A 55,049-nucleotide genomic window follows, 5' to 3' on the forward strand; every position below is an offset into this window, starting at 1 on the left:
ACCCAGGGTGTTTGCATGCGCCGACAGACGGCCACGGTGCACCAGCGGGATCATGCCGCCGTTTTGAACCATGATGTCGTTCAGCTGCTTGGCGATTTCCGCACGGGCTTCCAGACCTGCGGTTTCAGCCAGTTTGGCGTGCAAGGCGTCAAACTCTTCGTTGCAGAAGCGGCTGATGTTCTCACCCTGCCACTGCGATTCTGGCTTCGGTGCCTTGTCGCACAGACCGTTGCCCAGATAGGACTGCGGGTCGGTGCCGTTGAAGGTGTTGGCGTACATCTCCACGTCGGCATAGAACTTCTGGAAGGTGTCAGGCGAACCCGGGTCACCACCGAAGAAGACCGATGCGTTGATGTTGCGCAGTTCGGAATCGATGCCGATCTGGCTCCACCATTCCTTGATCAGCGCCTGGAAGTCCTGACGCACGGCGTTGGTCGAGGTCTGGTAGACGATTTTCAGCGGCACACCGTCTTTTTCACGAATGCCGTCGCCATCGGTATCAACGATGCCTGCGTCGTCCAGCAGCTTCTTGGCGCCTTCGATATCCTGCGTGTCACAGCTCATCGAGGTCGAGCTAAACGCAGCCGGGGCCGGAACCCAGTTACAGGTCACCTTGCCAGCTTGGCCATAGCCGATTTCCACCAGCAGCGGGCGGTCGATGGCCATGGACATGGCTTTGTAAACGGCAGGATCCTGCAGGAATGGGTGCGGATGCGCGGCTGTCGAGCGCTCACCTTCCGGCAGGTCGGGTGATGGGTTGGTCTGGTTCAGCATGATACGCTCGACCAGCGGGCCAAAGCCCGCGACCGGAGTACCTTTGCCACCTTCCTGCATCTGCGCAATGACCTCAGGGGCGAGCTGCAGGTTCCACGCGTAGTCAAACTCGCCAGTTTCCATAACCGCACGACCTGCCGCTGTTGCGTCGCCGCCACCTTTGAAGGTCACGCTGGCAAATGCCGGCTTGGCCGGGTCACGGTAGTTGTCATTGGCGGCAAATGTAATCACGTCGTTTGGCTTAAACTCGGTGACGACAAATGGGCCAGTGCCGATCGGGTTGAAGTTCTGATCGGTGCATTCAGGGGCTTTTGCGCCCATGCAGTCAGCGAACTGAGCGGCCTGAATGATCGGGCTTTCACCACCCACAAACGGTCCGTAGGGGAAGGGGGTTGGTGCGTCGAACGTTACCTTAACGGTTAGGTCATCGACAGCTTCGACATCGGTGACGCCTTCAAACTTGGTCACCTGTGCACAACCGCCTTCTGGGTCCATGCAGTAGTTTGCGGTAAACACTACGTCGGCCGAGGTGAACGGAGTACCGTCCGACCATGTGAGGCCAGGCGCAATCTTCCAGGTGATGGTGGTCAGGTCTTCGCTGACGCCGCCATTTTCGACGGTCGGGATTTCAGCGGCCAGATACGGCACCATGTTCCCGTCTTGGTCGTAGCGTGCAAGTGGTTCGATAACCAGCGAGGCCGCCTCAACATCTTTTGTGCCACCCGACAGAAACGGGTTCATAATTGACGGAGCCTGCCAATAAATGATGCTGACATTGCCGTCCGATCCGCGCTCAGCAAAGGCCGCTGGAGCCATCGCCGTGCTTGCAATCGCACCAAGCAAAAGGGTTTTGATCTTCATAAGTCACTCCCGAATTGGACACTTGCGTGTCTCGATTATCTCCGCAATGCCTGCGGATTTGGCGTTGCCGACTTGTGGCTAAGGCATTGTTAGAAATAGCAATTGCATTTCGCGCAACGCGATTTCTGCCTTCGCTGGTTGTCGGTTACGCGGGTATCGAAACAGAACTTAGGAAAATTGCAAGCCTTGCCGTCACGAAATCGTGCATTGCGTTTGACTTTTCCTGGCTCACCGCCTTAGCGTTCGGCATCCATAAAAACAAAACGACCCAAAAGGGAGCGCGCGCGTGCTGGATCAACCAATTGCCCAGATCAAAAAACTGAGGGTGGAGTTTCAGACGAAAGACGGCCCGGTCGTCGGCGTTGAGGACGTCTCGTTCGAGGTGAATCCGGGTGAAACGGTTTGTATTGTTGGCGAATCGGGCTCGGGCAAATCGGTTTCCTCGCTGTCTCTGATGCGCCTTGTCGAGTTCGGCGGAGGCGAAATCGCCGGTGGCGAGCTGCTGTTTGACCGTCGCGACGGGGCCGAGATGGACCTGGCCGATGCCGATCAGGATCTGATGAAACAGATTCGCGGCAACGAGATCGGTATGATCTTTCAGGAGCCGATGACCGCCTTGAACCCGGTTTTTACCGTTGGTCGGCAACTGACCGAAGGGCTGCGCATTCACAAGGAAATGTCCAAGGCGCAGGCCGAAGAGCGCGCTTTGGAGCTGCTGCGCCAAGTGCGAATCCCCGAACCCGAGCGCCGGTTGAAGCAGTACCCGCACGAGCTTTCAGGGGGCATGCGCCAGCGCGTGGTGATCGCAATGGCGATGGCGTGCGAGCCACGTCTGCTGATCGCGGACGAACCGACGACCGCATTGGACGTGACCATTCAGGCTGAGATTCTGGCTCTCATGGACCGTTTGAAACGCGAAACGGGCACTGCGGTTATGTTCATCACCCATGACATGGCCGTGGTGGCACAGATGGCCGACCGCGTTGTGGTCATGTTCCGTGGCAACAAGGTCGAAGAGGGCCCGGTCACCGAAATTTTCGAAAATCCGCAGCATGACTACACTAAGGCGCTGCTGGCTGCGGTACCGAAACTGGGTGAGATGCAGGGGAAGGCCGCGCCCGAACCGATGAAACTTCTGGGTGTTGAAGGGCAGAACATCGCTCCGATTCCCGGCACGGAAGAGACGTTGCTGACGGTCAAGAACCTGACCACGCGTTTCCCAGTCAAAGGCGGTTTGCTGCGCCGGACAATCTCGAATGTTCACGCGGTCGAAGATGTCTCGTTCACGCTGAACAAAGGGCAGACACTCAGCCTTGTGGGCGAATCGGGATGTGGCAAGTCCTCGGCCGGGCGCTCGATCCTGCGATTGGTCGAGCCGATGGCGGGTGAGGTCAATCTGGACGGCGTCGATATCATGAAGCTGGACCAATCCGGTCTGCGCAAGGCGCGGCTGGATATGCAGATGATCTTTCAGGACCCCTTCGCTTCGCTCAATCCGCAGATGCAGTTGATCGACCAAGTGGCGGAACCGATGCGCAACTACGGTGTGGCCTCGGGGTCTGAATTGCAGGATCGCGTGGCGCAGCTGTTCGACAAGGTGCAACTGCCGCGCAGCTTCATGCGCCGTTTCCCGCATGAGATGTCCGGCGGTCAGCGGCAGCGGATCGCCATCGCCCGGGCCTTGGCGTTGAACCCGAAACTGATTATCGCGGATGAGGCGGTCTCGGCGCTGGACGTGTCGGTGCAGGCGCAGGTGCTGAACCTGATGATGGAGCTGCAATCCGAACTGAGCCTGTCTTACCTGTTCATCAGTCACGATATGGCCGTCGTGGAGCGAGTCAGCCACCATGTGGGCGTGATGTATCTGGGCCGGATTGTCGAACTTGGGCCGCGCGCGCGGGTGTTCGAGAATCCACAGCACCCGTATACACAGGCGCTGATGAAGGCGGTTCCAATCGCGGACCCGAACAAACGGAAATCGGAAAAAGATTTGAATTTCAAACCGATCCCGTCACCCATTCATCCAATCGGATACGCGCCAGAACCGTCGACGTACAACGAGGTTGAGCCGGGCCATTTCATCCTGACTACGGATAGCGGGTACTAACACATATGCCACAGCGTCTGACGCCGCTTGAGATCATGACCAAGTTGATCTCATTCCCGACCGTAAGCCGTGAAACAAACTTGCCACTAGTGGACTGGGTCGAAGGTTACCTGAACGAACACGGTATCGAAGCCCATCGCTGGCCGGACCCGGATCAGCCGAACAAGGCGGCGATTTTTGCGCATGTCGGCCCGTGGGAAGAGGGGGGCGTTGTCCTCTCGGGTCACACCGATGTCGTTCCGGTGGACGGACAGCCCTGGGACACGGATCCGTTCATTGTCACTGAGAAGGACGGCAAGTACTACGGACGCGGCACCTGCGACATGAAGGGCTTTGACGCGCTCGCGATTTGGGCCCTGGTCGAGGCGCGCGAAGCGGGGCTCAAACGTCCCTTGCAACTGGCGCTGAGCTTCGATGAAGAGGTTGGATGCACTGGCGCTCCGCCAATGATCGAGGCGATGAATAAAGTGCTGCCCAAAGGCTCGGCTGTGATCGTGGGCGAGCCTTCGACAATGCAGGCTGTCACCGGCCACAAGGGCGGTTTTGGCTATGACACGCATATGGTTGGGTTTGAGGTTCATAGCTCGATCATGCACACAGGCGTGAATGCCATCATGGAGGCCGCGCCGCTGATCAATTGGGCAAATGAACAGAACGCCCGCAATCAAGCAGCCACGCCCAGCGAAACGGCGGCGGTGTTCGATCCGCCCTGGACCACGGTCCATGTAGGCATGATCGAAGGCGGCACTGCGCATAATATCACCGCCAAGGATTGCTACTTCATGCTGGATTTCCGCACCGTTCCGGATGAAAGCAAAGCCGCATGGCGCGATGCCTACTTCGAACAGGTGCGCGCGGTCGAGGCGCGGATGCAGGCGGTTCATCCCGAAGCGCGGATCGAGATCTCTGAGAATTTCTCGATCCCCGGTTTGGTCCCCGAACAGGATGGTGAGGCCGAAGCTCTGGTACGCGCCCTGACCGGTGACAACGCAAGCCATGTGGTCAGCTATGGCACCGAGGCCGGGCAGTTTCAGGAAGCAGGTTATTCAGCGGTTATCTGCGGCCCGGGCGACATTGCGCAGGCACATCAACCGAATGAGTTCATTTCGGTCGCTCAGTTCGAAGCGGGCCATGCGTTCATGCAGCGATTGGTCGATAAACTGTCCACCTCAACCCAAGGAGGTCCAAAATGCCGGTGAAAAACAGACTTGCCGAAATGCAGGCAGAGATCACCAAGTGGCGTCGCCATCTGCATGCGCATCCCGAACTGATGTATGACGTTCACGAGACCGCCGGTTTTGTTGTTGAGCGGCTAAAGGCCTTCGGTGTCGATGAAATCACCGAGGGCATCGGCAAGACTGGCGTTGTTGCCGTGATCAAGGGCCGCTCGGACACCAAGGGTCGGGTGATCGGATTGCGCGCAGATATGGACGCCCTGCCGATCGAAGAGGCAACGGGTTTGGACTATGCCTCGACCGTTCCGGGCAAGATGCATGCCTGTGGGCATGACGGGCATACCTCGATGCTGCTTGGGGCTGCGCAGTACCTGGCCGAGACGCGGAATTTCGATGGCACCGCCGTGCTGATCTTTCAACCGGCCGAGGAGGGTGGCGCCGGAGGTCTCGCTATGTGTCAGGACGGGTTGATGGAGCGCTGGGGCATTCAGGAAGTCTACGGCATGCACAACATGCCTGGCCTGCCGGTTGGTGAATTTGCGATCCGGCCCGGAGCCCTTCTGGCCTCGTCGGACGAGTTCGAAATTACCGTCACCGGCAAGGGTGGCCACGCGGCAGCCCCGCATGAGGCGGTGGATACAACGCTTGTCGCATCGCATATTGTTGTGTCTTTGCAATCCGTTGTGGCCCGCACTGTCGATCCGATCAAACGAGTTGTTCTGACGGTGGGTACGTTCGAGACGGACAGCGTGGCCTCAAACGTGATTGCGCATACGGTCCGTCTGAAAGGCACGGTACGAACGCTTGACCCCGAGTACCGCGCGATCGCGGAACAGCGTGTTCGCCGAATTGCAGAAGATACGGCCTCGGCCTTTGACGCGTCCGCCAAGGTAGAATGGACGCCGGGCTATCCGGTGACGGTAAACTCCGAGGCCGAGACCAGCTATGCCTCTGAGGCCGCCGCAGCTGTGGCTGGAAAGGTAAACGATGGCACCGATCCGATCATGCCGTCGGAAGATTTCGCTTACATGCTTGAAGAACGGCCCGGAGCCTACATCTTTCTAGGGAACGGAGACACTGCGATGTGTCACCACCCAGAATACAATTTCGATGATGACGCCATACCCGCTGGTTGTAGCTGGTTCGCTGAGATGGTCGAACGCCGGATGCCGGCCGGATGATTTAGGAGAGACAAGATATGCCAGTCAAAAACCGCTTTGCGGAACTGCAGGACGAGATCACAACGTGGCGACGTGACCTGCACGAAAACCCTGAAATCCTGTTTGAAACCCACCGCACTAGCGCTCTGGTCGCCGAAAAGCTGACGGAGTTCGGCTGCGATGAGGTTGTCACCGGCATTGGCCGCACCGGCGTTGTCGGTGTGATCAAGGGCAAGTCGGACAGCAAGGGCAAGGTGATCGGTCTGCGCGCGGATATGGACGCTCTGCCGATCCTCGAGGCGACGGGGCTTGACTATGCTTCGAAAACGCCGGGGGCAATGCACGCCTGCGGCCATGATGGTCATACCGCGATGCTTCTTGGTGCAGCGAAGTACCTGTCGGAAACCCGCAATTTCGATGGCACCGTTGTCGTGATCTTCCAGCCCGCCGAAGAAGGCGGCGGCGGAGGTCGCGAGATGTGTGAAGACGGCATGATGGACCGCTGGAACATTCAGGAGGTCTACGGGATGCACAACTGGCCGGGCAAACCGGTTGGCAGCTTCTCGATCCGTCCGGGGTCGTTCTTCGCTGCCACGGACCAGTTCGACATCACGTTTGAAGGGCGCGGCGGTCATGCGGCGAAACCGCAGGAGACGGTCGATACCACCGTGATGACGGCGCAGGCGGTGCTGGCGCTGCAGACGATCGCCTCGCGCAATGCAGATCCGGTTGATCAAGTGGTTGTGTCGGTGACCTCGTTCGAGACCTCGTCGAAGGCCTTCAACGTGATCCCGCAATCGGTTCAGATCAAAGGCACCGTGCGCACCATGAGCAAGGAGATGCGCGATCTGGCCGAGCAGCGGATCAACGAGATATGCAACGGCGTAGCGGCGACCTTTGGTGGCACGGCAGAGGTCACCTATATTCGAGGCTATCCGGTTATGGTGAACAGCGATGAGCAGACCGAGTTTGCGGCCGACGTCGCGCGATCGGTGTCTGGCGCTTGCGAAGAGGCCCCTCTGGTCATGGGCGGCGAGGATTTTGCCTTTATGCTGGAAGAACGTCCGGGCGCCTATATCCTCGTGGGCAATGGCGACACGGCCATGGTCCATCACCCTGAGTACAATTTCAATGATGAGGCCATCCCTGCCGGGTGCAGCTGGTGGGCCGAGATTGTAGAACAGCGGATGCCTGCGGCCTGAATGACAGGGTGGGGGCTCTGCCCCCACACCCCCGGGATATTTTCAGCCAGATGAAGAAGGATCCTTCGGCTCTAGGCCGAGTGTGGAGCAGAGCGTTTCGATCACGTTTTGCAGCGCGTCTTTTTGGGTTGCGACGCAGGTGCGGGCGGCGGAGCGGGCTTGGGTCAGGGCTGCGTCGTTGGACAGCCAGTTGTCGACGGCTTTCTCAAGATCTTTGGCGGTTTCAACCTGAACGGCCCCGCCGGTGTCGATAAGGGGTGCGAAAGTTTCGGCGAAGTTGAAGTAGCCCGGACCGGTCATGACGGCAGCCCCGGCTTGAGCTGGTTCGAACGGGTTGTGACCGCCGATCTCTCTCAAAGACCCGCCGAGAAAGACAATCGGGCAAAGCGCGTACCATGTGCCGGTTTCGCCAAGGGTATCGGCCACGTAGACCTGAGTCTCATTTGTAATAGGGTCGGTCTTGGTTCGGAAGGCCGATGTGAGTTTGGCTTTGGTCAGGAGGGTCGCGACCTCCTCGCGCCGTTCCGGGTGTCGCGGTATCAGCAGCAACAGCAAGTCTGGGTACTGCTTAAGCAAAGCTTTGTGGGCGGCCAGAACCGTTTCCTCTTCGCCTGCATGGGTAGAGCTGGCGATCCAGACGGGTCGATGGCCAATCTGGTTTTGGATATCCGTCAGCGTGGTTTGATCCACCGGCAATGGGTCGGACATCGCCTTGAGGTTGGTGCCGGGCTGAACGCGATCAGGGTCCGCCCCAATTGCGATCAGATTCGTGGCCGTTTTGTCATTCTGCGTGAGAAACAGCGCGAAATGGTCCAGGATGAAGCGCGCAGTTTCTGGGCGTTTTTGCCACCCCGCCACGGACTTGTCGGATAAACGTGCGTTCAGGAGACACAAAGGCGTGCCGCGTCCAGCCGTCTCGACGATCAGGCGGGGCCAGATTTCACTTTCTACAAGTATGGCAGCATCTGGCGCCCAGTGGTCCAGAAACCGTCGCACAGGGCGGGCGCTATCCAAGGGTGGAAACTGATGTTGGGTGCGAGGGGGAAGTCGCTTGTCAATCAGCGCAGCTGAGGTGGGCGTGCCGGAGGTGATCAGGAACTCGGTTTGCGGCAGGCGCTCGCCAAGCCGGTGGATCAGGCTGAGGACCGAGAGGCTTTCGCCAACGCTGGCTGCATGAAACCAGATCAATTGTCCTGCGGGGCGATCTAGGCTGGCATAGCCCAGCCGCTCCTGCTGGCGCTGGTCCGAGACTTCGGCCGCCTGCAGCTTTTTGCGCACGGTCCGCCAGGCCAAAGGCTGCGCGAGAGAGGTGACGCCGCAGTACAGCTTGTACAGCAGTGTCGGACGAACGTCAGAGCCGGGCATGTCAGCCGCCTGTGTGGCTCATGTGGCGGCTCATTTGGCCATCGACGGCCTGACGGGAATAGTCGAAATCATGCCCTTTGGGCTTGAGGTTGATCGCGGCGCGGATCGCCTCTTCCAAGGGTTTTTCCGTGTCCGGGTGATCGCGCAACGGCGCGCGCAGGTCGGCCATGTCCTCCTGACCCAGGCACATGTAAAGCTCACCGGTGCAGGTAAGGCGCACGCGGTTGCAGCTTTCGCAGAAATTATGGGAAAGCGGGGTGATAAAGCCGATCTTCTGGCCGGTTTCCTCAAGCCGGACATAACGCGCAGGCCCTCCGGAGCGTTCGGCAAGATCGGTCACGCTGTAGTGGTTTTCGTATTCCTTGCGCACATCTTTCAGCGACCAGTACTGGTCCAACCGGTCCTCATTGCCGATGTCGCCCATCGGCATGACCTCGATCCAGGTCAAGTCCATGTCGCGTTCGGCGCACCATTCGGTGATCTGGGGCAATTCGGGTTCGTTGAAGCCCTTCAGAGCCACAGCGTTAATCTTGACCCGCAGGCCCGCCTTTTGCGCGGCATCAATCCCGTTCAGAACCTGTTTCAGACGTCCCCATCGCGTAACGGCTGCGAATTTATCCTCATCCAGCGTGTCCAGCGAGATATTCACCCGTCGCACACCCGCCGCGCAGAGGTCATCGGCAAATCGCGAAAGCTGCGAGCCATTGGTTGTAAGCGTCAGTTCTTTCAGCGCGCCGCTTTCCAGATGACGGGTCATGGAGTTGAAGAACGTCATGATATTGCGACGCACGAGCGGCTCACCACCGGTGATGCGCAGTTTCTCAACGCCCATATTCACGAAGGTGGAACACATGCGGTCCAGCTCTTCCAGCGTCAGCAGCTCTTTCTTGGGCAGAAAGGTCATGTTCTCGGACATGCAATAGACGCAGCGAAAGTCGCAGCGGTCGGTTACCGAGACGCGCAGATACGTGATGGCACGGGCGAAAGGATCAATAAGCGGAGCAGTCATGCGGTATAGGTAAAGCTGGAACAGGCCCGCGACAAGAGTGAACTGTGCTTTGGTCTGGTACAGCTGCATGAGGGGTAGTAGGTTCGGAGTATGAGAGAACTGCTTGTGATATCCTGCGTTTTGCTGGTCGGGTGCGATACCGTGCGTTCGACAACGGATCGTTTGTTGGGGCGCGATGAGGCTGCTGAGGTAACACCTGCTGCTGTAGAGACCGCACCTGCTGAGGCGGAAAGCTCAGCCTATATCCAGCCTGCAACCGCGACAGCGAACTGGACCGGTGCCAAGACGACCATTGCCGGGTTGGGCGATCCGTCGACGCCGGGCCGCTGGATGCAGACGCCGTTGGTCGATTCCGAGGTGACCGCGCGAGTGGTTGTGCCGAAAACTGGGGCGCAGGCTTACATCACACTGGTTCCGGCCTCGGGGCCCGAGACGGGTGGCAGCCGTTTGTCACTGGATGCCATGCGTGCGTTGCTGGTGCCGTTCGATCAGTTGGTCGAGGTCGAGGTCTACGCGAACTAACTTTTCAGGTATTTTCTGGACTCACGCCGGGCAAAGGGTTTCATCGCGTCGCCATGTGCGTCCAGAAAAGCCACGACCCGTTCGGGATCATGTTTGGAGAGTTCCCGCAGCCACCATGCTATGGATTTCTGAATGAACCAGTTCCGATCGGGCACATAGCCTGCAGCCCATCCGAGGATGCGATCTCGGCGCGCCAGATCTTCGGGTTTGGGGTGGTTCTGCTTGGTCCAAGGCAGGGTCGAGACCAGAGCAGCGCGGCGGGTCCACATGTGGTCTGATCCCGTCCATGTTTTAACCTGATCCAGCCGTGTGGGATCGGCGCTCAGGCGTTTCTGGATGGCGGTGCAAGCGTGGTCGGCGATGGCCCATGCGTCGAAATCGGACACCCAGCTTTGCAACAAGGCCCACACATCCTCATCTGGGCGAATGCGCGCCTGGGTCAGCAGTTTGGAGGCCGCAACGCGCGCCTCGTGAATGTTGGTCTGCCAGAGCGCATCCGCGAGGGTGACGCGCTCTGCAATGGACAATTCCTTGCGCCAGGCTTTGGTCAGATCGTTGAGAACAGGAACCGCGACGCCCAGATAGGGACGCTCGGCCTTGTGATAGACCGCGACCTGTTCCGCGCGTTCGGCATCGGCATGTGCCTTGATCTGATCCAGATAGGGGGCAAGCATGGTCTAGACCGGAACGCCGGTGGGCTTGCCGTCAATCGTCTGTTGGTTCTTCGCGACCCAATAGGCGCGGATATCGTCGTCTGATTTGCCGTCGACCCATTTTTGCATCGTGTCGCGATCCGATTGGAACTCCATGAACGGGACCGCATAACCGCAGGAGGTCTGCACCAGATCAATGCTGAGGTCATAGATCTGCCGCGCGCTGCGGTGGTTCGGGAAGTGACCTGCCAATTCGTCCCAGCCGTCATCCCCTGCATGCAGGGTGCGTGCGGTGCCGTAGGTGCGCAGGATCAGCGGGCGGGTGGTGAAGGAGCACCACATCAGGGTCATGCGGTTGACCTCAAGCAGATGCCCGGCAGTCTCATTCCCGCTGCCGGTCAGGTTCATCCAGGCAATCCGGTTTGGCCCCAGAATACGCAGTGAATCCATGCCCTTGGGTGAGATGTTGACCCGCCCCTCAACCCCGGCGCTGCCCACGAAGAACATGTGCTGATCGTTGATGAATGTCTGATGCGCGTCGTCGAGATGGGGAAACTGCTTGGCCATGTCTTACTCCACAGTCACAGATTTCGCGAGGTTGCGCGGCTGGTCCACATCCGTCCCCTTGGCGACAGCCGTATGATAGGCCAGCAACTGCGCCGGAACGGAATAGAGGATCGGGGTCAGGTTGGTGTGGATGTGGGGCATGCGGATCGTGCTCCAGACATCATCCCCGGCCTCGGCAATGCCATCATCATCAGAGACAAGGATCACCTTGCCCTTGCGGGCCATCACCTCTTGCATGTTCGAGACGGTCTTGTCGAAAACGGCGTCGCGCGGGGCCATGACCACCACCGGCATATGCTTGTCGATCAACGCGATGGGGCCGTGTTTCAATTCACCCGACGCGTAACCTTCGGCATGGATATAGCTGATTTCCTTCAGTTTCAGCGCGCCTTCCATCGCCAGCGGATACATCAGGCCACGGCCCAGGAACAGCACGTCACGCGCCTCGGACAGGCGCTGGGCAGATTTGCGGATGGCGCGGTTCTGATCCAAAGCGGCGTTCAGGACCGAGGGTAAGCCGCGCAGAGCGGCGGCGTGATCGGCCAATTCCTCATCGCTCAGCGTGCCCCGATCAGCGGCGGCCTTGAGCGCAAGCATCAGCAACACGCTCAGCTGGCAGGTAAAGGCCTTGGTCGAGGCAACGCCGATCTCAACCCCTGCGTGGATGGGCAGGGCGATATGGCTTTCCCGCGCAATCGAGCTTTCGGGGACATTGATGACCGACACAATCTTGTCCGCCTTGCCCTCGCAATAGCGCAGCGCGGCCAATGTATCGGCGGTTTCGCCCGACTGGCTGACGAACAGCGCCATGGTACGGTCGGTAATGGGTGGTTCGCGATAGCGGAACTCGCTGGCGATATCGACCTCAACCGGCATTTTCGCCAGCTGCTCGAACCAGTATTTTGCTGTCAGGCAGGCATAGAAGGCCGTGCCGCAGGCGACCATGGTCAGGCGATCCAGCTTGGTGAAATCCAGATCGGTCTCGGGTAGAACCACGCGGTCTCCGCCGGTGGGCAGGTAGGAGCGGATCGCCTCCGCCACGACCACCGGTTGCTCGGCGATTTCCTTGGCCATGAAGTGCTTGTGTTCGCCCTTGTCGGCGCGGGCCGTATCCAGCTTGATCTTACGCATTTCGCGATTGGCCAGTTCACCGGCTTCGGTGCGAATTTCCAGCGAGGTGCGGGTCAGGACAGCGCGGTCGCCTTCCTCAAGATAGGTGATCTTGTTGGTCAGCGGAGCCAGAGCAATCGCGTCCGACCCCACATACATCTCTCCTTCTCCATGGCCGATCGCCAGCGGAGAACCCTTGCGCGCGGCCACGATCAGGTCGTCTTGACCGTCGAACAGAAAGGCCAACGCAAATGCACCTTCCAGCTGGTCGATGGTCTTGAAGGCCGCTTCAACAGGGGACAGACCGGTATTCAGGTAGTGCGCGGCCATCAGGGCCACGGTTTCAGTGTCGGTCTCAGTCACGAAATCCACGCCGTGTCCGGCCAGTTCGGCACGCAGCTCGCGGTAATTCTCGACAATCCCGTTATGTACGACTGCAACAGGCCCGGCCTTGTGCGGATGCGCGTTGGTGACCGAGGGCGCGCCGTGCGTGGCCCAGCGGGTGTGCCCGATCCCGGATTTGCCGGGCAAAGGATCGTGGACCAGAAGGTCGCTCAAGTTCACCAGCTTGCCAACGGCCCGACGGCGTCCCAAAGCGCCATCGTTGACGGTCGCAATCCCTGCGCTGTCATAGCCGCGATATTCCAGCCGTTTCAGGGCTTCAACCAAAATGGGGGCAGCCTCATGCTGTCCCAATACACCAACAATTCCACACATAAAATCAGGCCTCTTTATCGCGGCGAGCCTTTTTCGCCTTTAACATATCAAACAATTTGCGCGCATAGCCGGGCTTGTTCTCCTGCTTGGCGCGCGCGACAGCAAGCGCCTCGGCTTCCACGTCTTTGGTCACGACCGTACCGGTTGCCGTCATTGCACCATCGCCTACGCTAACGGGGGCTACGAGCATGGTGTTGGAGCCAATAAAGACACCCTCACCAATCGTGGTCTTGTGTTTCATCACGCCGTCATAGTTGCAGGTAATCGTCCCCGCACCGATATTCGAACCCGCCCCGACCGAGGCATCCCCGATGTAGCTGAGGTGATTGACCTTTGCGCCCTCGGCGATCTCGGCATTCTTGATCTCGACGAAATTGCCGATGCGCGCGTTTTCCGCCAGTTCCGCGCCGGGGCGCAAGCGGGCGTAGGGACCGATGATGGCCCCTCGGCTGACATGGCAGCCCTCCAGATGCGAAAACGCCCGGATCGTTGCGCCGCTTTCGACGGTCACGCCGGGACCGAAGACCACATTCGGTTCGATCACCGTGTCGCGCCCGATGACTGTATCGGCGGCAAGGTAGACAGTGTCAGAGGCCATCAGTGTGACGCCCAAATCCAGCAGCTCGGCCCGTGCCTGTGCCTGAAAGACCGCATCCGCCGCGGCCAGATCTGCGCGCGAGTTCACGCCTAAAGTCTGCGCCTCGTCACAGGCGACCGCTGTCACGCTCAGATCGCGGGAGCGGGCGATTTCGACCACATCCGTCAGGTAGTATTCGCCCGAAGCGTTGTCGTTGCTGACCGCATCAATAAGGGACATCAAGGTTTCCGCGTTGCAGGCCAACAGACCCGAGTTGCAGAAGGTGATCGCGCGTTCTTCATCCGAGGCATCTTTGAACTCGACGATCCGCTCCAACGTTTCGCCGTTCATCACCAGGCGGCCGTAGCGTGATGGGTCGGCGGCTTCAAAGCCCAGAATCACCAGATCATTCTGCGCGCGCGCTTCGATCATCCGCTCGAGCGTGTCAGGCTGAAGGAACGGTGTGTCACCGTAAAGGACCACGACATCGCCATCGAACCCCGTTAGCGCATCGCGGGCTTGCGCGACGGCATGGGCGGTTCCCAGTTGCTCCTCCTGCACGGCGATCTGCGCGGTCTCATCCTCGGCCTGTGCGACCTTGGCGACGGCCTCGGCCCCGTGGCCTGTGACGATCACGGTGCGCTCGGGCGACAGCACCGAACCGGCGCGCATGGCGTGAACCAGCATCGGAACCTGAGCGATCGGGTGCAGGACTTTTGGGATGTCCGAATTCATCCTGGTGCCTTTCCCGGCGGCAAGGATGACAAGGGCGGTGGTCATGAAATCGTTTTCTCTTTGTGTTTTGTTGCCGTCCGTTTTATCCGCTGAGGGCAAAGGCGCAAGCCGTTCGGCCATCAAACAAGATTGCCGATTGCAACAGGACATGGCGGAAACCTGCCGAGCAAGGAGGCGCAATGCGCACGGTCATCTTCGATCTGGACGGGACTTTGGCGGATACATCGGGCGATTTGCTGGCCGCTGCAAACCATTGTTTTCGCGAGATGGGGCATGGGGATGTTCTGGTTCATGGGCAGGATGCGGGCATCGCCGTACGTGGCGGGCGCATGATGTTGACGCACGGATTGAAGCGCGTCGGGGCCTATGATGAAGGCACGGTTGACGCGTATTACCCGGTTTTGCTTGAGGCCTACGCGCAGGACATCGACACCCACACGCAGTTCTACCCCGGTGCTTTGGAGGCGGTCGAGGCCCTGAAAGCCGCAGGTTATGGCGTTGGGATATGCACCAACAAACCTGAACGTCTGGCGCATCAATTGCTCAGCCAAATGGGGGTTCTGGATCACTTCGCCTCCTTGGTCGGCGCAGACACTCTAGCGGTGCGCAAACCTGACCCCGAGCCGCTGCGCGAGGCCGCGCGGCGTGCTGGTGGGCATCCGGACCTGTGCGTTCTGATCGGCGATTCCGATACCGACCGCAACACCGCGAAGGCGGCCGGGGTTCCTTCGGTTTTGGTCACGTTCGGGCCCTCTGGCGACGATATGGCCGTTTTGGAGCCTGAAGCCTTGCTGCATCATTTCGACGATCTGCCCGATCTTGTGACTGAGTTGATCGGTGCGGCGGCTTGATCCCTTGACCCGGACCGGATGGAGCACCAGAACTAGGCCATGACTGAGACATTCACCGGCAGCTTCACCCAGCAAGAACCCATCCCGGACGAGGCGGTCGAGGCCGCTCTGACCGTTCTGCGACACGGACGCCTTCATCGCTATAACGTCGTGCCTGGCGAATTGGGCGAGACTGCGCTGCTGGAGCAGGAATTCGCGGCCCAGATGGGGGCGAAATATTGCCTTGCCGTATCGTCGGGTGGCTATGCTTTGGCGACCGCATTGCGGGCCGTAGGTGTGCAGCCCGGCGAGCCGGTGCTGACCAACGCGTTTACTCTGGCCCCTGTGCCGGGGGCAATTGCTTCGGTCGGGGCCAAGCCGGTTTTTGTCGGTGTGACCGAAAACCTGACCATTGATCTGGAAGATCTGGAAGCCAAGCTGGATCAGGCGCGGGTTCTGATGCTCAGCCATATGCGTGGCCATCTGTGCGACATGGACCGGTTGATGCAACTCTGCGATGCAGCCGGCGTGATCGTTATAGAGGACTGCGCCCATACGATGGGGGCCGCGTGGCGCGGGCAGCTCTCGGGCCGGCAAGGGGCTATCGGGTGTTATTCGTGCCAGACCTACAAACATGTGAACTCGGGCGAGGGTGGTCTGCTGGTTACCGATGATGAGGAACTTGCGGCCAAAGCCACTATGCTGTCGGGGTCCTACATGCTCTACGAGCGGCATCTGGCTGCGCCGGAGCCAGAGGTGTTCGAGCGGATCAAATACACCACGCCGAACGTTTCGGGTCGTATGGACAACCTGCGCGCTGCGATTTTGCGTCCTCAGTTACGTGATTTGGATCGGCAGGTTGGCCGGTGGAACGAACGGTATCAGGCCATTGAAGACGGTCTGCGGGGAACGCCCGGCCTGACGATGGTCGAGCGTCCCGAGGCAGAGACCTATGTGGGGTCGTCGATCCAGTTCCTGTTGCTCGATTGGCTGCCTGAAAGGATCGCCGAGGTGATCAACCGCTGTGCCAGCCGCGGGGTGGAGTTGAAATGGTTCGGCGGTGCCGAGCCCACCGGGTTTACCTCACGCTATGACAGTTGGCGCTATGCCGAAAGTGAGCGAATGCCTGCCTCGGACCGGGTTTTGGCGGGGATCATGGACATGCGTGTGCCTCTGACCTTTTCGCTGGAAGACTGCCAGCTGATTTCCCGCATTATCCGGGCCGAGGTCGGAGCCGTCTACCAATCGTGATCCAATTGAGTGCGCCCGCAGCGCACGCTTGATTTTTTAGAAAACGCCGCCCCGGTTCGGGCGGCGTTTTGCGTGTTGGAACCGGAGCGCCCGGAATGATTGACCCGCCGCAGATTCGCTGGTATCCAGTTATTGAACACTTGTTCATTAATGCTGAGAGGAGAGCGTCAATGTTCATGGCGAGTATGCAATTCGATCTGGGCGACGACGTGAATGCGCTGCGCGAGATGGTGCATCGTTGGGCGCAGGAGCGGGTCAAGCCGATGGCGGCCGAGGTCGATGCGTCGAACGCGTTCCCCAATGAGCTATGGACTGAGATGGGCGCGCTTGGCCTGTTGGGCGTGACCGTGCCCGAGGAATATGGTGGCGCTGGCATGTCTTATCTGGCCCATACCATCGCGATCGAGGAGATCGCGCGGGCCTCGGCCTCGGTCTCGCTGTCCTATGGCGCGCATTCGAACCTCTGCGTGAACCAGATCAAGCTGAACGGCACGGAAGAGCAAAAACAAAAATACCTCCCACGCCTGATCTCGGGCGAACATGTGGGCGCGCTTGCGATGTCCGAACCCTCGGCTGGATCGGATGTGGTTTCGATGAAGCTGCGCGCCGAGAAGCGCAATGATCACTACCGCCTGAACGGGAACAAGTATTGGATCACCAATGGGCCGGATGCGGATACTCTGGTCGTCTATGCCAAGACCGACCCGGATGCGGGATCGAAAGGGATCACCGCGTTTCTGATCGAGAAAGAGATGACGGGATTCTCGACCTCGCCCCATTTCGACAAGCTTGGGATGCGTGGGTCCAACACCGCAGAACTGATCTTTGAAGACGTAGAAGTACCGTTTGAGAATGTTCTGGGCGAAGAGGGCAAGGGTGTTGCCGTTCTGATGTCCGGGCTCGACTATGAACGTGTTGTGCTGGCCGGGATCGGAACCGGCATCATGGCCGCATGTCTGGATGAAATCATGCCCTATCTGGCCGAGCGCAAGCAGTTCGGCAAACCCATCGGCATGTTCCAACTGATGCAGGGCAAGATCGCAGATATGTACACTGCGATGAACTCGGCCCGTGCTTACGTGTATGAGGTCGCCAAGGCCTGCGACAGAGGGGACGTGACCCGTCAGGACGCGGCGGCGTGCTGCCTCTATGCCTCTGAGGCGGCGATGACGCAGGCGCATCAGGCCGTACAGGCGATGGGAGGGGCGGGGTTCTTGTCAGACGCTCCGGTCAGCCGGATCTTCCGGGATGCCAAGCTGATGGAGATCGGGGCCGGGACCAGCGAAATCCGCCGCATGCTGATCGGTCGTGAATTGATGGGCGAAATGCTGGGATAAGAAATCGCCCCGCAGCCGAGGGAACTGCGGGGCGTTTCGATCAAAGGATCAGAAGCGATGGACGTAGGATACGCCGACCAGCCAAGGATCGATTTCTGCGGTACCGATATCGGCACCGTTCAGTTTGACGTCCGAGTCGATATCGAACCAACGCACGTTCAAACGGACAGCGCCTTGTTCAGTGATCTGATAATCCAAACCAGCCTGAAGCGACAAACCGAACGAGTTGTCCAGTTCCAGGTCTCCCAGCGGAGAGCTTTCTTCGAAGAAGATAGTATAGTTGAGGCCTGCGCCAACATAGGGCTTCCAAGCGCTGTTGGTCGGGAAGTGATAGTTCAGCGACAAAGTGGGGGGCAGGTGCTTAGTGCTGCCAGCGTCGGTGCTGCCACCCAGGGTGATATCGTGTTCGAATGGCGTGGAGGCCAGCAATTCGATACCCAGGTTGTCCCGGATGAAGTATTCGACGGTAAAGATCGGACGGGTGTCGTCGTCGACCTCGGCGTCAAAACCGGCCAGCGTTCCGTTGTCAGATTTAGGGTCCAGGTAGCCGACACCGAAACCAACGGTCCAGTCACCTTGCGATTGGGCGAGTGCGGGGCCAGCCAGCGCGATCAGCGCGGTGGAGAGGGTCAAAGCGGCGAGTTTATTGGTCATTGTTCTGCCTTTGGTTCAGTTGATGACCGCTGTTTTGCACGGGCGCTGTCTGTGCTCTCTGATCTGAGTCAAATTTGCGTGAGCGCACCCGTCAAGTGTGACATAACTGCAGGCCCTGAAAATAAAGGAAAATTTTGATGTCAGGCGATCTGCGCATACCGGGTTTGCGCTCGGCGGGTGGCTGGGATGTCCCCGATCGGCTGAACATGGCGCGCCAGTGTCTGAACCACCCGCCCGAACAGGTCGCCTTGGTCGATCTGACCGAGGGCGAGGAGCGGTCGGTAACTTACGGTCAGCTGCACGAGATGGCCGATGGGCTTGCGCGGGCGCTCTTGCCCAAGGTTCAGGCCGGTGACCGGGTTGGTGTTTTGCTCAGCCAGTCTCCGTGGTGCGCCGCAGCGCATCTGGCGATTTGGAAGATCGGCGCGATCTCGGTGCCTCTGTTCAAGCTGTTCAAACAGGACGCGCTGCGCTCCCGCGTGGCGGATGCCGGGGCAGGGATCGTTCTGACGGATGCCGAGGGCGCCGGGCTGCTGGGTGATCTGGCCGACCCGTTGATCGCCGCCGAGATTGCCCAGCCCGGCCCCGAGCTGCCCTTTGCGGATACCGGCCCTGAAGACGCTGCCGTGCTGATCTACACTTCGGGTACAACTGGCAGCCCCAAGGGTGCTCTGCACGGGCACCGTTTGCTAACCGGCCATCTGCCCGGCGTTTCGATCAGCCATAATCACCTGCGCGCGGCGGATTGCCTTTGGACCCCGGCGGATTGGGCCTGGATTGGAGGGCTGTTCGATGTTCTGATGCCGGGCCTCGCGCTGGGCATCCCCGTGGTGGCCACCCGGCTGGACAAATTCACTCCCGAGGCCTGCGCCGATGTGATCGCGCGCGGCGGCGTGCGCAACGTGTTCTTCCCTCCGACCGCGCTGCGGATGCTGAAAGCGGCGGATCAGAGCATCCCCGGCCTGCGTTCGGTCGCGTCAGGGGGCGAGCCTCTGGGCGCCGAGATGCTGGCGTGGGGGCAACAGGCCTTTGGACTGACGATCAACGAGTTCTACGGCCAGACCGAATGCAACATGGTCGTCTCGTCCTGCGCCGAGGATTTTCCCGTTCAGCCCGGCTGCATTGGCAAACCCGTTCCGGGTCACGAGGTCGCTGTGATTGATGAAAACGGCGTACCCACGACCGAAGAGGGCGATGTGGCTGTCCGGCGCGGCTCGGCTTCGATGCTGCTGGAATACTGGAACAGGCCTGATGCCACTGCTGAGAAATTCCGGGGTGATTGGCTGATTACCGGAGACCGAGGCGTGTGGGAGGGCGACTATCTGCGCTTCGTGGGCCGCGATGATGACGTGATCACCTCAGCCGGATATCGCATCGGCCCGGCTGAGATCGAGGATTGCCTGCTGACCCACCCGGCTGTGGCAACGGTCGGCGTAGTCGGCAAGCCCGACCCGCTGCGGACCGAGATCGTCAAGGCCTATGTGGTGTTGAAACCGGGGGCTGAGGCCTCAGGACCGGAGTTGCGGGACTGGGTCAAGGACCGGCTGGCGCAGTACTCTTATCCGCGGGAAGTGGCGTTTTTGGAGGAACTGCCGATGACGGTGACAGGGAAGGTGATCCGCAAGGAACTTAAGGCGCGGGCTGCGGAGGAGGTTTCCAGATGACACTCCCATTTGACTTCGCGCGTGATACCTCTGTCCTTCCGCAAGCGGTCGCTATCGAGTGCCCGAATTGTCAAAAACCTGCGCGTTTCGTTCCAGCAGAGTTAGAAGTCAGCATGAAGGACTCAGTTGGAAAAGCGCTTGGAAAAGATGTCTTGATCGTGAAGGCAGATCGACCCAAACGAAATTATGCGAATTGGCATCGCGAACATTCGCTGACTTTCATCGGCCTTGGCGGTTCAGACATTCATTCGTCGAGTGCGTTTTATCCGGTGGGTATGTATCGGCACGTTCTGAATTCACTTCATGGCACCTCGATTTGCGGCCATTGCCATTCGCCCAGAAAAATCAAACTCAGCTGGCCTCGTGACGCCTTTTACCAACTGAGTTACTCCGGTCGGTTGCTTTGGATTTACGACCGACAACACGTCACGGCGATGCTTGAACTGCTGTGTGGAAAGACATCGGTAAACCACCCTTGGCGCTATTGGTTCGACAGAAAGCTGCCGACGGTTTTAAAGACCGCCCGTGCCCGCCGACAATTGCCCGCGAAACTGAAGAGGATGCTGCGCGTATGAAACTCTCATCCAAAGCCATGCCCACCTCTGAGGGCTTCAAATCAAACCGTACAGCCCATCTCGACGCGCTGGCGCAAATCTCGACCGCTGCCGAAGCAGCCCGTATGGGAGGTGGCGAGAAATCCCGTGCGAGGCACGTCTCTCGTGGCAAGATGCTGCCTCGGCGTAGGGTGGCGAACCTGCTCGATCCGGGGTCTCCGTTTCTTGAGATCGGCGCGACGGCGGCTCATGGTATGTATGGCGACGCCGCGCCCTGCGCCGGGGTCATCGCGGGCATTGGCCGGGTACAGGGGCGCGAGGTCATGGTGGTATGCAACGACGCCACCGTGAAGGGCGGCACATACTATCCAATGACTGTCAAAAAACACCTCCGCGCGCAGGAGATTGCCGAGGAAAACCATCTACCCTGCATTTATCTGGTCGATAGCGGCGGCGCGAACCTGCCCAATCAGGATGAGGTTTTCCCGGACCGCGACCACTTTGGCCGTATCTTCTATAACCAAGCGCGGATGAGCGCGAAGGGGATTGCTCAGATCGCTGTGGTAATGGGCTCTTGTACGGCGGGTGGGGCCTATGTGCCCGCAATGTCGGACGTGACCATCATTGTGAAAGAACAAGGTACGATCTTTCTGGCCGGGCCGCCTCTGGTGAAAGCGGCGACCGGCGAGGTTGTGAGTTCCGAAGATCTGGGCGGCGGCGATGTCCACACGCGCCTGTCCGGCGTGGCGGACTATCTGGCCGAGGATGACGCCCACGCGCTGGCTTTGGCACGTCGGGCTGTCGGCTCGTTGAACCTGCGCACGCCGCAGACGGTCGATTGGGCTAGCCCGGAAGACCCCGCTTATGACCCCGAGGAAATCCTAGGCGTTGTTCCGGCTGATCTGCGCACGCCCTACGACATCCGAGAGGTGATCGCGCGTCTGGTTGATGGCTCTCGGTTCGATGAATTCAAGCCGCGCTTTGGCGAGACACTGGTAACTGGCTTTGCCCATGTCAAAGGCTGCCCCGTCGGGATCATCGCCAATAATGGCGTGCTGTTTTCCGAGGCCGCGCAGAAGGGCGCGCATTTTGTTGAGCTATGTTCTCAGCGTCGCATCCCGCTGGTGTTCCTGCAGAATATCACCGGCTTTATGGTCGGACGCAAATACGAGAACGAAGGCATCGCGCGGCATGGGGCCAAGATGGTGACGGCGGTGGCGACAACCGCGGTGCCGAAGATCACGATGCTTGTCGGAGGCTCATTCGGGGCCGGAAACTATGGCATGGCGGGTCGCGCCTATCAGCCTCGGTTCCTGTGGACCTGGCCGAATTCACGGATTTCCGTGATGGGCGGAGAGCAGGCGGCGGGCGTTCTGGCCACGGTCAAACGTGACGGGATCGAGCGGCAAGGCGGGACGTGGTCGGCCGAGGAGGAGGCCGAATTCAAACGCCCGACCTTGGATATGTTCGAGGAGCAGTCTCATCCGCTCTATGCCTCAGCTCGGTTATGGGATGACGGGATCATCGACCCGCGCAAATCGCGCGATGTCCTGGCATTGTCGTTGAGCGCCGCTCTGAACGCCCCGATCGAGGAAACACGTTTCGGCGTGTTCAGGATGTGACCATGGACCTGAAGAAAAAACTTTGGGACACAATCCCGGAACTCAAAATCCCCGATTTGACCACACGGGCCGAAATCTCGGTCTATTTGGTCCACAACTCTCGGGATCCTGAGGACTATTTTTTCTTGTTTGATTTTGAGGAGTTCGTAGATCGGTCAAATGGCGGCTACTTCGTGCGCCCAGTCATTCGGATTTTAGCAGGTCGAGATGACTTTAGCCGGACACGATTTGCACGTGAGTTTCGTGTGGTATTTGCACGCGAATTCGATCGGATGCGTGCTGAACTCGCGGCAAAGAAGGGAAAACGGGGCTGGCTGAGCTGGAGCTTTGGTCTGAATTCGGCAGTCGATATTGTTGGCGGGCTGGTCGGAAACCTCGTTTTGGCGGCAGCAATGTCCGTGGGCAAAAGAGTCTTAGGTGACATATCGCTTCCGCGTATCTTGTCGGGGAAAAGCGATGAAGCAAAGTTGGCCGACGAAATTGACCGTACCAAAGTTAAAGTAGAGCGGGCATTGGCCGAGATTGAAATCACAATTCATCCCGAGCTCTACTATCACGCCTATCGTGATGGTCATCTTGGTAAAATCAGCGGAATGGACCGCGATGCGTGGCCGCTGCCTGATTATGTCAGGGCGCATCTGCAAGACGAAAAAAGCGGTTCTTGGTGGTAGGGGCTCCCAGATGTTCAACAAAATCCTAATCGCAAACCGAGGCGAGATCGCCTGTCGCGTTGTCGAAACCGCTCAGAAAATGGGTGTGTCCTGTGTGGCTGTCTATTCGGATGCGGATGCTTCGGCGAAGCATGTGCAGATGGCGGATGAGGCGGTGAATATCGGCGGGGCCGCTCCGGCGGAGAGCTATCTGAAGGGGAATGTGATCATCCAGGCGGCGCTCGAGACCGGGGCGCAGGCGATCCATCCCGGCTATGGGTTTCTGTCCGAGAACCCCGATTTTGTGGATGCAGTTGAAGCCGCAGGGCTGACGTTCATTGGTCCCTCGGCGGATGCAATCCGCAAGATGGGTCTCAAGGATGCAGCCAAGGCTTTGATGGAGGACGCAGGCGTTCCCGTTGTGCCCGGATATCATGGTGACAATCAGGACCCTTCTCATCTGGCCGAGGCAGCCGCGGCCATTGGCTACCCCGTTTTGATCAAGGCGGTTGCGGGCGGCGGCGGCAAGGGCATGCGGCTGGTCGAGACGCCCGAAGCGTTCTCGGACGCTCTGGACAGCGCGCGCGGTGAGGCAAAGACGGCCTTTGGCAATGATGCGGTTCTGGTCGAGAAATTCGTCTCCAAACCTCGGCATATCGAAGTTCAAGTCTTTGGCGATGGCACCCATGCGGTGCATCTGTTTGAACGGGACTGCTCGCTTCAACGGCGGCATCAGAAGGTGATCGAGGAGGCTCCGGCCCCTGGCATGACGCCCGAGATGCGCGAGGCGATGGGGCAGGCCGGTGTACGTGCGGCAGAGGCGATCGGCTACAAAGGTGCCGGGACGGTTGAGTTCATCGTCGACGCGTCCGAAGGGCTGCGGCCGGATCGCTTCTGGTTCATGGAGATGAACACGCGCCTGCAGGTTGAACATCCTGTGACCGAGGCGATTACGGGCGTTGATCTGGTCGAATGGCAGTTGCGCGTTGCAGCGGGTGAAAGCTTGCCGAGGCAGCAGAATGACCTGTCGATCAATGGTCACGCGTTTGAGGCACGGCTGTACGCCGAGGATGTGCCCAAGGGCTTTTTGCCCGCGACGGGGACCCTCACCCATCTGCGGTTTCCGCCTGAGTGTCGCGCGGATAGTGGCGTGCGGGCGGGGGACACGATCAGCCCCTGGTATGATCCGATGATCGCCAAGGTCGTCGTTCATGGTCCGACCCGCGCGGTCGCGCTTGAGAGCCTGCATCGCGCCCTGCGTCAAACCGAGGTTGCCGGGACGGTGACCAATTTGGCCTTCCTTGGCGCTCTGACTCGCCATGGTGGGTTTGCCTTGGGCGATGTGGATACGGGTCTGATCGGGCGCGATCTGGAGGATCTGGTCCAGACGGCGGACGCGAGCAATGCCTCGGTTGTGGCCGCGGCGATGACAGCGCTGGGTCTGACGGAGATGACCTCAGAGACTGGCTTCACCCTGTGGGGGCCGTTGCACCGGGCCGTGCAGCTGATGCGCGAGGGAGAGGTTCTTGATCTGGATGTTCAGGTCGAAAGCCGGCACCGGCTGGTCTGGACCGTGAATGGCGCGCAGGTGATCGCGCAGCGCAAGGGTGTTTGGATCATTGATGGACATCGCATGCCCAATGTCGCTGTCGCTGGGCCTCAGATCACGGTGTTTGATGACTATGGGCAGGTGTTCGAAATCGTCGACCCCTTGGATCGCGATGCCAGCGCTGCAGGAGATACCAACGTGATCGAGGCGCCGATGCCGGGTCTGGTCAAGGCCGTCTTTGCCTCGGCGGGCCAGGCGGTAAAAGAGGGTGACCGGCTGGCGATTCTGGAAGCCATGAAAATGGAGCATTCACTGCTTGCGGCGCGCGACGGTGTGGTGGCCGAGGTGTTGGCCGACGCAGGTGCGCAGGTCGAGGCCGGGGCAGCACTGGTTCGTTTGGCTGAGGATTGATCTGTTCGGGCCGTGCATTGCGTGGCACAGTCGGACCATCCGAATTTAAAACGAAAAGAAGCCGGGGAAGGATGCGTTGATGAAAGAACGGGTTGAGATATTCGAGGTCGGGCCAAGGGACGGGCTTCAGAACGAACAGCGTGAGATTCCGGTGGCCGAGAAGGTGGCACTGGTCGATTGCCTCAGCCGCGCCGGATTCAACCGGATTGAGGTGGCCAGTTTCGTCTCGCCCAAATGGGTGCCCCAGATGGCAGGAAGCGGCGCGGTTCTGGCTGGGATCAAACGGGCCGAGGGCGTTCGTTATGCGGCGTTGACGCCGAACATGCGCGGCTATGAAGACGCGCTGGCGGCCAAAGCGGATGAGATCGCGGTATTTGCATCAGCCTCCGAGGGGTTCTCGAAAGCCAATATCAACGCGACCATCGCAGAATCCATTGAACGGTTTGCGCCGATCCTTGAGGCTGCGCGCCATATCGACCTGCCGGTCCGGGGCTATGTCTCATGCGTGACCGATTGCCCATATGATGGTCCGACCCCACCCGAAAAAGTGGCTGAGGTCGCGGACGCTCTGTTCGCGCATGGGTGTTATGAGATTTCGCTTGGCGACACGATCGGGCAGGGAACTCCGGACAAGATTGCGCATATGCTGCTGGCGGTGCGCGACAGGGTGCCCGTTACCCGGCTTGCGGGCCATTTCCACAACACCAATGGGCGCGCGATGGACAATATCGATGCCTCGCTGGCGCTGGGCGTGCGGGTGTTTGACGCTGCGGTCGGTGGTTTGGGGGGATGCCCTTATGCACCCGGCGCGGCTGGCAATGTCGCGACCGAAGCTGTCGCCGCCCATCTGGAGCGGTTGGGATATGAAACCGGTCTGGACGCAGCAGTTTTGGACGAAGCCGCGCAGATGGCGCAGGCAATGAGAGGCTGACATGTTTGAAACGATTGCGGTCGTCACGGATGACCGGGGTGTTGCGACGCTGACCCTGTCGCGCGCCGAAAAGCACAACGCCATGTCGGCGCTGATGATCAGCGAATTGACTCAGGCAGCGGAGCAGTTGGGGCGCGATGAGGCGGTGCGCGTTGTTGTGCTGACCGGGTCTGGCAAGAGCTTCTGCGCCGGGGGCGATCTGGGGTGGATGCGCGATCAGATGGCTGCGGATGCCGAGACCCGATTTACCGAGGCGCGCAAGCTGGCGGAAATGCTACAGGCGCTGAACCAGATGCCCAAACCTCTGATCGGCGCATTGCAAGGCAACGCGTTTGGCGGTGGCGTCGGGCTGGCCTCGGTCTGCGATGTGGCACTTGGCGTTGACACCCTGAAAATGGGCTTGACCGAGACCCGGCTGGGCCTGATCCCAGCGACGATTGGGCCGTATGTGATCGCGCGGATGGGTGAGGCCCGCGCGCGGCGTGTGTTCATGTCGGCGCGTTTGTTTGACGCGGCGGAAGCGGTGGAGCTGGGGCTGTTGGCAAAAGCAGTGCCAGGCGATGAACTGATGCGCGCCGTCGAGGATGAAATCACCCCCTACCTGTCCTGTGCACCGGGGGCTGTGGCGTCGGCTAAGGCCTTGGTTCAAAACCTCGGCCCGCGTCTTGACGACAGTGTGATTGACCATACCATCCAAGCGTTGGTCGCCCGATGGGAAACGCCGGAAGCACGCGAAGGCATCGAAGCATTCTTTGAAAAACGTAACCCCAAGTGGAACAACAAAGATTAACTTTGGGCGTCTATTGTCCGCTGAGGCGAAATCGGGGTGATTCCCGAAGGTCTGTCAAGGGGATGAATGACGTGGTGCGCGCTTGTGTTCGGTTGACCCTCTGACCGCGTGGGGCTAGAGAAAGTCGAGTCAACACGCCAATTGACGGCGCCCTCCGAAAGGGGATGCGCAGGAAAGGAGCTAGACGTGGAAGACCTGCTGCGGGAGTATCTCCCTATTCTGGTGTTTCTGGCCGTAGCCATCGGCCTGGGAATTGTCCTGATTCTGGCAGCTGTCGTTCTGGCAGTTCGCAACCCCGATCCCGAAAAAGTCAGCGCCTATGAATGCGGCTTCAACGCGTTTGATGACGCTCGGATGAAGTTCGATGTGCGCTTCTACCTGGTTTCGATCCTCTTCATCATTTTCGACCTCGAGATTGCGTTCCTGTTCCCTTGGGCCGTGGGCTTTAAGGACATCAGCGATGTAGGGTTCTGGTCGATGATGGTCTTCTTGGGCGTTTTGACCATCGGCTTTGCCTATGAATGGAAGAAGGGGGCCTTGGAATGGGAGTGATGACGGGTGCAAATACCGCCGGCGTCGACAAAGAAGTCGCCACCCAGGCCCTCAATGCCGAGCTGCAGGACAAAGGTTTCCTCCTGACCTCGACCGAAGACATCATTAATTGGGCGCGGACCGGGTCTTTGCATTGGATGACCTTTGGCCTGGCCTGCTGCGCGGTTGAGATGATGCACACCTCGATGCCGCGCTATGACGCGGAACGGTTTGGCATCGCGCCGCGCGCTTCGCCGCGCCAGTCCGACGTGATGATCGTGGCCGGGACGCTGACCAACAAGATGGCTCCTGCGCTGCGCAAGGTCTACGACCAGATGCCCGAGCCGCGCTATGTGATCTCGATGGGGTCGTGTGCGAATGGTGGCGGCTACTACCACTATTCCTATTCCGTCGTACGTGGCTGTGACCGTATCGTTCCGGTAGACATTTACGTCCCAGGATGCCCTCCGACGGCTGAGGCGCTGCTGTACGGTCTGATGCAGCTGCAACGCAAAATCCGCCGTACCGGCACGATCGTGCGCTAAGGGAGAGGGCGGATGAGCGAAGCACTCAAAGAACTCGGTACGCATCTGGAGCTGAAACGGTCCGACTGTGTGTTGTCCTGGGATGTCACCCATGGTGAGCTGAATGTGGATGTGGCGCCGTCAAACCTTGTGGAATTCATCGAATTCCTCAAAAGCGACCGCTCCTGTCAGTTCTCGACTTTGGTCGATATCACAGGCGTGGACTACCCCGAACGGGCCAAGCGGTTCGACGTGGTCTATCATTTCCTGTCGATGTACCAGAACCAACGCATTCGTTTGCGGGTCTCCATCCGAGAAGAGGACATGGTGCCCTCGATCGTCGATACGCATCCGTCGGCCAACTGGTTTGAGCGTGAGGTTTTCGACATGTTCGGCATCCTGTTCTCGGGCCATCCGGACTTGCGGCGCATCCTGACCGACTACGGGTTCCGCGGTTATCCGCTGCGCAAGGATTTCCCGACCACCGGCTATACCGAGGTCCGCTATGACGAGGCGCAGAAACGTGTGGTCTATGAACCCGTCAGCCTCGTGCAGGAATACCGTCAGTTTGATTTCATGTCCCCATGGGAAGGTGCCAACTACATTCTTCCGGGGGATGAAAAACAGGAGTCGTAAGCCATGGAGTTCCTGATCTGGATCGCTTTCACGATCGCCACGATCATCCCGATGCTGAAACTGCTGCCGCATTTCGGGATCGAGAAGTTCTGGGCGTTTGCATGTGTCATCCCGATTGGAACGCTGATCCTACTGTGGATCATGGCCATGAAGCTGCAAGAGATGGAGCGTCGCTGAGATGCTGGGGGAACTGATCATTTTGGGCGCTCTTGGGGTGCTGCTTGCCGGTGCCGCGGCCAAGGCGGCTGAGGCCGAGAAGGTCCGGGTGCGCGCGGACGCGAAGAAAAAGCGGAGGCGGTGATGGACGGCTCAAGATATGATGACGGCAGCACAGACGCGCTGAGCGGCGAGCAGAAGATTCGCAATTTCAACATCAACTTTGGCCCGCAACACCCTGCCGCGCATGGAGTTTTGCGTTTGGTTCTTGAGCTGGATGGAGAGATCGTCGAGCGCTGCGATCCGCATATCGGCTTGCTGCACCGTGGCACCGAAAAGCTGATGGAAAGCCGGACGTATCTGCAGAACCTGCCGTATTTCGACCGTCTGGATTACGTGGCGCCGATGAACCAGGAACATGCCTGGTGTCTGGCGATTGAGAAATTGACCGGGGTTGAAGTACCGCGCCGTGGCTCGTTGATCCGGGTTCTGTATTCTGAGATTGGGCGTATTCTGAACCATCTGCTGAATGTGACCACACAGGCGATGGATGTGGGCGCTCTGACCCCACCGCTGTGGGGTTTTGAAGAACGCGAAAAGCTGATGGTGTTCTATGAGCGCGCCTGTGGTGCCCGCCTGCACGCCGCCTATTTCCGTCCCGGCGGCGTTCATCAGGACCTGCCGCCCGAGCTGTTGGACGATATTGAGGCGTGGAGCCACGAATTCCCCGCCGTTCTCGACGACATTGACGGGTTGTTGACCGAAAATCGCATCTTCAAGCAGCGCAACGCCGATATCGGCGTCGTGACCGAGGATGACATTCAGAAATACGGCTTTTCGGGCGTTATGGTCCGTGGCTCGGGACTCGCATGGGACCTGCGCCGTGCGCAGCCGTACGAATGCTACGACGAGTTCGAGTTCCAGATTCCTGTCGGCAAGAATGGCGACTGCTATGACCGTTATCTCTGCCGCATGGAAGAGATGCGCCAATCCCTGCTGATCATCCGTCAGGCCATCGCCAAAATCCGCGAATGCCCGGGCGATGTTTTGGCCCGCGGTAAAATCACCCCGCCAAAACGCTCGGACATGAAGACATCGATGGAAAGCCTGATCCATCACTTCAAGCTTTACACCGAGGGCTTCCACGTTCCGGCGGGCGAGGTCTATGCCGCCGTCGAGGCGCCAAAGGGCGAGTTCGGTGTCTATCTGGTCGCCGACGGCACCAACAAACCCTATCGCGCCAAACTCCGCGCACCGGGTTTCCTGCATCTGCAAGCCATGGATCACGTCGCCAAAGGCCACCAACTGGCTGACGTCGCCGCCATCATCGGCACCATGGACGTCGTATTTGGAGAGATTGACCGCTAATGCTCCGCCGTCTTCATCCCGAACAACCCAAAAGCTTTGCCTTCACCGCTGCCAACCAGCAATGGGCCGAAGCGCAGATCACGAAATACCCCGAGGGTCGCCAAGCCAGTGCGGTGATCCCTCTGCTGTGGCGCGCGCAAGAGCAAGAGGGCTGGCTGTCCCGCCCGGCAATTGAATCCGTCGCCGACATGCTGGACATGGCCTATATCCGCGTGCTCGAGGTCGCTTCGTTCTACTTCATGTTCCAACTGCAGCCGGTCGGCTCGGTGGCGCATATTCAGGTGTGTGGCACGACTTCCTGCATGATTTGCGGGGCCGAGGATCTGATTGCGGTCTGCAAGGGCAAGATCGCCGCCAAACCGCATGAGCTATCCGCCGATGGCAAGCTGAGCTGGGAAGAGGTGGAATGCCTTGGGTCCTGTACCAATGCCCCAATGGCTCAGATCGGCAAGGATTACTTCGAAGACCTGACCGCCGAGAGTTTTGGCAAGATCATTGACGATCTGGCGGCGGGGAAGGTGCCCACGCCCGGCCCTCAGAACGGGCGATATGCGGCTGAGCCTTTGAATGGCCTCAGCAGCCTGACCGAACATGCGGCCGGAAAGCCGGAACACAATGCCAGCGTGGCTTTGGCGGCCGAATTGGGCGATACGGTCAAGCGGATCGACGGGACTGAGGTTCCGATCCTCACGCCTTGGCTGGGCAAAGACGGCAAACAGGCTGGGGCAGCGGCGGCGGCGAAACCGCCGAAAGCGCCTGAGCCACCGAAACCTGCCGTGAAACAGGCCGCTGAGGCCAAAGCGAAAGAGATCGAGGAAGATAAACCCCGAACGCTGACTGAGGCGCGTGGGGGACTGCCGGATGACCTCAAGATGCTCAAAGGCGTGGGGCCGAAGCTGGAAGAGACGCTGAACGATCTGGGCTTTTTCCATTATGATCAGATCGCGGCCTGGACGCCCGAGCATGTGGCTTGGGTGGATGCGCGTCTGAAGTTCAAAGGCCGGATTGAACGCGATGGCTGGATAGAACAAGCGGCCAAGTTGGCCGTTGGGGATCAGACCGAATTCGCCAAACGTGCCAAGGAAGACGGCACTTACGAAGACTAAACGCCCCTGCAAGGGCTCAAGGACGAGATGGACAAGGACAAAGAGCAAGCCATAGCCCGCAAGGGGCGGCATATCGGCATCGTCATCGCCGTGACGATGGTGGTTTGGCTTGGCATGACTTTGTTCATCGGCCCCGCGATTGGAATGCCGGGGCGCTATGCGCTGCTATTTGATTTCGCCGCTTTGGCCGGCTTCATCTATGCAGGCGTCAACATATTTCAACTCTGGCGCATGCGTCAGGACAGCTGAGGGTAACACGCGATGCTGAAGGATCAGGACCGGATCTTTACCAACATCTACGGGATGCACGAGCGTACTCTGCGCGGCGCGCAAGCCCGAGGTCATTGGGATGGCACCGCTGGCCTGATCGAAAAGGGCCGGGATTGGATCATCCAGACGATGAAAGACTCGGGCCTGCGTGGGCGCGGTGGCGCGGGCTTCCCAACCGGTCTGAAATGGTCGTTCATGCCCAAGGAAAGCGATGGCCGCCCGTCTTATCTGGTCGTGAATGCGGATGAATCTGAGCCGGGCACCTGCAAAGACCGTGAGATTATGCGCCACGATCCGCATACGCTGATCGAAGGCTGCCTGATTGCCTCTTTCGCGATGAATGCGCATACCTGCTATATCTACCTGCGCGGCGAATACATCCGTGAACGCGAGGCGTTGCAGGCCGCGATTGATGAGGCTTATGACGCCGGGCTGTTGGGCAAGAACGCGGCTGGTTCGGGCTGGGATTTCGACATCTTCCTGCATCACGGCGCGGGCGCTTACATCTGCGGCGAAGAAACTGCGCTTATCGAAAGCCTTGAGGGCAAGAAGGGCATGCCACGCATGAAGCCTCCGTTCCCGGCGGGGGCTGGCCTCTATGGCTGCCCGACCACGGTGAACAACGTGGAGTCCATCGCCGTTGTACCGACCATCCTGCGCCGGGGCGCGGATTGGTTCGCGGGCTTTGGTCGTCAGAATAATGCGGGTACCAAGCTGTTTGCAATCTCGGGTCATGTGAACAACCCTTGCGTCGTCGAAGAGGCGATGTCGATCCCGTTCGAGCAGCTGATCGAAACCCATTGCGGAGGCATTCGTGGCGGCTGGGATAACCTATTTGCCGTCATTCCGGGTGGATCGTCCGTTCCTTGCGTGCGCGGTGAGAATATGCGCGATGCGATCATGGATTTCGACTACCTGAGAGGTGAGCTGGGTTCGGGCCTTGGGACGGCGGCGGTGATCGTGATGGACAAGTCCACCGACATCATCAAGGCGATCTGGCGGCTGTCGAAATTCTACAAGCACGAAAGCTGCGGCCAGTGTACACCCTGCCGCGAAGGCACCGGCTGGATGATGCGGGTGATGGACCGCCTTGTGCGCGGCGAGGCCGAGTTGGAAGAGATCGACATGCTGTTTGACGTGACCAAACAGGTCGAAGGCCACACGATCTGCGCCTTGGGCGATGCGGCGGCCTGGCCGATTCAGGGTCTGATCCGCAATTTCCGCGAAGAGATCGAGGACCGTATTAAGGCGCAGAAATCAGGCCGCATGGGGGCGATGGCAGCGGAATGATCAGGCAGCCCGACGGATATCATCTGGCCGAACTGAATATTGGCCGCCTGCTGGCCCCGACGGATGACCCTCGGGTGGCTGAGTTCATGGCCAATCTCGACAAGGTCAATGGCTTGGGCAAGCGGATGCCGGGCTTTGTTTGGATGATGGAAGGCTCGGGCGAGCCGGGAACCGGGAACACGGAAAACGCGATTGGGGACGATCCTCAATTTGTCGCCAACCTGACCGTCTGGGAAGACGTCGCGAGCCTTGAGACATTTGTCTGGGGCACCATACACAAACAGTTTTACGACCGTCGTCAGGAATGGTTTGAACTGCTGGGGGATCAGCATTTCGTCATGTGGTGGGTGCCCGCAGGGCACCAGCCGGATCTGGATGAAGCCATGGCGCGGCTAGAGCGTCTGCGCCATGAAGGTCCAAGTGAACACGCCTTTGGATGGGCGGATTTGAAACAAGCAAGCAAGTGGCGCGACAATCGTTGCGCTCAGGTCGCAGCGGAGTGAGCGGGATGACACACCATTCTGATCGCGCGCGCAGCCGCCCAGATGCCAGCCATCTGACAGGAATAAACAAAGTGAAGACAATGAAACTCTCAACCTTGGCTGGCCTTGCAGGGCTTGTGCTGGTCTCGGCCTGCACCGTCTCCTCGTCCAAGGACCGTGTGCTGTTTGACGGCCAGTTTTTCCGTGCCAAGGCCAAATCGGTCGACAAACGCAATACGCCGACCGAATTTACTGTTGTCGTGAACAACGTGTCAGCCTCGCTTGACGGCGCGCGAGAGGCAGGCCGGTTCGAGGGCACCAAATTCTGCATCCAGAACTTCGGCTCGTCGCGTATCGTGTGGAAGGTTGGCCCGGATACCGAACCACAAAACCTGCGCATCAGCGACGACAAACTGACTTTTGCGGGAACCTGCCAAAGACCATGAGGCTGTTTTCCGCATATCACGGCAGGGCCAGCGGTCTGTTATTGCATAGCAGACAGGGCAACACCCATCTTGGTCGATCCAAGATGAAAGGACCTGTCATGTCTTATGCGAAAACACTTGCCATCGGTCTTGCGCTGATGATTCCTGCGATCGCCGAGGCCAAACCGCCTCTGCGTGAGGTGAAACAGATCGACAATGAGCTGTACTACATCGCGGTCGCGAAAGAGATTTCGGACTATTGCCCCTCGATCAGCGGGCGGAAGCTGAAAGCGATCAACGTGATGTGGGGGCTGCGGTCCGAGGCGAACAGCCTTGGCTACTCGGACCAAGAGATCCGGGCCTATGTCGAATCCGATGCCGAAAAAGACCGGATGCGCGCCAAGGGCGAGGCTTATCTGGCCTCCAACGGCGTGACCTACGAGAACCCGAATTCCTTCTGCACTTTGGGTCGGAAGGAAATCGACAGAAACAGCGCCATCGGCGTTTATTTGAGGGCGAACTGACGATGTCTGACCTCCGCAAGATCAATATCGACGGGCAGGAAATCGAAGTCGATGGTGCTATGACCCTGATCCAGGCCTGTGAAGAGGCCGGGGTCGAGGTGCCGCGCTTCTGCTATCACGAACGTCTGTCGATTGCGGGGAACTGCCGGATGTGTCTGGTTGAGGTCGTGGGCGGCCCTCCGAAACCTGCGGCCTCTTGCGCGATGCAGGTGCGTGATCTGCGTCCGGGGCCGGAGGGGCAGCCGCCTCAGGTCAAGACGAACTCACCCATGGTCAAGAAGGCCCGCGAAGGGGTGATGGAGTTTTTGCTGATCAACCACCCTCTGGACTGCCCGATCTGTGATCAGGGGGGGGAGTGCGACCTGCAGGATCAGGCGATGGCCTATGGTGTTTCGGGTTCACGCTTTAAGGAAGCCAAGCGCGCCGTTGACGATCTGGATTTGGGGCCGCTGGTCGGTACCGCAATGACCCGCTGTATCAGTTGTACGCGCTGTGTGCGCTTCACGACCGAGGTCGCTGGCATCACTCAGATGGGTCAGACTGGTCGGGGCGAGGATGCTGAAATCACCTCATACCTGAACCAGACGCTGCACTCGAACCTGCAGGGTAACATCATTGATCTGTGCCCCGTGGGTGCGCTGACTTCGAAACCCTATGCCTTCACCGCGCGTCCGTGGGAGCTGACCAAGACCGAGAGCATCGACGTGATGGATGCCTTGGGGTCGAACATCCGCGTGGATACCAAAGGGCGCGAAGTGATGCGGTTCCTCCCGCGCAACCATGATGGCGTGAACGAGGAATGGATCAGCGACAAAACCCGGTTCGTCTGGGACGGTCTACGCCGTCAGCGTCTGGACCGCCCGTATGTGCGCGAAAACGGCAAGCTGCGTCCGGCCTCGTGGCCTGAGGCGCTGACCAAAGCCGCTGAAGCGCTGAAAGGGGCCGAAAAACAGGCCGGTCTCATCGGTGATCTGGCGCCGGTTGAGGCGATCTTTGCGCTGAAGCAGATGATCGAAGGGCAGGGCGGTGTTGTCGAATGCCGTACGGACGGGGCCAAGCTGCCTGCGGGCAACCGTGGAGCCTATGCCGGGACCGCTGCGATCGAAGATATCGACATGGCCGAGCGTATTCTGCTGATCGGAACCAATCCGCGCGATGAGGCTCCGGTTCTGAATGCCCGCATCCGCAAGGCCTGGGCGCATGGGGCCGAGGTTGCTCTGGTCGGCCCGGCGGCCGATCTAACCTATGAATACCACCACATGGGCGATGACCGCGCAGCGTTGCAAAAGGTTGTCGACATGGGCGGCGATGATGAGATCAAGGCCAAACGCTCTTTGGTCATTGTCGGTCAGGGCGCGCTGCAAGAGGCCGATGGCGCCGCTGTTCTGGTGGCCGCGCAAGCCATTGCAAGCAATACCGAAAGTGGGCTGATCATCCTGCATACTGCTGCCGCGCGTGTGGGTGCGATGGATGTGGATGCCACCAACGCGGGCGGTATGGACGCGATCAGCGCGGCTGATGTGATCTATAACCTCGGCGCGGACGAGGTCGAAATCGGAGACGGCGCATTCGTCATCTATCAGGGCAGCCATGGCGACCGTGGCGCGCACCGCGCTGATGTGATTCTGCCTGCCGCCGCCTATACCGAGGAAAACGGGTTGTTCGTCAACACCGAAGGCCGCCCTCAGCTGGCCATGCGTGCGGGTTTCGCACCGGGTGAGGCCAAGGAAAACTGGGCGATCCTGCGTGCACTCTCGGCCGAGTTAGGGGCAACTCTACCCTTCGACTCTTTGGGGCAATTGCGATCCGCGTTGATCGAGGCGGTACCGCATCTGGCGCATATCGACGAAGTGATTGCGAACGAGGTGCAACCGCTTGAGGCTGGTACACTGGGCAAGGCGAGTTTCCGCTATGCGGTCAAAGATTTCTATCTGACCAACCCGATCGCGCGCGCCTCACAACTGATGGCCGAGCTGTCGGTGCAGGCGAATAACACAGACAGGATGGCCGCAGAATGATCCGTCCCGCAGAGATATCCCCGACGACCCACGGTGTGAGGACCAATGGCTGATTTCTTTAACACACCGGGCGGCATCGCCCTGATCGTCCTAGCGCAGGTGCTTGCCGTTGTTGCCTTTGTGATGATCTCGCTGTTGTTCCTTGTCTACGGCGATCGCAAGATCTGGGCCGCTGTTCAGATGCGCCGTGGCCCGAACGTGGTGGGTGTTTACGGCCTATTGCAAACAGTGGCCGACGCGCTGAAATATGTGGTCAAAGAGGTCGTCATCCCAGCAGGCGCGGACCGCACCGTTTTCATCCTTGCTCCGCTGACCTCTTTCGTGCTGGCAATGATTGCTTGGGCCGTGATCCCATTCAACGACGGCTGGGTGCTGTCAGATCTGAACGTGGCGATCCTCTATGTCTTCGCCGTGTCCTCTTTGGAGGTTTATGGCGTGATTATGGGCGGTTGGGCGTCGAACTCAAAGTACCCGTTCCTCGGCTCGTTGCGCTCTGCGGCACAGATGATCTCTTATGAAGTGTCCATAGGTCTGATCATCATCGGCGTGATCATCTCGACCGGTTCGATGAACTTCGGCAATATCGTCGAGGCGCAGGACGGCCGCTTCGGATTCTTCAGTTGGTACTGGTTACCGCATTTCCCGATGGTCTTCCTGTTCTTCATCTCGGCGCTTGCGGAAACCAACCGTCCACCGTTCGATTTGCCCGAAGCGGAATCAGAACTGGTCGCCGGCTATCAGGTCGAATACTCGGCCACGCCCTTCCTGCTGTTCATGGCGGGCGAGTACATCGCCATCTTCCTAATGTGCGCGCTGACCACGCTGCTGTTCTTCGGCGGTTGGCTGTCGCCGATCCCGGGCCTGCCTGACGGTGTGCTATGGATGGTCGCGAAGATGGCGTTCTTCTTCTTCCTCTTCGCGATGGTCAAGGCAATCACGCCCCGCTACCGCTATGACCAGCTAATGCGTCTGGGATGGAAAGTATTTCTGCCATTCTCATTGGCATGGGTGGTTTTCGTGGCCTTTGCTGCAAAATTGGAATGGTTCTGGGGCGCATTCGCGCGTTGGAGCGTAGGAGGCTGATATGACTCAAATCGACTACACCCGCGCTGCCAAGTACTTCCTGTTGCAGGACTTCTGGGTCGGCATGAAGCTTGGGCTAAAATACTTCTTCGCGCCCAAGGCCACCGTGAATTATCCGCATGAAAAGGGCCCTCTGTCGCCTCGGTTCCGCGGCGAGCACGCCTTGCGCCGATACCCTAACGGCGAGGAACGCTGCATCGCCTGTAAGCTCTGCGAGGCGATTTGCCCGGCGCAAGCCATCACCATCGACGCCGAACCACGCGAAGATGGCAGCCGCCGCACCACGCGCTATGACATCGACATGACCAAATGCATCTATTGCGGTTTCTGCCAAGAGGCCTGCCCGGTCGACGCAATTGTCGAAGGTCCGAACTTCGAATTCGCCACAGAAACAAGGGAAGAGCTGTTTTACGACAAGGAAAAACTGCTCGACAACGGTGAACGCTGGGAAGCCGAAATCGCCCGCAATCTGGAAATGGATGCGCCGTACAGATGAGTGACACGCCGACAAATCCGTTTGAGCTGATGATGAAGCAGGCGCAGGACATGGCCAAGGCGATGAACCCGGCGATGGAGAATTTCTCGCCCAAAGGGTTCGAGAACCTATGGCCGACCATGCCCAAAGAGGTCATGGAGATGATGTTCGGCAACACCGTCAACAAGGACGGGCTGGATGCCAAGACGCGTCTACTGCTAACGCTGGCTGGGTTGACCTGTCAGGGCGCTCAGGCAGATTCGGCCGTTCGGCAGACCGTGCGCCATGCGCTTGAGGCGGGCGCAAGGAAACAAGAGATCGTGGAAACGATCGGTCAGATGTCGGTCTTTGCTGGCATCCCGGCCATGACCCGCGCGCTGGATCTGGCGCAAGAGGTCATGAGCGACAACGAGGATGAGGATTAATGACCGTCTTTGCCTTCTACCTGTTTGCCATCAGCACTATAACCGGCGGGCTGTTCACGGTGATCAGCCGCCAGCCGGTGCACTCGGTGCTGTGGCTGATCCTGTCCTTCTTGTCATCGGCTGGGCTGTTCGTGCTGCTGGGGGCCGAGTTTGTGGCGATGTTGCTGATCATCGTCTATGTCGGCGCGGTCGCGGTGCTGTTCCTGTTCGTTGTGATGATGCTGGACGTGGACTTTGCCGAGCTGAAGGCCGAGATGGCGCGGTACATGCCGCTGGCCCTGCTGATCGGTTTGGTGATCCTGATGCAGTTCATCATGGCCTTCGGAGCATGGGACAGCGCGCAAGGCGTTGAAGCCAATCTGACGCAACCGGTCCCAACAGACCGCCACAACACCGAAGCGCTCGGCGTTATCCTTTACGATCAGTATTTTCTTCTGTTCCAACTTGCGGGTCTGATCCTGCTGGTGGCCATGATCGGTGCCATCGTGCTGACGCTGCGCCACCGTCAGGACATCAAGCGTCAGGACATCGTCGGCCAGATGATGCGCGACCCGGTCAAGGCAATGGAGTTGAAGGACGTGAAACCGGGGCAGGGACTTTGAGAAGATGATCGGACTTGAACACTATCTTACGGTCGCCGCGACGCTGTTCGTCATCGGCATCTTCGGTCTCTTCCTGAACCGCAAGAATGTCATCATCCTACTGATGAGCATCGAGTTGATGCTGCTGGCGGTGAATATCAACCTTGTGGCGTTTTCCAGCTTCCTCGGTGATCTGGTCGGGCAGGTGTTCACGCTGTTCGTGCTGACCGTTGCGGCGGCGGAGGCGGCGATTGGTCTAGCCATTCTGGTCTGCTTCTTCCGCAACCGTGGCACCATCGCGGTTGAAGACGTCAATATGATGAAGGGCTAAGAGAACTATGGAAACCACCATCCTCTTTGCCCCGCTCGTGGGCGCTCTGATCTGCGGGTTCGGCTGGCGGTTCATCGGTGAGAAAGCCGCCATGTGGACCGCAACGGGTCTGCTGTTTCTGGCCTGTCTGCTGTCGTGGATCGTGTTCCTGGCTTTCGATGGTCAGACCCAACAGATCGAAATCCTGCGCTGGATCGAGAGCGGCTCTCTCTCGACAAGTTGGGCAATCCGTCTGGACCGTCTAACCGCGATCATGCTGATTGTGGTGACGACTGTCTCGGCGCTCGTGCACCTCTATTCCTTCGGCTACATGGATCACGACCCGCAATGGCGGGAGGGTGAAAGCTACAAGCCGCGCTTCTTTGCCTATCTCTCTTTCTTCACCTTCGCGATGCTTATGCTGGTGACAGCCGACAACCTCGTGCAGATGTTCTTCGGCTGGGAAGGCGTGGGCGTCGCCTCATACCTGCTGATCGGTTTCTATTATCGCAAGTCCAGCGCCAATGCGGCGGCCATGAAGGCGTTTATCGTCAACCGGGTTGGCGATTTTGGCTTTGCGCTGGGGATTTTCGCGATCTTCTTCCTGACTGACAGCATCAACTTCTCGGATATCTTTGCCTCGGCCTCTGACCTGTCGGAAATGCAGCTCAGCTTCCTCTGGGGTGAGTGGAACGCGGTAGAGGTGATCTGTGTCCTTCTGTTCATCGGCGCGATGGGTAAATCGGCGCAGTTGATCCTGCACACATGGTTGCCGGACGCGATGGAAGGCCCGACGCCTGTATCAGCCCTGATCCATGCCGCGACAATGGTAACGGCGGGTGTGTTCCTTGTCTGCCGCATGTCGCCGCTGATGGAGTTCGCGCCTGGGGCGACCGGGTTTATCACCTTCCTTGGGGCCTCGACTGCGTTTTTTGCGGCGACCGTGGGATTGGTTCAGACCGACATCAAGCGCGTCATAGCTTATTCGACCTGTTCGCAGCTGGGCTACATGTTCGTGGCCGCAGGCGTCGGCATGTACTCGGCGGCGATGTTCCACCTGCTGACGCACGCTTTCTTCAAGGCGCTTTTGTTCCTCGGGGCCGGTTCGGTGATCCATGCGATGCACCACGAGCAGGAAATGACCGAATATGGCGGGCTGCGGAGTAAGATCCCCTATACGTTCTGGGCGATGATGATCGGAACGCTGGCCATCACGGGTGTCGGTATCCCGCTGACCACCTTCGGCTTTGCCGGGTTCTTGTCCAAGGACGCGATCATTGAAAGCGCCTTTGCGGGCGGCACGGGCTATGCCTTCTGGATGCTGGTTATCGCGGCTGTTTTCACCTCGTTCTACAGCTGGCGTCTGATTTTCCTGACCTTCTATGGCGAGCCGCGCGGGGACAAGCATACGCATGATCACGCCCATGAAAGCCCGAAGGTGATGCTGATCCCTCTTGGTGTTTTGTCACTGGGCGCGGTTTTTGCCGGGATGATCTGGTACAGCAACTTCTTTGGTCACACCGACAAGGTGGGCAAGTTCTATGGCATTCCGGTGGCCGAGGCTTCGGCGCATGGTGAAGGTCATGACGATGCGACCCATGCCGAGCATGTCGCCGATGGTACCGCCGAGGAGCATCACGGTGACGATCATGCCGATGCCCACTCGGATGAGGCGCACGGGGATGACCATGCGGATGAGACACATGGCAAGAAAGACGCCCACGGAGATCATCACTACGTCTTCGCGGGCGAACCGGGTGAGGGCGCTTTGTACATCGCGCCGGACAATACCGTGCTGGATGACGCCCATGCCGTCCCGAAATGGGTCAAGGTCTCGCCTTTCGTGGCAATGTTGCTTGGGTTTGTCGTGGCCTACTGGTTCTACATCGTGAACACTTCGCTGCCCGCGCGTCTGGCCGCAAACCAGCGTCCACTGTACCTGTTCCTGCTGAACAAATGGTACTTTGACGAGATCTATAACGCCATCTTTGTCAAACCCACTCTGGCCCTTGGCCGCCTTCTGTGGAAGCGCGGCGATGGCAACACAATTGATGGTTTCCTGAACGGAGTAGCAATGGGCGTTGTTCCCTTCTTCACCCGCCTCGCAGGTAAGGCGCAGACCGGGTACATCTTTACCTACGCCTTCTGGATGGTGCTGGGCATCGCGGCCCTTGTGACCTGGATGTCGATCGGCGGAGGGGCGCAGTAATGGACAATATCCTTTCGATCGTGACCTTCATCCCGGCCATTGCCGCGGGTATTCTGGCGCTTTTCCTGCACGGAAATGATGCGGCGGCGCAGCGGAATGCCAAATGGGTGGCTCTGCTTGCGACCACTGTTACCTTCCTCGTGTCGATTGGTATCTACACGGGCTTTGATCCCTCGAACACCGGCTTCCAGATGGTGGAAGAGGGCGAGTGGCTGATGGGTCTGAAATACAAGATGGGCGTCGATGGCATCAGCGTGCTGTTCGTATTGCTGACAACCTTCATCATGCCCCTGACCATTCTGGCCAGCTGGAAAGTGACCGAACGGGTCAAGGAATACATGATCGCCTTCCTGCTGCTGGAAACGCTGATGCTGGGCGTGTTCATGGCGCTGGATCTGGTGCTGTTCTACCTGTTCTTCGAGGCAGGCCTGATCCCGATGTTCCTGATTATCGGCATTTGGGGCGGCAAGGACCGCATTTACGCCAGCTTCAAGTTCTTCCTTTATACCTTCCTAGGCTCGGTGCTGATGTTGGTGGCGATGGTTTCGATGTATGCTGATGCCGGCACCACGGATATCGAAGCGCTGATGACCCATCAGTTCTCGTCCGAAAGCTTTAGCGTGCTAGGCATTTACGTCGTCGGCGGGATGCAGACGCTGATGTTCCTTGCCTTCTTCGCGTCTTTCGCGGTGAAAATGCCGATGTGGCCGGTGCATACTTGGCTGCCGGATGCGCACGTGCAGGCCCCGACGGCGGGCTCGGTCGTGCTGGCGGCGATCCTGTTGAAAATGGGCGGCTATGGTTTCCTGCGGTTCAGCCTGCCGATGTTCCCGGTTGGCTCGGCGGTGATGACCGATCTGGTGCTGTGGATGTCAGCCATCGCCGTTGTCTATACCTCGCTCGTTGCGCTGGTGCAGGAGGATATGAAGAAACTGATCGCATACTCCTCGGTCGCGCATATGGGCTTTGTGACTATGGGGATTTTCGCGGCGAACCAGCAGGGTATTGATGGCGCGATCTTCCAGATGCTCAGCCATGGGTTTATCTCAGCGGCTTTGTTCCTGTGCGTCGGCGTGATCTACGACCGGATGCACACCCGCGATATCGACGCGTACGGAGGTCTGGTGATCCGGATGCCCGCCTATGCGCTGGTCTTCATGCTGTTCACCATGGCGAATGTCGGCCTGCCGGGTACCTCGGGCTTCATCGGCGAGTTTCTGACCCTGATGGGCGCATTCCAGGTCAACACCTGGGTAACCGCAGTGGCCGCGACCGGCGTGATATTCTCGGCAGGCTATGCGCTTTGGCTCTACCGTCGGGTCGTGTTCGGCGATCTGATCAAGGAAAGCCTCAAGGCGATGACCGACATGAGCTCGCGTGAGCGGCTGATCTTTGCGCCGCTCATCGTGATGACCATCCTGCTGGGCGTCTATCCGTCGCTGGTGACCGATGTGATCGGCAACTCGACCGCTGCACTGATTTCGAACTATGACACGGCTCTGGCCGCGGCTGAAGCTGCGACCCAGACGGCCGCTTCGCATTAAGGGAGCTTTGGAGACATGATCCAGGCTGATCTGACGATAATCCTGCCAGAGATCGTTCTGGCCGTATATGCGATGGCTGCTCTGATCGTGGCTGTTTACACAAAGAAGGACGAACTGGCTCCGGCATTGGTCTGGTCCACGGCAGGTCTAATGGCGCTTCTGGCGATTTGGATCTCAAGCAACGGTGACGGGACCAACGTGGCGTTCTATGGAATGTTCGTGGATGACGGCTTTGCGCGGTTTTCCAAGGTTGCCATCTTACTTTCCGCCGCTGCCGTTCTTGTCATGAGCCAGGACTACATGGCCCGCCGCAACCTGCTGCGGTTTGAATACCCTGTGCTGGTCGCTTTGGCTGCGGTCGGGATGATGATGATGGTCAGCGCTGGCGATCTGATGTCGCTTTACATGGGGTTGGAGCTTCAATCGCTGGCCCTCTATGTCGTGGCAGCGCTGCGGCGGGACAGCGCGAAATCTACTGAGGCCGGTCTGAAGTATTTCGTTCTGGGTGCGCTTAGCTCGGGCCTGCTGCTCTATGGCGCGTCGTTGGTTTACGGGTTCACCGGCACCACGCTGTTCTCGGGCGTCATCGCCACCGTTCAGGCCGGAGACGTCTCGATCGGTCTGCTCTTCGGTCTGATCTTGCTGATCTCGGGTCTGGCTTTCAAGGTTTCGGCCGTGCCGTTCCACATGTGGACGCCGGATGTGTACGAAGGGTCTCCGACCCCGATCACAGCCTTCTTTGCGACCGCTCCAAAAGTGGCTGCCATGGCGCTGTTTGCGCGCCTGCTGCATGACGCGTTTGGAGGCATCGTGAAGGATTGGCAGCAGGTGATCGTGTTGCTGTCGGTTCTGTCCATGCTGTTGGGCGCGGTTGCCGCCATTGGCCAGCGTGACATCAAACGTCTGATGGCGTTTTCCTCGATTGCCCATATGGGCTATGCGCTGATCGGTCTGGCTGCGGGAACCGAGCTGGGCGTGAAAGCCATGCTGATGTATCTGGCGATCTACGTGACGATGAATATCGGCACCTTCGCCTTCATCCTGATGATGGAGCGCGACGGCAAACCGGTCACCGACATCGACGCCTTGCGGCAGTATTCCAAGCGCGATCCGGGAAAGGCTCTGGCCGTTCTGATCCTGATGTTTAGCTTGGCAGGTGTACCGCCCATGCTTGGGTTCTTTGCCAAGTTCGGCGTTTGGCAGGCGGGTGTCAGCGCGGGTCTGACCGGGTTGGTGATCGTGTCGGCCATCGCCTCGGTCATCGGTGCGTTCTACTATCTGCGGATCGTCTTCTATATGTATTTCGGTGCTGAGAACGAAGAACCCATCGAAACGCGTTCAAACCCTGTATTGTGGGTGGCCTTGATGGGATCGGCGGCTTTGATGTTGATCGGCGTGTTCTACCAGTTTGGTGTCGAGGGCGCTGCGGCCGCTGCTGCAGCCACGCTTGTCAACTGATGAAAGCCGCCAACACAATGCAGCTGCGCAACCGCGCAAGCGGGCCTTGCTGACATGAGTAGCTGGCCCGACGGGTACGGCTTGCACATCTTGCAAGAGGTGGACAGCACGTTGAACGAAGCGGCGCGTCTTGCACCCACGGCGCAAGGCCCCGTGTGGATCATGGCGCATCATCAGACAGCAGCGCGCGGCAGGCGAGGGCGGGCTTGGGCCAATCCCAAGGGCAATTTGGCCTCGACCCTTCTGATGCGCCCTCAGGGCGATCCGGAGAGTGCGGCTCTGCGCAGCTTCGTAGCGGCTTTGGCCTTGTTCGATGCCTGTGTCGCTGTGACCGGCAGAGCGTCAGGTTTGTCGCTAAAATGGCCCAATGATGTTTTGCTGAACGGCGGCAAGCTTGCGGGGATATTGCTGGAAAGCACGGGGCAGGGGCGCGGAGTTTCACATCTGTCGATTGGGATCGGCGTCAATCTGACCGAAGCCCCTGGCGCAGACGCGGTTGAGCCGGGTGCCGTTCGCCCGGTTTCTCTGCTGTCGGAAACCGGTGCGCATGTCACGCCTGAGGATTTTTTGACCGAACTCGCCATCGCCTATGCCGGCTATGAAACCCAATTCGTCACTTACGGCTTTGAACCGATCCGCACGGCATGGTTGGCCCGCGCAGCGCGGCTGGGTGAGGTCGTTACCGCCCGTACCGCCACGTCGGAAACGGTTGGTACCTTCGAAACGGTAGACGCGGGGGGCAACCTTGTCCTAAACACCGCCAAAGGCCGTGTGAGCATTCCTGCGGCGGACGTGTTTTTCTGAAGGGGGCTCAGATGCTTCTGGCCATCGACTGCGGCAATACCAATACCGTTTTCTCGATCTGGGACGGCGAGACGTTTCTGTGTACCCTGCGCACCTCGACCCATCATTCGCGCACGGCGGATGCCTATTTCACCTGGTATTCCACACTGGTGAAACACTACGGGATCGAGGCTGACATTACCGATGTTGTCATCGCCTCGACCGTGCCGCGCGTGGTTTTCAATCTGCGCATCTTTGCGGATCGGTTCTTTGGTTGCCGTCCGCTAGTTGTGGGTAAACCGGATTGCCTTTTGCCTGTCGCCCCACGCATTGACGAAGGCACGGTGCCGGGGCCTGATCGCCTCGCCAATGCAGTGGGGGCCTTTGACCGTCATGGCGGAGACGTTGTGGTTGTCGATTTCGGAACCGCGACCAACTTTGACGTCGTCGCCTCTGATGGGGCCTATGTCGGAGGCGTCATCGCGCCGGGCGTAAACCTGAGCCTCGAGGCCCTGCACCAAGGGGCCGCCGCCCTGCCACATATCGACATCACCCGCCCGGAAAAGGTGATTGGTACGAATACGGTTGGCTGTATCCAATCGGGCGTGTATTGGGGCTATTCCGGTTTGATCGAGGGGCTGATCGCCCGCATCAAGACCGAATATGGAATGCCGATGAAAGTCGTTGGAACCGGTGGGCTCGCACCCTTGTTCGATCAGGCCGACGTGGGGTTCGACGCAATCGAAGATGATCTGACGATGCACGGGCTGACCGTGATCCATCGCTATAACAAGGAAAATGGCTCAAAATGAGCAGCGAAAGACTGATCTACCTGCCACTGGGCGGGGCCGGTGAAATCGGCATGAATGCCTATGTGTATGGCTACGGCGCGCCGGGCAAGGAACGTCTGATCCTCGTCGATCTGGGTGTGACCTTCCCTGACATGGACACCACACCGGGTGTGGACCTGATCCATGCCGATATCTCATGGCTACAGGAACGCGCCGACCGGCTAGAAGCGGTTTTTGTCACCCACGCACACGAAGACCACGTGGGGGCCGTAGCGCATTGCTACGACGCACTGGGTGCGCCGATCTATGCGCGCGCCTTCACCGCTAATATAGCCCGTCGGAAGATGGAAGAACACGGCCACCCTGAAGACGCCGTCCGCACTGCCTCCGCTTGGCCCGAGCAGGTCTCAGCCGGGCCTTTCACCGTTGGCTTCCTGCCGGTTTCGCACTCGATCCCGGAAAGCGCCGCGCTGGTGATCGACACGCCTGAAGGGCGGATCGTGCATTCGGGGGACTTCAAACTGGACACAAACCCGGTGGTTGGCGAACCGTTTGATCCCGATCTCTGGGCCGATGTCGCCAAATCCGGCGTAAAGGCCTTGGTCTGTGACAGTACCAATGTGTTCTCAAGCCACCCCGGACGCTCAGAGTCCGAGGTCGGTCCTGAGATCACCAAGCTGGTTGAAAGTGCCGAGGGTATGGTTGTGGCGACCACATTCGCCTCGAACGTGGCGCGGGTTAAGACCTTGGCCGAAGCTGGCCAAAGGGCCGGGCGTTCGGTCGTGCTGTTGGGCCGGGCCATGCGCCGGATGATCGAAGCTGCAACGGAAACCGGCATCCTGTCGGATTTCCCCAAAGTGATCAGCGCCGAAGAGGCGGTGGAGCTTCCGCGTCAGAACCTGATGCTGATTGTAACCGGTAGCCAGGGCGAACGCCGCGCCGCCAGCGCGCAGCTGGCTCGTGGTAAATACCGCGGTATCGAGTTGAAAGAGGGCGATCTGTTCCTGTTCTCCTCGAAAACCATTCCCGGCAACGAGCGCGGCGTGATTTTCATCATCAACCAGCTCAGCGAAAAGGGCGTGGATGTGGTGGATGACAGCTCGGGCCTTTATCACGTATCGGGCCATGCCAACCGGCCTGATCTTGAAAAAGTCCATGGGTTGATCGACCCGCAGATTGTGATCCCGATGCATGGCGAACATCGACACCTGCGCGAACATGCCAAACTGGCCGAGGCCGGCGGACGCACGGGTGTTTTGGCCGTTAACGGCACCATGCTGGATCTGACCGGCAATGCGCCCAAGGTTGTCGACTACGTTGAGACGGGGCGGACCTATCTGGATGGCACGGTCAAGGTCGGAGCGTTGGACGGGGTTGTGCGCGACCGTATCCGCATGGCGCTGAACGGCCACGTGACTGTGACCGTCATTCTGGATGAAGAGGACGAGCCTCTGGGTGAGCCATGGTGTGATACGATGGGGCTGCCGGAGATCGGAACCTCTCGCGCTGCACTGGTTGAGGTGCTTGAGGAAGACCTGAACCAGTTCCTGATGCGGGCCGAGGCCAAGACCCTGCGCGACGATGACAAGCTGGAAGAGGCCATGCGCCGGATCGTGCGTCAGACGGCCAAGGCAGAGATCGGTAAAAAGCCCGAAGTCACGGTTGTGATCAGTCGCATGAAATAAGGTTGGGGTCAGTCAACCTCGGGCATGGGGTACCCCCTGAGCCTTTGGAACAGGCTGGCCTCATCATTGTTTAGAAAAAACGGAACAGAGGTTGGCGGTGTCGGGTCGGTGACCCGGGCTGTGATCTCGGCCAGCACGACCTCGGTGATGAAGGGCAGGTCGAAGTCTCGAACCTCGTCCAGTTTGACCCATTGCAGGTGCGACAGCTCATCCGAGGCGCGGCTGAAATCGTCCAGATCGCCGTGAATCGCCTGTGCATCGACCAGAAAGAACCGCGCATCAAACCGTCTGGGCCGACCCGGAGGGGTAACGGCCCGGAACACGAACTGAAGCGCCTCGGCCGAGGGTTTGTAGCCCAAAGCTGCAAAGCTGACCCAATCGGCCGGAGCGTCGCCGTCCCATTCACCGGGTTGGCCAAGGACCATCCCGGTTTCCTCCCACAACTCTCGAATCGCTGCGACGGCAAGCGCCTGTTGCAGGTCAGCCTCGGCCTGCTCGGCCAAGCGATCATAGCAGAGTTGGGGCAGCGGGGCGGCCAGTGGGATGCGCGCATCCTCGGGGTCGACCGCGCCGCCGGGAAACACGAATTTGTTCGGCATGAACGCCGCTTTGGCCCCGCGTTGCCCCATCAGGATCGAAGGCGCGGTGTAACGGTCCCGCAATACGATGACCGTGGCGGCGTTGCGGATGGCGGTCTTGTCGACGGTCACGCGGCTTTCTCGAACCCATGCATGCGCCGAGCCCATTGATAAGCCACGACAGCCCCTTTCAGGCGGGGCAGCAGGAACAGCGACAGCGCTATGCAGCCGATGGAAAATCCGATGGCCATGGTCCACGGATCCGGACGCCAATGCACGTATGACACATGCAAAGCAGGTGCCAGCAAGTGCCCGACCAGCAGAATCGTCAGATAGGCGGGGCCGTCATCTGCGCGGTGGTGAAACAGCTCTTGCCCGCAATTTGAGCAGCTGTCGTTAACCTTGAGGTAGCTGTGCAGCAGCTTGCCTTCGCCACATTTCGGGCATTTGCAACGAAAGCCTTTGACCAAAGCTGGCCATGTTTCGCGCTCTTCTTCCACTGCGGGGGTGATCGTTTGATCCATGATAATGTAACTCGCGCATCTATCTTTGGCGGATAATGGGCCTGTTTTCCGCAATAGAAAAGGGGGGTGCGTCGCTTTGCATCGCTTGGTTAGGGAAAGCGTTCGTGACCTGCTGATCCTTCGCTAAACTTTTTTCGACGGAAACCCGCTGGTGCCGCGTTTGAATGGATATGAGCAGCGGCAATCAGGTCGCGCCAATATGGGGAAACCGATATGAAGAACTCGAAATTCATCCCGGCCATCGTTCTGTCGGCAGTGGCGATCACAGGTACATCGGCACTGGCAGCAGGCCCAAAGGATCGTGAGCCAGTCTCGTTTCAGGAGTTGGACGCCAATGCGGATGGTCAGATCACGAAAGAAGAGATGCAGGCCCATCGCGCGCAGCGCTTCATAAAGGCGGATACTGACGGCGACGGACAGATAAGCCTTGAGGAGATGCAGGCCGCGGCCCAGCAGAAAGCCAATGATCGCGTGACCAAAATGTTCGAAAAGCATGACGCCAATGGCGATGGAGCCCTCAGCACCGATGAGTTGCCCAAACCGCGCCGGGCTGACAAGATGTTTGATCGGATCGACGCGGATAGCAGCGGCGGTATCTCGGAACAGGAATTTGCCGATGCAAAGGACAAGATGGGCAAGCATCACAAGAAACGCCAGAAATCGGACGCTGACGATAGCTGATGCAGGATGGAGGATCTGACCTCCCACCCTCAAGACGTTCGCGGTGCGGTGTGCACCGCGGACGACCTTGGTGACGATAGGTTGCTGAGGATGTTTGCCGATGGCGATGCCGGGGCGGCGCGGATCCTGACGGACCGGCTGGGCCCGCGTTGCTACTCGGTCTCTCTGCGCATGCTGGGGAATCGGGCCGAGGCCGAGGATGTGACACAGGATGCCATGATGCGGCTGTGGCAGATGGCACCCAAATGGGTGCCGGGCTCGGCCAAAGTGTCAACCTGGCTCTATCGCGTGACGCTGAACTTGTGTCTGGACCGCAAGCGCAAAAAAACACCGGAGCAGCTCCCCGAGGAGGCTGAGCCGCCCGACAACGCGGCCAGCGTGGTTGAGAAAATGCAAGATACGGCGCGTCATGATGCTTTGCAGGTCGCGCTTATGCAATTGCCCGACCGACAGCGACAAGCCGTCGTGTTGAGACATATTGAGGAACTGTCCAACCCCGAGATTGCCGGGGTCATGGGCCTGTCGGTAGAAGCGGTCGAGAGCTTGACCGCGCGTGGCAAGCGGGCTTTGTCGGCCATATTGGCCGGACGGCGGGAAGAACTGGGGTATGACGATGGCTGATCACGACATGGAACTGGAAAACCTGTTTGCTCAGGCGCGCAAGGACCGACCTGGCCTGCCGGATGATCTTGCCGTGCGTATCCAGACAGATGCCGAAACCATTCGGCTGGGGCGGGTGACGAAACACACACGCCGCGAACGGTCTCTGTGGCTACGCCTTCTGGACAATATCGGTGGATGGCAGGGCTTTAGCGGCTTGGCGGTTGCCAGCGTCACCGGGATTTTCATAGGGTTTTTTGCACCTGCCGTTCTGCCGGATGCGGTCGGCCTGTTCGGTGCAACGGATGGCAGCTTTCTGGCGGCCGACCTTGGATTTGACACCAGTTTTCTGGAGAGTACGGAATGAACACTGCTCCAAAACCGAAACGACGTTGGATGCCAATCATTCTGACTCTGTCACTAGCGATCAACCTGTTGATCATAGGGGTCGCGGTCGGCAGCGTATTGCGGCTGAAGAATAGCGATCACGCCAAGGCACCGCCGGGCTTTGGGCCCGCATTGTACCGCGCCTTGCCAAAAGAGGACCGCAAAGCCCTGAGGGGCGAGCTATCCGGCCTGCACGGCAAAGGGGCTAAGGGGCGCTCTCAGGACTTCATGGTCGTGACTGAGGCGTTGAAGGCTGTTCCCTTTGATCCCGAAACCGTCACGCTCTTGCTGCAGCAGCAGGCGCAAGCGACGGCGGATTTGCAGGCCGCGCTGCAAGAGAAATGGTTGGTTCTGGTTACGCAGATGAGCGACGAAGAACGCCAGACCTATGCGACCCGTCTGGAAGAGGTCGTGAAACGCGGCCCGCGCGGTCACAAGAAAAAGCACTGAGGCGATCAGGCCGCGCTTTGCTTGATGTGCACTTGGTTGCGCCCGGCCTGCTTGGCAGCGTAGAGCGCTTTGTCTGCGGATTTGATCAACTGCTCGACAGGTTCGGCCTCGTCTTGTGAAAGGTAGGCCGGAGCAGACATTTTCAGACCCACACTTATGGTTGCGAAAATCGGTGTGCGCTGATCGGGCAGGCGGAAAGGTACTGCGCAGATCGCCTCGCACAGGGTGCTTGCCATCGTCAGCGCTTTGGCGCGCGAGATATTGGGAACGGCGATCATGAATTCCTCTCCTCCGATGCGCGCGACGAATCCGGCCTTACCGACGACCTGTTGCATCCGTGCCGCCGCTTGAGTCAGCACGCAATCACCACTGGCGTGACCGTATTCGTCATTGATCGCCTTGAAATGATCCAGATCGGCCAGCATCAGGGCAAAACCGAGCCCGGTCTGTGCCGATTGCTGCGCGATCTGCTGGATGGCGCGCATGGCATAGCGGCGGTTCTGCAACCCGGTCAGAGGGTCGATCCAGGATTCAGCGATTCCTTTCTTCAGCGAATCCCGCATCCTGTCCATCCGGCTTTTGCGGGCAATCTGGTTGTCCAGCCGCAACACGATTTCTTCCGCACAGAACCCGCCGAGACAGACGGCATCTGCCCCCCGGTCCAGCGCCTCGGACGCGCGGGTGGCGTTGTTGTCGCTCAACACCCCAATCAGAACCGTATGACGTGTGGCCCCGCGTGATCTGAGGTCGGCTAGGATGTTCAGCGCGGATCGGTCTGCATCCAGCTCGACCACGATTGCATCCGGGACGGGGCCTGAGAGCAAGGCCTGAAGATCCGATTGGTGGTGTGAGGTCAGGGCATAGCGGGATTGTCCGGAAAGCGCCTGTTGCCAAAGCGCGCCGTTGCGCGGTGTTTGCGCCAGTACCGCAACGCGGGCCCGTTTGGGGGCTGCAATGAGCGGGGTTTCCGGCTCGGCCAGGCCAAGAGACTGGGGGTCCTCGCGGAATTGCAGGTCCTGCGTGTCAGCTCGTGCGCGCAATAGGCTACGGATACGGGCGAGCAGCAGTGTATCCTTGAACGGGTGGGTCAGAACATCATCCAGGCCTTCCGCCAAAGCCCGCAATCGAGCTTGCTTGTCATTCTGCGCGGTCAGGGCCACGACGGGGACGTCGCCCAAGGCCGGATTCTTCGCAATCAGGCTTTTGACATCCGCCGCTGTGCCGTCGGGCAGCGTTTGCGCGGTCAGCACCAGATCAGGCCGCACACGCCGCAAGAGAGCGGCGAGGCCTGCCAATTTCTCACCTTGTACCACATGGTACCACGCCGCTGTCAGCTGAACCTTCAGCATGATGCGGTTTGTAGATACCCCATCTAAAACAAGGATGGTTCCCTGCACGGACATAGTCGCTCACCATTGATTGCATGCGTGAACAAAGTGTTTATGAGTCTGGTTAACAAACCCTTTCCAAGACAGGGGGCTGAGGCCAGTTTATGTCGATTTCCGAAGATTCCGCCCAAACTCTTGCCCTGAATGCCCTCGGATGGCTTGTCGGGAATGAGGAGCTCTTGCCCGTTTTCCTGGGCTCGACCGGTGCTGCGGCAAATGATCTGCGCGACAGGGCAGGTGAGCCCGAGTTTCTGGCCTCGGTTCTGGATTTCCTGATGCTTGACGATTCGTGGATCATGGCATTTTGTGACGCGGCGACGGTGCCGTATGACCAACCCGCTCAGGCGCAAGCGGTGTTGTCGGGTGGTTCCGACGTTCACTGGACCTGACTCAGCAGGAGCTTTTCATGCCAATTGATGCGATCGTGTTCGACAAGGACGGTACCCTGTTTGACTTCGCCAACACCTGGGGCACGTTCGGACGGACCATGTTGTTGCGCGTGGCCGAGAATAACACGGCCCGCGCAGCGGAACTGGGTCAGGTCATCGGCTTCGACCTTGAGACCGAGACCTATTCTCCTGATAGCGTCGTGATTGCGGGAACCGTTGAGGAAATCGCCGAAGCCTTGTTGCCGCATGTCGATGGCATGCCGCGTGACGTCTTGATCGAGTTGATGAATGCCGAGGCCGCAGCCGCACCCCAAGCTCAGGCGGTGCCGTTGGGGCCGTTCCTGGATGCGTTGAAACAGGCTGGCCTCAAGCTGGGGGTCGCCACAAATGACAGCGAGCACCCGGCGCTTCAGCATCTGGAGTCAGTTGGCGTCAAAGACCATTTCGACTTCATCGCTGGTTATGACAGTGGTCATGGGTTCAAGCCCGGCCCAGGCCAATTGCTGGCCTTCGCCGCGCATATCGGCGTGCAGCCGGATCGCATCGCCATGGTTGGCGACAGCCTGCATGACTTGCAGGCCGGGCGGGCGGCAGGGATGACTACGATCGGAGTCCTCACCGGTCTCGCCAAAGCCGACGTACTGGCGCCGATGGCGGATGTTGTCTTGCCCGACATAGGTCATATCCCGGCTTGGTTGGCGGATAACTAAATCTGCAGAATCCGTTTCCGGCGGTTCAAAGCTTGTAAACGACAAAATCTGTCGCAGATGGAACGGCCTGTTCCCGCTTTCCCGGGCTTGCTTGAGAGCAGGCAACTGGCAGGGAGTCGAACATGGCCGGAACCAAATCGCGCAGACGTCGTAGCGGAGGGCGCGCTGGCGCTGCCGAGCGCAGGGGAAGTGCGGCTATTGATCAGATGCCGTGGAACCCACCGGTCAATATAGATGCACCGACCGAGCCTCTGGATCAGGGCGGGATCGAGGCAATCCACGACGGCGCCATGCGAATTCTCGAAGAGATCGGGGTCGAGTTCTATAACGAAGAAGCGATCGGCATCCTGCGTGAGGCGGGTTGTACGATAGACGGTGACAACGTACGGATGGGCCGCGATTTCGTGATGGAGATGGTGGCAAAAGCCCCGAGCCGTTTCACGATCACGCCGCGCAATCCCGACCGGACGATAGAGATTGGTGGGCGGAACATCCTGTTTGGAAACGTCTCCTCCCCTCCGAATTACTGGGATATGGAAATCGGAACCAAGGTGCCCGGCAACCGTGAGATGTGCCGTAACCTGTTGAAGCTGACACAGTATTTCAACTGCATCCACTTTGCCGGTGGCTACCCGGTCGAGCCAGTTGATATTCACGCCAGCATCCGCCATCTGGATGTGCTCTATGACAAGCTGACCCTGACGGATAAGGCGATGCACGCCTACTCGCTGGGTAAAGAGCGGGTCGAGGATGTGATGGAGATGGTCCGTATCGCGGGCGGGTTGAGCCATGAAGAGTTCGAAGCCACACCACGGATGTACACCAACATCAACTCGACCTCACCGCTGAAGCACGACCACCCGATGATTGATGGCTGCCTGCGTCTGGCGCGGCGCGGTCAGGCGATTGTTGTCACGCCATTTACCTTGGCCGGAGCGATGGCCCCTGTCACCATCGCGGGCGCGGTGGCGCAATCTCTGGCCGAAGCTCTCTGTGCTATCGCTCTGTTCCAATATGTGCGTCCGGGGATTCCGTGCGTGATTGGAACCTTTACCTCGAACGTGGATATGAAATCCGGGGCTCCGGCTTTTGGGACGCCAGAGTATATGCGGGCCACTCAGATGACCGGCCAGATGGCGCGCTTCTATGGTCTGCCGATGCGATCGTCGGGCGTCTGTGCGGCGAATGTGCCAGATGGGCAGTCGGTGTGGGAGACTTCAAACTCGCTCTGGGCGTCGGTGCAGTCGGGGACCAACATGGTCTATCACGCGGCGGGATGGCTTGAGGGCGGGTTGATCGCAAGTCCTGAAAAGTTCATCATGGATTGCGAAATCCTTCAGCAAATTCAGAGGTATATGAATCCTGATCTCACAGCGACCGGCCCGGATGAGATCGCCCTGGACGCGATCCGTGCGGTCGGGAATGACGGGCATTTCTTTGGCATTCAGCACACTCAGGACCGCTACACGACCGCCTTCTATCAACCGTTTCTGAGCGACTGGAAGAATTACGAAGGCTGGGAGATCGCAGGAGGTATTTGGACCGCGGAACGCGCGCATCACATGTTCAAAGAGATCATCGGAAGCTTTGAGGCCCCGGCTCTGGACGAGGGTATTCGCGAGGAGTTGGCCGAGTTCGTCACCCGCCGTAAAGCCGAAGGCGGGGCACCGACGGATTTTTGATATCGCTATGATACTAAGAGGTCTTTCCGCTGATCAGCAGCGGTTCTTGGCTATTTGTTAAGGATTGTCAGGCCACAGTACGGGTGCAACCAATCTGAGGCATCTGATGCATGGTCTGATTAATCGGGCGATACAGTCGTTTGTATGCGCAACCTACGGGCGGCCGTGTTGGCAGCGCGTAACAGATTCGGCCGGATTAGGGTTTTCCG

The 55,049-nt window shown here is 59.2% G+C and carries 58 protein-coding genes (2 of these 58 cut by a window edge); 47 read left to right on the plus strand and 11 right to left on the minus strand.

Going from position 1 to position 55,049, the window contains the following annotated elements; genetic code table 11:
* On the minus strand, positions 1-1,635 hold the 5' portion of the coding sequence (locus ACR0C3_RS08205; protein WP_480722897.1) for a peptide ABC transporter substrate-binding protein. Its footprint begins 72 nt before the window's first position; the window shows 1,635 of its 1,707 coding nt (coding positions 1-1,635); the start codon lies at positions 1,633-1,635; its stop codon lies off the left edge, out of view.
* 286 nt (positions 1,636-1,921) lie between these two features.
* Here ACR0C3_RS08205 and ACR0C3_RS08210 point away from each other — a divergent pair, with 286 nt between their 5' ends.
* The 4 genes from ACR0C3_RS08210 to ACR0C3_RS08225 are packed head-to-tail and all read left to right on the plus strand — an operon-like array spanning position 1,922 to position 7,279.
* Positions 1,922-3,742: an ABC transporter ATP-binding protein gene (locus tag ACR0C3_RS08210; protein WP_480758019.1), complete on the plus strand. Its 1,821-nt coding sequence runs from the start codon at positions 1,922-1,924 to the stop codon at positions 3,740-3,742.
* 5 nt (positions 3,743-3,747) lie between these two features.
* On the plus strand, positions 3,748-4,941 hold the full coding sequence (gene argE, locus ACR0C3_RS08215) for an acetylornithine deacetylase (RefSeq protein WP_480758020.1): 1,194 nt from the start codon (positions 3,748-3,750) through the stop codon (positions 4,939-4,941).
* Positions 4,932-6,098, plus strand: a complete 1,167-nt coding sequence (locus ACR0C3_RS08220) for a M20 aminoacylase family protein (RefSeq protein WP_170719089.1) — start codon at positions 4,932-4,934, stop codon at positions 6,096-6,098. Before argE ends, ACR0C3_RS08220 begins: the two co-directional genes overlap by 10 nt.
* Positions 6,099-6,115: 17 nt before the next feature.
* A complete protein-coding gene (locus ACR0C3_RS08225; RefSeq protein ID WP_480758021.1) occupies positions 6,116-7,279 on the plus strand; it encodes a M20 aminoacylase family protein in 1,164 nt (387 codons plus the stop codon).
* Positions 7,280-7,321: 42 nt separating this feature from the next.
* Here the strand turns inward: ACR0C3_RS08225 and ACR0C3_RS08230 are convergent, their stop codons facing one another.
* Both ACR0C3_RS08230 and moaA read right to left on the minus strand, forming a co-directional pair.
* Positions 7,322-8,644, minus strand: a complete 1,323-nt coding sequence (locus ACR0C3_RS08230; RefSeq protein WP_480758022.1) for a 3-deoxy-D-manno-octulosonic acid transferase — start codon at positions 8,642-8,644, stop codon at positions 7,322-7,324.
* 1 nt (position 8,645) lies between these two features.
* Positions 8,646-9,653 (minus strand): GTP 3',8-cyclase MoaA, encoded by a 1,008-nt coding sequence (gene moaA / locus ACR0C3_RS08235; protein WP_480758176.1) that lies wholly within the window; start codon positions 9,651-9,653, stop codon positions 8,646-8,648.
* 90 nt (positions 9,654-9,743) lie between these two features.
* On the opposite strand from moaA, the gene ACR0C3_RS08240 reads away from it, so the two are divergent.
* Positions 9,744-10,175 carry a hypothetical protein gene (locus ACR0C3_RS08240; protein WP_170467929.1) on the plus strand — a complete coding sequence of 144 codons (432 nt, stop codon included), beginning with the start codon at positions 9,744-9,746 and terminating at the stop codon, positions 10,173-10,175.
* Here ACR0C3_RS08240 and ACR0C3_RS08245 read toward each other — a convergent pair.
* Genes ACR0C3_RS08245 through glmU form a run of 4 tightly spaced genes read right to left on the minus strand, consistent with a single transcriptional unit; the run spans position 10,172 to position 14,579 of the window.
* Positions 10,172-10,849 carry a DNA alkylation repair protein gene (locus ACR0C3_RS08245; protein ID WP_480758023.1) on the minus strand — a complete coding sequence of 226 codons (678 nt, stop codon included), beginning with the start codon at positions 10,847-10,849 and terminating at the stop codon, positions 10,172-10,174. The genes ACR0C3_RS08240 and ACR0C3_RS08245 overlap by 4 nt on opposite strands.
* Before the next feature lie 3 nt (positions 10,850-10,852).
* The gene (locus tag ACR0C3_RS08250; RefSeq protein WP_480758024.1) at positions 10,853-11,395 is read right to left on the minus strand and encodes a pyridoxamine 5'-phosphate oxidase family protein; all 543 of its coding nucleotides are present in this window, start codon (positions 11,393-11,395) and stop codon (positions 10,853-10,855) included.
* A gap of 3 nt (positions 11,396-11,398) precedes the next feature.
* The gene (gene glmS, locus ACR0C3_RS08255) at positions 11,399-13,222 is read right to left on the minus strand and encodes a glutamine--fructose-6-phosphate transaminase (isomerizing) (RefSeq protein ID WP_480758025.1); all 1,824 of its coding nucleotides are present in this window, start codon (positions 13,220-13,222) and stop codon (positions 11,399-11,401) included.
* A 4-nt stretch (positions 13,223-13,226) separates the two neighbouring features.
* Positions 13,227-14,579 carry a bifunctional UDP-N-acetylglucosamine diphosphorylase/glucosamine-1-phosphate N-acetyltransferase GlmU gene (gene glmU, locus ACR0C3_RS08260; RefSeq protein ID WP_480758026.1) on the minus strand — a complete coding sequence of 451 codons (1,353 nt, stop codon included), beginning with the start codon at positions 14,577-14,579 and terminating at the stop codon, positions 13,227-13,229.
* Between the two features lie 134 nt (positions 14,580-14,713).
* Between glmU and ACR0C3_RS08265 the strand changes: the two genes are divergently transcribed.
* The 3 genes from ACR0C3_RS08265 (at position 14,714) to ACR0C3_RS08275 (ending at position 17,952) form a co-directional block, all read left to right on the plus strand.
* On the plus strand, positions 14,714-15,385 hold the full coding sequence (locus ACR0C3_RS08265; RefSeq protein ID WP_480758027.1) for an HAD-IA family hydrolase: 672 nt from the start codon (positions 14,714-14,716) through the stop codon (positions 15,383-15,385).
* Positions 15,386-15,424: 39 nt separating this feature from the next.
* Positions 15,425-16,615, plus strand: a complete 1,191-nt coding sequence (locus tag ACR0C3_RS08270; RefSeq protein ID WP_480758028.1) for a DegT/DnrJ/EryC1/StrS family aminotransferase — start codon at positions 15,425-15,427, stop codon at positions 16,613-16,615.
* A gap of 170 nt (positions 16,616-16,785) precedes the next feature.
* Entirely contained in the window at positions 16,786-17,952 is a 1,167-nt protein-coding gene (locus ACR0C3_RS08275) for an isovaleryl-CoA dehydrogenase (protein ID WP_480758029.1), read from the plus strand.
* A 48-nt stretch (positions 17,953-18,000) separates the two neighbouring features.
* Here ACR0C3_RS08275 and ACR0C3_RS08280 read toward each other — a convergent pair whose 3' ends face one another.
* Positions 18,001-18,606 carry an OmpW/AlkL family protein gene (locus ACR0C3_RS08280; protein WP_480526578.1) on the minus strand — a complete coding sequence of 202 codons (606 nt, stop codon included), beginning with the start codon at positions 18,604-18,606 and terminating at the stop codon, positions 18,001-18,003.
* Between the two features lie 137 nt (positions 18,607-18,743).
* Between ACR0C3_RS08280 and ACR0C3_RS08285 the strand changes: the two genes are divergently transcribed.
* The 31 genes from ACR0C3_RS08285 to ACR0C3_RS08435 all read left to right on the plus strand — a co-directional run bounded on the left by ACR0C3_RS08285 (position 18,744) and on the right by ACR0C3_RS08435 (position 47,451).
* Positions 18,744-20,270 carry an AMP-binding protein gene (locus ACR0C3_RS08285; RefSeq protein WP_480758030.1) on the plus strand — a complete coding sequence of 509 codons (1,527 nt, stop codon included), beginning with the start codon at positions 18,744-18,746 and terminating at the stop codon, positions 20,268-20,270.
* Positions 20,267-20,845 (plus strand): hypothetical protein, encoded by a 579-nt coding sequence (locus ACR0C3_RS08290; protein WP_480758031.1) that lies wholly within the window; start codon positions 20,267-20,269, stop codon positions 20,843-20,845. Before ACR0C3_RS08285 ends, ACR0C3_RS08290 begins: the two co-directional genes overlap by 4 nt.
* The gene (locus tag ACR0C3_RS08295; RefSeq protein ID WP_480758032.1) at positions 20,842-22,446 is read left to right on the plus strand and encodes a carboxyl transferase domain-containing protein; all 1,605 of its coding nucleotides are present in this window, start codon (positions 20,842-20,844) and stop codon (positions 22,444-22,446) included. The genes ACR0C3_RS08290 and ACR0C3_RS08295 overlap by 4 nt, the downstream gene beginning before the upstream one ends.
* A 2-nt stretch (positions 22,447-22,448) precedes the next feature.
* On the plus strand, positions 22,449-23,117 hold the full coding sequence (locus tag ACR0C3_RS08300) for a hypothetical protein (RefSeq protein ID WP_170642998.1): 669 nt from the start codon (positions 22,449-22,451) through the stop codon (positions 23,115-23,117).
* A gap of 10 nt (positions 23,118-23,127) precedes the next feature.
* Complete coding sequence (locus ACR0C3_RS08305; RefSeq protein ID WP_480758033.1) at positions 23,128-25,056, plus strand: acetyl/propionyl/methylcrotonyl-CoA carboxylase subunit alpha; 1,929 nt, start codon at positions 23,128-23,130, stop codon at positions 25,054-25,056.
* A 79-nt stretch (positions 25,057-25,135) separates the two neighbouring features.
* Entirely contained in the window at positions 25,136-25,987 is an 852-nt protein-coding gene (locus ACR0C3_RS08310; RefSeq protein ID WP_480758034.1) for a hydroxymethylglutaryl-CoA lyase, read from the plus strand.
* A 1-nt stretch (position 25,988) separates the two neighbouring features.
* Positions 25,989-26,777, plus strand: coding sequence for a crotonase/enoyl-CoA hydratase family protein (locus ACR0C3_RS08315; protein WP_480758035.1), 789 nt, complete (start codon positions 25,989-25,991; stop codon positions 26,775-26,777).
* A 186-nt stretch (positions 26,778-26,963) separates the two neighbouring features.
* Positions 26,964-27,329, plus strand: coding sequence for an NADH-quinone oxidoreductase subunit A (locus ACR0C3_RS08320; RefSeq protein ID WP_170375125.1), 366 nt, complete (start codon positions 26,964-26,966; stop codon positions 27,327-27,329).
* The gene (locus ACR0C3_RS08325) at positions 27,320-27,853 is read left to right on the plus strand and encodes a NuoB/complex I 20 kDa subunit family protein (protein WP_037307875.1); all 534 of its coding nucleotides are present in this window, start codon (positions 27,320-27,322) and stop codon (positions 27,851-27,853) included. Before ACR0C3_RS08320 ends, ACR0C3_RS08325 begins: the two co-directional genes overlap by 10 nt.
* 12 nt (positions 27,854-27,865) lie before the next feature.
* A complete protein-coding gene (locus ACR0C3_RS08330) occupies positions 27,866-28,468 on the plus strand; it encodes an NADH-quinone oxidoreductase subunit C (RefSeq protein ID WP_170375126.1) in 603 nt (200 codons plus the stop codon).
* A 3-nt stretch (positions 28,469-28,471) separates the two neighbouring features.
* Entirely contained in the window at positions 28,472-28,645 is a 174-nt protein-coding gene (locus tag ACR0C3_RS08335) for a hypothetical protein (RefSeq protein ID WP_170461080.1), read from the plus strand.
* A gap of 1 nt (position 28,646) precedes the next feature.
* The gene (locus ACR0C3_RS08340; protein WP_480758036.1) at positions 28,647-28,769 is read left to right on the plus strand and encodes a hypothetical protein; all 123 of its coding nucleotides are present in this window, start codon (positions 28,647-28,649) and stop codon (positions 28,767-28,769) included.
* Positions 28,769-29,992 (plus strand): NADH-quinone oxidoreductase subunit D, encoded by a 1,224-nt coding sequence (locus ACR0C3_RS08345; protein ID WP_170375130.1) that lies wholly within the window; start codon positions 28,769-28,771, stop codon positions 29,990-29,992. Before ACR0C3_RS08340 ends, ACR0C3_RS08345 begins: the two co-directional genes overlap by 1 nt.
* Positions 29,992-31,098, plus strand: coding sequence for an NADH-quinone oxidoreductase subunit NuoE (gene nuoE / locus ACR0C3_RS08350; RefSeq protein WP_480758037.1), 1,107 nt, complete (start codon positions 29,992-29,994; stop codon positions 31,096-31,098). The genes ACR0C3_RS08345 and nuoE overlap by 1 nt, the downstream gene beginning before the upstream one ends.
* A gap of 27 nt (positions 31,099-31,125) precedes the next feature.
* Complete coding sequence (locus ACR0C3_RS08355) at positions 31,126-31,347, plus strand: DUF5337 domain-containing protein (protein ID WP_170467891.1); 222 nt, start codon at positions 31,126-31,128, stop codon at positions 31,345-31,347.
* A 12-nt stretch (positions 31,348-31,359) separates the two neighbouring features.
* Positions 31,360-32,658 (plus strand): NADH-quinone oxidoreductase subunit NuoF, encoded by a 1,299-nt coding sequence (nuoF, locus tag ACR0C3_RS08360; RefSeq protein ID WP_480758038.1) that lies wholly within the window; start codon positions 31,360-31,362, stop codon positions 32,656-32,658.
* Entirely contained in the window at positions 32,655-33,161 is a 507-nt protein-coding gene (locus tag ACR0C3_RS08365; RefSeq protein ID WP_480758039.1) for a DUF3291 domain-containing protein, read from the plus strand. The genes nuoF and ACR0C3_RS08365 overlap by 4 nt, the downstream gene beginning before the upstream one ends.
* 5 nt (positions 33,162-33,166) lie before the next feature.
* Positions 33,167-33,586, plus strand: a complete 420-nt coding sequence (locus ACR0C3_RS08370) for a hypothetical protein (protein WP_480674399.1) — start codon at positions 33,167-33,169, stop codon at positions 33,584-33,586.
* 83 nt (positions 33,587-33,669) lie between these two features.
* On the plus strand, positions 33,670-34,089 hold the full coding sequence (locus tag ACR0C3_RS08375) for a DUF5333 domain-containing protein (RefSeq protein ID WP_480538091.1): 420 nt from the start codon (positions 33,670-33,672) through the stop codon (positions 34,087-34,089).
* A 2-nt stretch (positions 34,090-34,091) separates the two neighbouring features.
* Entirely contained in the window at positions 34,092-36,107 is a 2,016-nt protein-coding gene (nuoG, locus tag ACR0C3_RS08380; RefSeq protein ID WP_480758040.1) for an NADH-quinone oxidoreductase subunit NuoG, read from the plus strand.
* A gap of 45 nt (positions 36,108-36,152) precedes the next feature.
* Positions 36,153-37,190, plus strand: coding sequence for an NADH-quinone oxidoreductase subunit NuoH (gene nuoH / locus ACR0C3_RS08385; RefSeq protein ID WP_480758041.1), 1,038 nt, complete (start codon positions 36,153-36,155; stop codon positions 37,188-37,190).
* A gap of 1 nt (position 37,191) precedes the next feature.
* On the plus strand, positions 37,192-37,686 hold the full coding sequence (gene nuoI, locus ACR0C3_RS08390) for an NADH-quinone oxidoreductase subunit NuoI (protein ID WP_039524264.1): 495 nt from the start codon (positions 37,192-37,194) through the stop codon (positions 37,684-37,686).
* On the plus strand, positions 37,683-38,090 hold the full coding sequence (locus ACR0C3_RS08395; protein ID WP_170467879.1) for a carboxymuconolactone decarboxylase family protein: 408 nt from the start codon (positions 37,683-37,685) through the stop codon (positions 38,088-38,090). Before nuoI ends, ACR0C3_RS08395 begins: the two co-directional genes overlap by 4 nt.
* The gene (locus tag ACR0C3_RS08400; protein WP_480758042.1) at positions 38,090-38,692 is read left to right on the plus strand and encodes an NADH-quinone oxidoreductase subunit J; all 603 of its coding nucleotides are present in this window, start codon (positions 38,090-38,092) and stop codon (positions 38,690-38,692) included. Before ACR0C3_RS08395 ends, ACR0C3_RS08400 begins: the two co-directional genes overlap by 1 nt.
* Positions 38,693-38,696: 4 nt before the next feature.
* Entirely contained in the window at positions 38,697-39,002 is a 306-nt protein-coding gene (nuoK, locus tag ACR0C3_RS08405) for an NADH-quinone oxidoreductase subunit NuoK (protein ID WP_005984024.1), read from the plus strand.
* A 7-nt stretch (positions 39,003-39,009) separates the two neighbouring features.
* The gene (gene nuoL, locus ACR0C3_RS08410) at positions 39,010-41,190 is read left to right on the plus strand and encodes an NADH-quinone oxidoreductase subunit L (RefSeq protein WP_480758043.1); all 2,181 of its coding nucleotides are present in this window, start codon (positions 39,010-39,012) and stop codon (positions 41,188-41,190) included.
* Entirely contained in the window at positions 41,190-42,734 is a 1,545-nt protein-coding gene (locus tag ACR0C3_RS08415; protein WP_480758044.1) for an NADH-quinone oxidoreductase subunit M, read from the plus strand. Before nuoL ends, ACR0C3_RS08415 begins: the two co-directional genes overlap by 1 nt.
* 15 nt (positions 42,735-42,749) lie before the next feature.
* A complete protein-coding gene (gene nuoN, locus ACR0C3_RS08420; protein WP_480758045.1) occupies positions 42,750-44,192 on the plus strand; it encodes an NADH-quinone oxidoreductase subunit NuoN in 1,443 nt (480 codons plus the stop codon).
* Between the two features lie 54 nt (positions 44,193-44,246).
* Positions 44,247-44,996, plus strand: a complete 750-nt coding sequence (locus ACR0C3_RS08425; RefSeq protein ID WP_480758046.1) for a biotin--[acetyl-CoA-carboxylase] ligase — start codon at positions 44,247-44,249, stop codon at positions 44,994-44,996.
* Positions 44,997-45,007: 11 nt separating this feature from the next.
* Positions 45,008-45,787 carry a type III pantothenate kinase gene (locus ACR0C3_RS08430; RefSeq protein WP_170554347.1) on the plus strand — a complete coding sequence of 260 codons (780 nt, stop codon included), beginning with the start codon at positions 45,008-45,010 and terminating at the stop codon, positions 45,785-45,787.
* Positions 45,784-47,451: a ribonuclease J gene (locus ACR0C3_RS08435; protein WP_480758047.1), complete on the plus strand. Its 1,668-nt coding sequence runs from the start codon at positions 45,784-45,786 to the stop codon at positions 47,449-47,451. The genes ACR0C3_RS08430 and ACR0C3_RS08435 overlap by 4 nt, the downstream gene beginning before the upstream one ends.
* An 8-nt stretch (positions 47,452-47,459) precedes the next feature.
* On the opposite strand, the gene ACR0C3_RS08440 is transcribed toward ACR0C3_RS08435, so the two are convergent.
* Both ACR0C3_RS08440 and ACR0C3_RS08445 read right to left on the minus strand, forming a co-directional pair.
* Complete coding sequence (locus ACR0C3_RS08440; RefSeq protein ID WP_480758048.1) at positions 47,460-48,161, minus strand: NUDIX hydrolase; 702 nt, start codon at positions 48,159-48,161, stop codon at positions 47,460-47,462.
* The gene (locus tag ACR0C3_RS08445; RefSeq protein WP_170483647.1) at positions 48,158-48,553 is read right to left on the minus strand and encodes a DUF983 domain-containing protein; all 396 of its coding nucleotides are present in this window, start codon (positions 48,551-48,553) and stop codon (positions 48,158-48,160) included. Before ACR0C3_RS08445 ends, ACR0C3_RS08440 begins: the two co-directional genes overlap by 4 nt.
* Positions 48,554-48,766: 213 nt before the next feature.
* Between ACR0C3_RS08445 and ACR0C3_RS08450 the strand changes: the two genes are divergently transcribed.
* The 4 genes from ACR0C3_RS08450 to ACR0C3_RS08465 are packed head-to-tail and all read left to right on the plus strand — an operon-like array spanning position 48,767 to position 50,671.
* Positions 48,767-49,234, plus strand: a complete 468-nt coding sequence (locus tag ACR0C3_RS08450) for an EF-hand domain-containing protein (protein WP_480758049.1) — start codon at positions 48,767-48,769, stop codon at positions 49,232-49,234.
* 6 nt (positions 49,235-49,240) lie between these two features.
* A complete protein-coding gene (locus ACR0C3_RS08455; protein WP_480758050.1) occupies positions 49,241-49,855 on the plus strand; it encodes an RNA polymerase sigma factor in 615 nt (204 codons plus the stop codon).
* Positions 49,848-50,201 (plus strand): hypothetical protein, encoded by a 354-nt coding sequence (locus tag ACR0C3_RS08460; protein ID WP_480758051.1) that lies wholly within the window; start codon positions 49,848-49,850, stop codon positions 50,199-50,201. The genes ACR0C3_RS08455 and ACR0C3_RS08460 overlap by 8 nt, the downstream gene beginning before the upstream one ends.
* Positions 50,198-50,671 carry a periplasmic heavy metal sensor gene (locus ACR0C3_RS08465; protein ID WP_480758052.1) on the plus strand — a complete coding sequence of 158 codons (474 nt, stop codon included), beginning with the start codon at positions 50,198-50,200 and terminating at the stop codon, positions 50,669-50,671. Before ACR0C3_RS08460 ends, ACR0C3_RS08465 begins: the two co-directional genes overlap by 4 nt.
* A 5-nt stretch (positions 50,672-50,676) precedes the next feature.
* Here ACR0C3_RS08465 and ACR0C3_RS08470 read toward each other — a convergent pair whose 3' ends face one another.
* Positions 50,677-52,074, minus strand: coding sequence for a diguanylate cyclase (locus ACR0C3_RS08470; protein ID WP_480758053.1), 1,398 nt, complete (start codon positions 52,072-52,074; stop codon positions 50,677-50,679).
* An 89-nt stretch (positions 52,075-52,163) separates the two neighbouring features.
* On the opposite strand from ACR0C3_RS08470, the gene ACR0C3_RS08475 reads away from it, so the two are divergent.
* The 4 genes from ACR0C3_RS08475 to ACR0C3_RS08490 all read left to right on the plus strand — a co-directional run.
* Entirely contained in the window at positions 52,164-52,448 is a 285-nt protein-coding gene (locus tag ACR0C3_RS08475; protein WP_170691978.1) for a DUF3572 domain-containing protein, read from the plus strand.
* A gap of 17 nt (positions 52,449-52,465) precedes the next feature.
* On the plus strand, positions 52,466-53,158 hold the full coding sequence (locus ACR0C3_RS08480; protein ID WP_480758054.1) for an HAD family hydrolase: 693 nt from the start codon (positions 52,466-52,468) through the stop codon (positions 53,156-53,158).
* Positions 53,159-53,280: 122 nt separating this feature from the next.
* Entirely contained in the window at positions 53,281-54,840 is a 1,560-nt protein-coding gene (locus tag ACR0C3_RS08485) for a trimethylamine methyltransferase family protein (RefSeq protein WP_170691982.1), read from the plus strand.
* A 106-nt stretch (positions 54,841-54,946) separates the two neighbouring features.
* Positions 54,947-55,049, plus strand: partial view of a heme NO-binding domain-containing protein gene (locus ACR0C3_RS08490; RefSeq protein ID WP_170375181.1) — the beginning only. Its footprint extends 485 nt past the window's final position; 103 of the gene's 588 nt are visible here — the first part of the coding sequence; it begins with the start codon at positions 54,947-54,949; the stop codon falls past the right edge of the window.

It is taken from the genome of Ruegeria sp. CK3 (genome assembly GCF_056536565.1).

Bases quoted from the DNA above. Each gene is read 5' to 3' on its own strand.
- argE (WP_480758020.1), top strand. From the start codon at position 3,748: ATGCCACAGCGTCTGACGCCGCTTGAGATCATGACCAAGTTGATCTCA.
- ACR0C3_RS08220 (WP_170719089.1), top strand. From the start codon at position 4,932: ATGCCGGTGAAAAACAGACTTGCCGAAATGCAGGCAGAGATCACCAAG.
- ACR0C3_RS08225 (WP_480758021.1), top strand. From the start codon at position 6,116: ATGCCAGTCAAAAACCGCTTTGCGGAACTGCAGGACGAGATCACAACG.
- ACR0C3_RS08230 (WP_480758022.1), bottom strand. From the start codon at position 8,644: ATGCCCGGCTCTGACGTTCGTCCGACACTGCTGTACAAGCTGTACTGC.
- moaA (WP_480758176.1), bottom strand. From the start codon at position 9,653: ATGACTGCTCCGCTTATTGATCCTTTCGCCCGTGCCATCACGTATCTG.
- ACR0C3_RS08240 (WP_170467929.1), top strand. From the start codon at position 9,744: ATGAGAGAACTGCTTGTGATATCCTGCGTTTTGCTGGTCGGGTGCGAT.
- ACR0C3_RS08245 (WP_480758023.1), bottom strand. From the start codon at position 10,849: ATGCTTGCCCCCTATCTGGATCAGATCAAGGCACATGCCGATGCCGAA.
- ACR0C3_RS08250 (WP_480758024.1), bottom strand. From the start codon at position 11,395: ATGGCCAAGCAGTTTCCCCATCTCGACGACGCGCATCAGACATTCATC.
- glmS (WP_480758025.1), bottom strand. From the start codon at position 13,222: ATGTGTGGAATTGTTGGTGTATTGGGACAGCATGAGGCTGCCCCCATT.
- glmU (WP_480758026.1), bottom strand. From the start codon at position 14,579: ATGACCACCGCCCTTGTCATCCTTGCCGCCGGGAAAGGCACCAGGATG.
- ACR0C3_RS08265 (WP_480758027.1), top strand. From the start codon at position 14,714: ATGCGCACGGTCATCTTCGATCTGGACGGGACTTTGGCGGATACATCG.
- ACR0C3_RS08270 (WP_480758028.1), top strand. From the start codon at position 15,425: ATGACTGAGACATTCACCGGCAGCTTCACCCAGCAAGAACCCATCCCG.
- ACR0C3_RS08275 (WP_480758029.1), top strand. From the start codon at position 16,786: ATGTTCATGGCGAGTATGCAATTCGATCTGGGCGACGACGTGAATGCG.
- ACR0C3_RS08280 (WP_480526578.1), bottom strand. From the start codon at position 18,606: ATGACCAATAAACTCGCCGCTTTGACCCTCTCCACCGCGCTGATCGCG.
- ACR0C3_RS08285 (WP_480758030.1), top strand. From the start codon at position 18,744: ATGTCAGGCGATCTGCGCATACCGGGTTTGCGCTCGGCGGGTGGCTGG.
- ACR0C3_RS08290 (WP_480758031.1), top strand. From the start codon at position 20,267: ATGACACTCCCATTTGACTTCGCGCGTGATACCTCTGTCCTTCCGCAA.
- ACR0C3_RS08295 (WP_480758032.1), top strand. From the start codon at position 20,842: ATGAAACTCTCATCCAAAGCCATGCCCACCTCTGAGGGCTTCAAATCA.
- ACR0C3_RS08300 (WP_170642998.1), top strand. From the start codon at position 22,449: ATGGACCTGAAGAAAAAACTTTGGGACACAATCCCGGAACTCAAAATC.
- ACR0C3_RS08305 (WP_480758033.1), top strand. From the start codon at position 23,128: ATGTTCAACAAAATCCTAATCGCAAACCGAGGCGAGATCGCCTGTCGC.
- ACR0C3_RS08310 (WP_480758034.1), top strand. From the start codon at position 25,136: ATGAAAGAACGGGTTGAGATATTCGAGGTCGGGCCAAGGGACGGGCTT.
- ACR0C3_RS08315 (WP_480758035.1), top strand. From the start codon at position 25,989: ATGTTTGAAACGATTGCGGTCGTCACGGATGACCGGGGTGTTGCGACG.
- ACR0C3_RS08325 (WP_037307875.1), top strand. From the start codon at position 27,320: ATGGGAGTGATGACGGGTGCAAATACCGCCGGCGTCGACAAAGAAGTC.
- ACR0C3_RS08330 (WP_170375126.1), top strand. From the start codon at position 27,866: ATGAGCGAAGCACTCAAAGAACTCGGTACGCATCTGGAGCTGAAACGG.
- ACR0C3_RS08335 (WP_170461080.1), top strand. From the start codon at position 28,472: ATGGAGTTCCTGATCTGGATCGCTTTCACGATCGCCACGATCATCCCG.
- ACR0C3_RS08340 (WP_480758036.1), top strand. From the start codon at position 28,647: ATGCTGGGGGAACTGATCATTTTGGGCGCTCTTGGGGTGCTGCTTGCC.
- ACR0C3_RS08345 (WP_170375130.1), top strand. From the start codon at position 28,769: ATGGACGGCTCAAGATATGATGACGGCAGCACAGACGCGCTGAGCGGC.
- nuoE (WP_480758037.1), top strand. From the start codon at position 29,992: ATGCTCCGCCGTCTTCATCCCGAACAACCCAAAAGCTTTGCCTTCACC.
- ACR0C3_RS08355 (WP_170467891.1), top strand. From the start codon at position 31,126: ATGGACAAGGACAAAGAGCAAGCCATAGCCCGCAAGGGGCGGCATATC.
- nuoF (WP_480758038.1), top strand. From the start codon at position 31,360: ATGCTGAAGGATCAGGACCGGATCTTTACCAACATCTACGGGATGCAC.
- ACR0C3_RS08365 (WP_480758039.1), top strand. From the start codon at position 32,655: ATGATCAGGCAGCCCGACGGATATCATCTGGCCGAACTGAATATTGGC.
- ACR0C3_RS08370 (WP_480674399.1), top strand. From the start codon at position 33,167: ATGACACACCATTCTGATCGCGCGCGCAGCCGCCCAGATGCCAGCCAT.
- ACR0C3_RS08375 (WP_480538091.1), top strand. From the start codon at position 33,670: ATGAAAGGACCTGTCATGTCTTATGCGAAAACACTTGCCATCGGTCTT.
- nuoG (WP_480758040.1), top strand. From the start codon at position 34,092: ATGTCTGACCTCCGCAAGATCAATATCGACGGGCAGGAAATCGAAGTC.
- nuoH (WP_480758041.1), top strand. From the start codon at position 36,153: ATGGCTGATTTCTTTAACACACCGGGCGGCATCGCCCTGATCGTCCTA.
- nuoI (WP_039524264.1), top strand. From the start codon at position 37,192: ATGACTCAAATCGACTACACCCGCGCTGCCAAGTACTTCCTGTTGCAG.
- ACR0C3_RS08395 (WP_170467879.1), top strand. From the start codon at position 37,683: ATGAGTGACACGCCGACAAATCCGTTTGAGCTGATGATGAAGCAGGCG.
- ACR0C3_RS08400 (WP_480758042.1), top strand. From the start codon at position 38,090: ATGACCGTCTTTGCCTTCTACCTGTTTGCCATCAGCACTATAACCGGC.
- nuoK (WP_005984024.1), top strand. From the start codon at position 38,697: ATGATCGGACTTGAACACTATCTTACGGTCGCCGCGACGCTGTTCGTC.
- nuoL (WP_480758043.1), top strand. From the start codon at position 39,010: ATGGAAACCACCATCCTCTTTGCCCCGCTCGTGGGCGCTCTGATCTGC.
- ACR0C3_RS08415 (WP_480758044.1), top strand. From the start codon at position 41,190: ATGGACAATATCCTTTCGATCGTGACCTTCATCCCGGCCATTGCCGCG.
- nuoN (WP_480758045.1), top strand. From the start codon at position 42,750: ATGATCCAGGCTGATCTGACGATAATCCTGCCAGAGATCGTTCTGGCC.
- ACR0C3_RS08425 (WP_480758046.1), top strand. From the start codon at position 44,247: ATGAGTAGCTGGCCCGACGGGTACGGCTTGCACATCTTGCAAGAGGTG.
- ACR0C3_RS08430 (WP_170554347.1), top strand. From the start codon at position 45,008: ATGCTTCTGGCCATCGACTGCGGCAATACCAATACCGTTTTCTCGATC.
- ACR0C3_RS08435 (WP_480758047.1), top strand. From the start codon at position 45,784: ATGAGCAGCGAAAGACTGATCTACCTGCCACTGGGCGGGGCCGGTGAA.
- ACR0C3_RS08445 (WP_170483647.1), bottom strand. From the start codon at position 48,553: ATGGATCAAACGATCACCCCCGCAGTGGAAGAAGAGCGCGAAACATGG.
- ACR0C3_RS08450 (WP_480758049.1), top strand. From the start codon at position 48,767: ATGAAGAACTCGAAATTCATCCCGGCCATCGTTCTGTCGGCAGTGGCG.
- ACR0C3_RS08455 (WP_480758050.1), top strand. From the start codon at position 49,241: ATGGAGGATCTGACCTCCCACCCTCAAGACGTTCGCGGTGCGGTGTGC.
- ACR0C3_RS08460 (WP_480758051.1), top strand. From the start codon at position 49,848: ATGGCTGATCACGACATGGAACTGGAAAACCTGTTTGCTCAGGCGCGC.
- ACR0C3_RS08465 (WP_480758052.1), top strand. From the start codon at position 50,198: ATGAACACTGCTCCAAAACCGAAACGACGTTGGATGCCAATCATTCTG.
- ACR0C3_RS08470 (WP_480758053.1), bottom strand. From the start codon at position 52,074: ATGTCCGTGCAGGGAACCATCCTTGTTTTAGATGGGGTATCTACAAAC.
- ACR0C3_RS08475 (WP_170691978.1), top strand. From the start codon at position 52,164: ATGTCGATTTCCGAAGATTCCGCCCAAACTCTTGCCCTGAATGCCCTC.
- ACR0C3_RS08480 (WP_480758054.1), top strand. From the start codon at position 52,466: ATGCCAATTGATGCGATCGTGTTCGACAAGGACGGTACCCTGTTTGAC.
- ACR0C3_RS08485 (WP_170691982.1), top strand. From the start codon at position 53,281: ATGGCCGGAACCAAATCGCGCAGACGTCGTAGCGGAGGGCGCGCTGGC.